Below are 57,671 nucleotides of genomic sequence, written 5' to 3' on the forward strand. Positions count from 1 at the left end.
ATCGCAGAAGATTCTACAGGCTATATGTGGGTAGGTACCAAACATGGTGCGAACCGGTTGAATAGTCCAACAGGCATATTCCAGCCGGTGTATTACCGCAGCTGGACAAAAGGCGATACCCTGCCCGTTTCTTCAGAAGTATATACCATCGTCACCAACCGGAAAGGGCTGGTGCTAATGGGCACCGCCAATCATGGTCTCCTTGTTTATCCGCCAGCTGGCAACCTCGCCCGGCAAATCCCGCTGGCAGGTGTCAATACCATTGTCAACAACAACGTTCCCGCTATCGTGAATGATGCCCACGGCCGGTGCTGGCTCATCGTACAGAACGTAGGACTTTGCCGCTATGATGAAAATAAACAGCAGATCATCCTGGTAAACGGACAACAGAAAAGAGGGAATTGCCTGATCGCTGATGCGTCCGGGCAATTATGGATGGGCACCGACGAAGGCGTTTACCTTTACAATCCCGCCACCAATAACCTTTCCCGGTCATTAGCGGCCACCCGCCGGCAGGATAGTAAAGTGATCAGCTTAACGATCGACGCCAGCCGGCAGCTATGGGTAGCTACCGATGGAGATGGCATTTTTGTAATGCCGGCACAAAAAGATACCGCCTGGCAACTTCAAACCGGGAAAGATAAATCTTCCCTGACCAGCAACGCGGTGTATGCGGTGTATGAAGATCGTGACCAACGCAAATGGATCGGTACCCTGCGCGGAGGCATTAATATTATAGATAAACAGAAATCCCGGTTTACTACCATCACCCCCAATCCCTTACCCGGTAATAGCCCGGCAGCGAATTTTGCTTTTTCATTTTGTGAAGATGATAATAAAGATATCTGGATAGGATCCGACGGCGGCGGGATCTCTGTATGGAACCGGAAACAAAACACCTATGCCGCCTTTGTCCACAAAGCCAATAGCCCCGGTTCACTCAGTAATAATAATGTTACCAGTATCGTAAAAGACGAGGATAATAATATCTGGGTGGCCACCTTCGGCGGCGGCATCAACCGCTATAACAGATCAACGCATACCTTTGAAAAATACCCGTGCAGTCTTAATGGTTATGAAGATAAGTTCATCTGGAAACTCTATCTCGACAGTCAGGATAACCTATGGGCGGGCGCCTGCATGGGAGGCACCATCTACCGTCTGAACAAAACTGCCAACCGCTTCGAGTGTTTTGATCCCGGCCTCCGCGATATTATCACCATCGCGGAAGATAAAGCCGGCGACCTTTGGCTCGGCACTTTCAACAGGCTCATAAAAGCGGACACGAAAAACCGGCAGCACCAGTATTATAATATGGACTTCAACGTCCGGGCGATCTGTGAAGACAATGCCCGCCATTTCTGGATAGGCACCGAAGGAGGAGGACTCGTGCAGTTTGACCGCCACACCGGTAAAACCACTACCATCGCAGAACAGGAAGGACTGCCCAATAACGCTGTCCTTAATATTGAAGAAGATAATAAAGGAAACCTGTGGATGAGTACCTACAACGGCATCTGCCGCTATAGCCCGTCCACCAGGCAATGTAAAAACTTTTATGAGTCCGACGGATTGCAAAGCAACCAGTTCAACTACAACGCATCATTGCGCCTGTCGTCCGGAGAACTGCTTTTTGGCGGCATCAAAGGGTTTAACATTTTTGACCCTGCCGCCATCGCGGAAAAAAACGACTTCCCGCCGCTGCTCATCGCAGGGCTACGTATTTCCAACACGCCATATGATCCGGAACATACCAAAAGCAGCCACCAGTCGCTAAGTTATCTTGATGAACTGGTGCTGCCCTATGATAAGGCCGTATTTTCCCTCGACTATGTAGCGCTGGAATACTCTTCCCCGGATAAGATTGCCTATGCATATTATATGGAGGGCTGGGATAACGACTGGAACTATGTGAACGCACAACGAACCGCCAACTATACCCGCCTGCATGAAGGCAATTACACCTTCCGTATAAAAAGCACCAATGCAGATGGCATCTGGAATCCGCAGGAACGGATCATCAAAATTAAAGTGCTGCCTCCGTGGTACCGCACCTGGCTGGCATACATCATATACGCATTACTCACCGGCGGCCTTTTATACGCTTATCGCTTTTACCAGCGCAGGCAGGCCCGTCTCCGGTATGAAATAGAACTGTCGCATATCCGGTCGGAAAAAGAAAAAGAAGTGCATGAAAAAAGGCTCTCGTTCTTTACCAACGTGTCGCATGAATTCCGGACCCCGCTCACGCTGATTATCAATCCTGTAAAAGAACTCCTTTACAGCGATGGCAGGCAAATCGAAAGCAAGGACCTCACCATTGTATACCGCAATGCCCGCCGCTTACTGAGCCTGGTAGACCAGCTCCTGCTATTCAGAAAAGCCGACCAGGAAGAAGACCAGCTGAAAATTGTGCCCCTGGACATGGCCGCTATCTGCCGGGAAGTGTATCTTTGCTTTACTCACCAGGCTGGCATGAAGAAACTGCAGTTCGACTTCATCTGTAACGCGGAACAGGTAATGGCATACGCCGACCGCGAGAAAATAGAAGTGGCCTTGTTTAACCTGTTGTCTAACGCCTTTAAATATACGCCCGACGGCGGCAGCATCCATTTTTCGCTGTCGGATCTCCCCGAAGGTATTGTCATCCGCGTTGCCGACAGCGGTTGCGGCATTCCCGGCCAGGTAGGCAATCAACTCTTTGAACGCTTTTACCAGGTATCAGAAAAAGATACTTCCCTGAAAAATGGCTTCGGTATAGGATTATATCTCGTTAAAAAATTTGTACAGGCGCATAAAGGTACCGTGGCATATGAAAGTGAGCCGGGCAACGGTACCACCTTTACGATTACCCTGCAAAAGGGCAGGGATCACCTGCAGGGCTATACGATTTTCGAAGAAACTGCCGGAATGGAATCGCTGTTGGAAGAACTGGTGGAAGAAGATGACCTGGCACTGATGGAAGCAGAAGAAGCTGCTGCGGAAGATACCCTGGACGTGTTACTGTCGCCCCGCCCCAGCATGCTCATTGTAGACGACAATGGCCAGATACGCGACTACATCAAAAGCATTTTCAAGGCAACCTTCAATATTTATGAGGCATCAGAAGGAGGGGAGGGCTACCAACTGGCCAGCCGCCACCTGCCCGATATCATTATCAGCGATGTGCTGATGGAAGGACAAAGCGGTATTGAATTGTGCCGCCAGATAAAGTCGGATCCGGCGTTGGGCCATATCCCTGTGGTATTGCTTACGGCCAGCTCTTCTCCCGAAATAAAATTAAAAGGCATCGAAGGCGGGGCCGACGACTATCTCAGCAAGCCATTTGACAAAGACCTCTTCGTGGCGCGCATTACCAATATTATCCGCAGCCGCAACACCCTGCAGCAATATTTTTACAAGGAAATCACGCTGAACACCGGCAACCAGAAAATATCGGCAGAATACAAGGAGTTCCTGCACCGTTGTATTGCTGTTACCGAGAAGCATCTTGATAACCCCGACTTCAACATTAAACTGTTCGCCCTCGAAATAGGGATCAGTCACTCCACCCTTTATAAAAAGGTGAAATCCATTTCCGGCCACTCCGTAAATGAGTTTATCCGTTTCATCCGGTTGAGGAAAGCAGCAGAGCTGCTCATTAATACCGGATGCAATGTAAATGAGGCCGCCTTCCAGGTAGGATTTAACGACGTGAAGTATTTCCGGGAGCAATTTTGTAAGGTGTTCGAGATGAACCCATCTGCCTATATCCGGAAATACCGTAAAAAGTTTGATAACCAGAAGCAGGTATAAATTTCCGGGAGATAGAAATGCGGGTAGCTATCTCCCGGAATCAAAATCCCTTGAATATTAGCGCCTTATTCCCAATTTCTCCCCCTAAATAGGCGAATCTCTCCCCCATGATTCAGGATGATTCATCCGAATTTTACCCCTGTCAACCAATGTAATGCGGGGCATACAGCCACGTCATTCTCAAAAGTCAATACCCAACGTTATGAAAAAAAGCTACTGTAGTGTGCGGTCTTTTTTACGGATAACTTATGTTGTCCTCCTGTCCCTGACCTCATTACCTCTCTTTACCTTTGCCGCCGTTAAACCGGCCGGCGTCATCATTACCGGTAAGGTAACCGATGAAAAAGGCAGCGCCCTGATAGGCACTACCATCGTGGTAGAAGGTACCCAGAAATCCACTTCGGCCGATTCGGATGGCAATTACCGCATAGATGTGCCGGAGGGCAAACGGGTGCTGGTGTTCTCCTGTATCGGGTATATTACCCGCAAAGTATCGCTGGGCAGCGGAGCAGTTTTAAATGTAAAGATGCAGCCGGACGAAAAGAACCTCGGGGAAGTGGTGGTGGTGGGATACGGCGTGCAGAAAAAGGTAACCGTTACCGGCGCTGTGGCGTCCATCGGTACAAAAGATCTGTTACAATCCCCCGTTGCCAACGTATCCAACATGCTGGTGGGTCGCCTGCCAGGCCTTATTGCGGTACAACGCAGCGGCGAACCGGGCCAGGATGGTTCCAGCCTGAAGATCCGCGGTATCGGCACACTGGATGCCGGCTCCGGGTCGGACCCGCTTATCATGGTGGATGGAATTGAACGCTCCAACATCAACCAGATAGATCCCAACGAAATAGAAACCATCAATATCCTGAAAGATGCCTCTTCTACAGCGGTATATGGTGTGAGGGGCGCCAACGGCGTAATCCTGATCACCACCCGCCGCGGCAAAATGGGGCCTCCCAAGCTGAGCTTAACTTCCAACCTGGGCCGGCAAAGCCCTACCCAGCTGCCCAAAATGGTGAGCAGCTATGAGTATGCCACCCTGAAAAATGAAGCGCTCAAAAACGACGGAAAGGAGCCTTATTTTACGGAAGAGGACCTGGAACTGTTTAAATCCGGCAAGGACCCCGTGTTTCATCCCAGCATCGACTGGTTCGATATGATGCTGAAACCTTATTCCCTTCAATCACAGCACAACCTGAATATCAGCGGCGGCACCTCGCTGGCCAGATACTTTATTTCAGGCGGCTATTTTGAACAGAACGGGGCTTACCGCTATGCCGACTATAACCCCGAATTCAGCGCCAATCCAAAATACAAACGGTATAACTTCCGCTCTAATTTCGATTTTGATGTAACCCCGCTGTTTACCGTAAAAGTAAACCTCGGCGGACAGGTAGAGAATCAGAATTACCCGGCCAAATCTGCCGGCGATATCTTCTTTGATGTGCTGTCGGCCAATCCTTTCAGCAGCCCCGGTATTGTGGATGGTAAGCTGGTCACGATTTCCGGCGCCGTAAACGGCAGGAACCCGCTGCTCACCATGCTGAACGCAGGCTACCAGCAGTTGTTTAAAAGCAATGTGAATTCTTCCGTTATCCTGAACCATAAACTGGATTTTATAACGGCTGGATTATCGGCCCGTGGTACCATCGCTTACGATAGCTGGTACAGCCACTCTATCAGGCGCTCTAAAAACAACGTTACCTACCTCGCTGTAAAAGACCCGGCCAACGCCGGTAATATCCTCTATGTGCCGCAGGGCGAAGAAACCACCCTCGGCTTCAGCGAAGGATACGACAAGCGCCGCAAAATATATGGTGAGCTGGCAGTGGATTATAACCGCAGTTTTGGATCGCATAACGTTACCGGCTTACTGCTGTATAATCAGAGTAAAGCCTATGCACCTACGCTCACCTATAAAGTACCCAACGCCTACCTCGGAATGGCGGCACGCGTGACCTATAACTTCAAAAGCCGCTACCTGGTGGAGTTTAACATGGGTTATAACGGCTCTGAAAACTTTCCCGAGGGCAAAAGATTTGGTTGGTTCCCTGCTTACTCCCTGGGGTGGGTGGCTTCAGATGAACCCTTCTTTCCAAAGAATAAATACCTCACCTTCCTGAAAGTAAGAGGATCTTATGGAGAAGTGGGCAACGATAAACTCTCCGATATCTTCAATGGCGGCTCCCGGTTCCTCTACCTTCCTTCTTCTTTCGCATACGGCGGTGGATACAATTTCGGCGAAGTAGGTTCCTCTTACCAATGGTATGGCGGTTCTTACGAAGGCAAACTCGGTAACCCGGATATCACCTGGGAAAGAGCCAAGAAATCCAACATCGGCCTTGAAATGAAATTGCTGAACAACAGGTTGTCTTTCACCGGCGACTACTTCCAGGAAAAACGTAATAATATCCTGGCTATGCGCGGCGCCGTGCCGGGCATTGTAGGAGTGAGCGACCTGCCAGCGTATAACCTGGGAAGGGTTAGCAACAAAGGGTTTGAACTGGATGCCGGCTACAACGACTATGCTGGCAAAGTGAACTACTGGGTAAAAGCGAACTACTCTTTTGCCCGTAATAAAATAGAATTTAAAGATGAAGCTCCGCGGGTATACGCCTATCAAAACGAAACCGGTAACCCGGTAGGTCAGTATTTTGGCCTGGTGGCAGAAGGGCTGTTCAATTCCTGGGACGAGATCAATGATACAAAAAGACCACAGTCGTCCTATGCGCCCGGCACCAACGGCAGGGATGCCCTCCAGCCCGGCGATATCCGCTATAAAGATGTGAATGGTGATGGCGTCATCAACAACGACGACCAGATGCCTATCGGTTACTCGCAGCTCCCGCAAATTATTTATGGTTTCTCCTTCGGTGCAGCCTATAAAGGATTCGATTGCTCGGTGCTGTTCCAGGGCGCCGGCAAAGCTTCCGTATACCTGGAGCAAATGGCGGCATGGCCATTTGACACCGACTGGCGCAATGCAATGTCGGTACACATGGAGCGCTGGAACGAAGAACGGTATAAGGCCGGTGAAAACATCACGTTTCCCCGCCTGTCGCAAAGCCCTGCCGGCAACAACTATCAGCGTTCCAGCTACTGGCTGAAAGATGCCAGCTACCTGCGACTCAAGAACGTGGAAGTGGGCTACACCTTTACGGATGGCATCCTGAAACGCGCAAAGATCGGCAGCGTACGGGTATATGCCAATGGCATGAACCTCGTTACCTGGTCGTCCCTGAAAACATACGACCCTGAAGCACCGGATGGCCGCGGGCAGTTTTATCCGCAACAAAAGGTATACAACGTGGGGTTGAATCTGCAGTTCTAAAAAATACAAACTATGCAACAAGTAAAATACTATATCATATTAAGTCTGCTGCTGGGCGCATTCTTTTCCTGCACAAGGGATTTTCTTGAGAAGCCGCCATCCGTGGATATTACAGAAGATACTATTTTTTCAAAGATCAGGAATGCAGAAACATTTCTGTATGATGTATATGGCAACAGCATGCCTTCAGGATTACCTACCGGCTGGAGTACTTCGAGCAGCGGCGGCATCGTAGCCGGTGTGCTGGCGGCGGCCTGTGATGAAGGGGATATTGCGGACAGCTGGCCAGGCGCCAACCGTTTTAACGAAGGGCAATGGAACGCCAACGATAACCCGGAAGATGATTTCAATACGCACTATAAAGCCATCCGCAAGGCTAATATTTTTATGGAGCGCATCGACGGTGTGCCGGATGCCACCGCGGAATATAAAACACAATTGAAAGCAGAAGCGCGTTTCCTGCGCGCCCTGCAGTACTTTGAACTGGTGAAGCGTTATGGCGGCGTGCCTATTGTAGACAGGCGTTTGCTCAATAGCGACGATCTGAAACTGCCGCGTAACAAACTGGAAGATTGTATCAATTTCATCGTGGCCGATTGTGATGCTGCTGTAACCGGGCTGCCGCCTGCACAGGAAGGTTTCCTCCGGGGCCGCATCAGCAAAGGCGCGGTGCTGTCATTGAAATCGCGCGTGCTGTTGTATGCAGCAAGTCCGTTGTTCAACAGCGCCACCCCATATGTAGCCACCACCGACGCTATCGCTACATTGGTGGGCTATCATAACTACGATGCTGCCCGCTGGCAGAAGGCCGCGGATGCCGCCAAAGCGGTGCTCGACTGGGCGCCCACCGGGAGCTGCCGCCTGATCACCGAGTTTGGCGCGGATAAGAATTATGAGTATGTGTGGTCACAGCCGGATAACGCGGAAATCATCCTCGCGAATAAATCGAGCGGCTGGTGGGGCATTTATGGCGACTATTTCAACTTCACCATGCCCGTGAATATGTACGGAGGCTGGTATGGTATTTCTGTGCCGATGAACTTCGTGAAACTGTACGAAAAGAAAACCGGTGGCGCTCAAACCTGGCCGGAATCCGGCGATAACGCCAATGCCATGTACGCTTCGCTGGACCCCCGCTTTGCACAATCAATAGGATACAACGGCGCCAACTGGAACAGTGAAATAGGAGCGGTGCAGATGTACATCAAAACAGATGGCAAACCTGCCCTGCATGGCGGCGACCGCGGCGGCGGACAATGGCTGCATAAGTTCCTGCCCCGCAGTGTTACCTGGTCAACCTACGGCGCTACCATCAACTGGCCCGTATTCCGCCTCGCCGAATTTTATCTCAACTATGCAGAGGCGCTGAACGAAGCGCAGGGCCCCGTTACAGAAGTGTATACTGCCATCAACACGGTGCGCGCCCGCTCCGGCATGCCTGCACTTTCAGGTAAAACGAAAGAAGAAATGAGAACGGCCATACGAAATGAACGCACCGTGGAACTGGCATTTGAAGAACATCGCTTCTGGGATGTGCGTCGCTGGAGAATTGCCGGCGACGAAGGGGTGATGAATGGAAAGATGTATGGCCTGAGATTGAAGCCTATTGCCGGCAGCAGCGAATTTCATTTCGACCAGGTAGTGTTTGAACAGAGGGTGTGGAACGATAAAATGTACCTGTATCCTTTCCCCAATGTGGAAATCTACAAACAATACATGATCCAGAACCCAGGCTGGTAATTCCATGCCCGATTGTAAACTTCAATACTGAAACAATGAACTGCATATATAAAATAAAAAGAACAGCTTTGCTAACGGCAACGGGTACACTATTGTCCGTTGCGGCATTGGCACAATCTGCTGCCGACTCTGCCTCGGCAACTGCAGATACCTCCCGGCAGGTACCTGTGGCATATGGCGAACAGGCGTGGTGGAAAGTAACCGGCGCCTATGGACGGGTGAACGGCAACGTGTTACGGAAATCAGCCGCGGCCACCCTGAGCAATGGCCTGTATGGCCGTGTACCTGGGCTCACCGTTATGCAGGGCAGCGGTGAACCAGGCTATGATGCGCCATCCATGACCATACGCGGCGTTAGTTCGTACAGAGGGTCAGGACTCCTTACCTTTGTAGATGGATTTGAAAGTCCTTTTGATCAGCTGGCAGCAGATGAAATAGAAAGCATCACCGTGCTGAAAGATGCCACCGCTACTGCCATGTATGGTATCCGCGGCGCCAATGGCGTATTGCTGGTGACCACCAAAAGAGGCTTCAACGGCAAACCTAAAATCTCCTTCCGCGCGCAAACCGGTTTTCAGCGTCCGCAGCGACTGCCGGATTTTCTTGGATCGTACGACTACGCCACCCTCTACAACGAGGCATTGCGGAATGAAAGTAAAACAGACAAGTACACACCCGCAGACCTGGACGCCTACAAAAGCGGCAACGATAAATATTTTCATCCCGATGTAAACTGGTATGATGAAGTGCTGAAGAAGTCCGCGCCCATGTCGGAGTACAACCTGAACCTCACCGGCGGCAACAGCAACGCTACCTATTTTGTATCGCTGAACGTACTGAAGAACACCGGGCTGTATAAGAACACCGATAAAAAAAGAGAAGAAAGCTCCAACGCCAATTTCCTGCGTTATAATTTCCGCTCCAACGTGGATATTAAAGTAACGCGGCGTTTAAGTACGTCGCTGGACCTGGCCGGAAGGGTGGAGGATCGCAGCTATCCCGGCGTTGGCGCCCCGGAAATATGGAACAATATGATGCTGATACCGCCCAATGCATTCCCGGTACGCAATCCCGATAACTCTTACGGCGGCACCTCGGTATACCGCGGTAACCCCGTAGGACTGGTACTGGGTCGTGGTGTAGCTACCACGCACGCTCGCAGCCTGCAGGCGACCATGCGCCTCAGCTATGTCCTGGATCAGATTACACCGGGATTAAAAGCCGGTGCAGCAGTATCTTTCAATAACTGGTTCCAGGGAAATGACGATAAAACCAAGCAGTTCGCCGTATTTCAACTACTCAGGAACCCGGCAGGAGACACTATCTACAACAAGTTTGGCGATAACACCACTATCGTGGAAAACGATGGGGTGAACGACCAGTGGAGACGCACCAACACCCAGTATAATCTTACCTATAACCGTACGTTCGGTGATCATAGCATTGATGCGTTGTTACTTTACCAGCAGGATGTTTATACCATATCCGGTAATAACGTTCCCTATGCACATCAGGGTACTGCCGGCAGGATAACGTATGCGTATAAACGAAAATTCATCGGCGATTTTTCCTTTGGCTACAACGGTTCCGAAAATTTCCCTAAAGGCAAACGCTTTGGCTTTTTCCCTGCCATATCCGCCGGATGGATCTTATCTGAAGAACACTTCCTGCAACAGGCACAGTGGATCAGCTTCCTGAAACTACGGGCCTCTTATGGCCAGGTGGGCAACGACCAGGTGGGCGGACGCCGGTTTCCTTACAGCCAGTATTACAACAGCGGCGGAGGATATTACTTTGGCACGGATAATCATTATGCCGGTGGTATGGATGAAGGGAGTCTCGCGAACCCCGGCATTACCTGGGAAAAAGACCGCAGGGCCAATATTGGTATAGATGCCTCGCTGCTGAATAATAAAGTCAGCCTGATGCTCGATATCTTCAACGAAAAGAGAACAGATATCCTGGCGGAAAGATACGGCGCTGTTCCCGGCTATATAGGCGTGGGCCTGCCAGCCGAAAACGTAGGCAGCGTACAGAACAGGGGCTTTGAATTGCAACTGGGATACCAGAGCGAAGTAAAACGCAGCTTCAGTTATTTTGCTACTGCCTCCGCAGCTTTCGCCCGGAATAAAATATTGTATATGGCAGAAGCACAACAACCTTATGCCTATCTTAACCGCACCGGTCAAAGCATCGGGCAGCCTTTTGGATTACAGGCTATCGGGTTCTTTAAAGATGAGGCAGATGTAAACAACAGCCCGCAACAGATCTTTGCACCGGTAAAACCCGGCGATATCAAATACAAAGACCAGAACGGCGACCACATCATCGATATTTATGATGAAGTAGCCATTGGCAAACCTGTATTGCCGGAGTGGACTTTCGGTTTGCACCTGGGCGTACAATACAAAGGGTTTGACCTGGATGCATTTTTCCAGGGCGTCACCAACCGCAGCATTATGTTATCCGGCCCGCTGGTATGGGCTTTTGTAAATGATGCAAAAGCAGCGCCCATTGCGATGGGCCGGTGGACGCCGGAAACTGCCGCTACCGCTACCTATCCGCGGCTTACTACTGCAGCCAATGATAACAACTACCGCTCCACAGACTTCTGGCAGCGCAACGGCAGCTTTATAAAACTGCGCAACATTGAACTGGGATACACTTTCCCTGCCTCGCTGTTGTCGCGCATCCGGATGCAGCAACTACGGCTGTATGTGAACGCCACCAATGTGTTTTCGCTGGACCATATTCATTTTGCTGATCCTGAAACACTCAGCGGATATCCTGCTATGCGTTCCATGAACGCTGGTGTACGGGTGCAATTATGATCATCATCTCAACAAAAAATTTCAAGTTATGAAATATAAGTTTTGGTTATTTTTTACAGGAGTAGTTACACTCATCACCGCATCCTGTAAGAAAGATTTCCTGGACAGGCAGATAAGTACGGAGCTAACGAAGGATGAAGTATTTTCTTCCTACGCCAGAACACGTGACTTCCTTATAGGCACTTATGGCTTTTTGCCCGATGGCTTTAACCGGCTGGATAATGCCATGCTCGACGCAGCTACCGATGATGCAGAATTTACCTGGGAAGGCAGCGCCATTCAACGCTATAATAACGGCAGCTGGAACCCCTACATAAATCCGGACGATAACTGGAATACCACTTATACGGCTATACGCCGCACCAATCTTTACCTGGAGCAGTCCGGTAATGTGGACCTCAACATGTATAAGCTGAATCCCGACGCCACCGCACAGCAAACTTACCGCAACATGACGGCCGACCTGGAGCGCTGGCGTTATGAAAACCGTTTTCTGCGCGCCTACTTTTATTTTGAACTGGTAACCCGCTATGGCGGCGTACCGCTCATTACTAAAACACTGGCCTTGTCGGACAGCCTCAACCTGCCCCGCAACACCTACGATGAATGCGTGCAGTTTATCACTTCGGAATGCGATTCTGCTGCTGCGCACCTGGCGGTAACAGTTCCCGATAACGATCTGGGAAGGGCTACCAAAGGCGCAGCACTGGCGCTGAAAAGCCGCATGCTCCTTTATTATGCGAGCAGCCTTAATAACAAAGGAAATTTACAGGAGCGATGGATAGCCGCTGCAAAGGCAGCAAAAGAGGTGATTGACCTGAAAGCGTATCAGCTGGAAAATGATTACCGTGGACTGTTCCGCAGCACCACCAGCAAAGAGATCATTTTTGCACACCGCTATGCACCCGGCAATGGCTTTGAACGGGCCAACTATCCCATTGGTTATGATGGCGGCGGCAGTGGCACCACGCCCACGCAAAACCTGGTAGATGCCTATGAAATGACCGACGGCAGTACTTTTAACTGGAGTAATCCAGCTCAGGTAGCGCATCCGTACGATAACCGGGATCCGCGTTTAGCCATGACCGTGATCCTTAATAACTCGCAGTGGAAAGGCCGTGCCGTAGAGGCATTTACCGGTGGCCGCGAAGGCAGAGGAGTAGACCGTGCTACCAAAACAGGCTATTACCTGAAAAAGTATGTGGATGAAAACCTCGACCTGGTACAGAATAAAACCAGCGTGCATACCTGGATCCTCTTCCGTCTTGGTGAAATCTATCTCAATTATGCGGAAGCCATGAACGAGGCATACGGCCCCGATCAGGACCCGCAGGGTTTTGGCTTAACAGCCCTTGAAGCTATCAACAAGGTACGTGACCGCGCATCCGTTAAGATGCCGCTGTTGCTGGCTGGTCAATGGAATGCCGCCACCCTGCGCGATAAGGTGCGCAATGAAAGAAGGGTGGAGCTGGCCTTTGAAGAACACCGCTATTGGGATGTACGCCGCTGGGAACTGGGGGTAGCCTTGTTCAATACACCGGTGTATGGTGTAAACATCACCCGTGTGAACGCTAATACGTTTACTTATGAAAAAGCAGAAGTGGAAGGAAGGGTGTTTCAACCAAAGATGTACTGGTATCCGATACCACAGGCGGAGAAAATGAAATCATCTGCCCTCGCGCAAACACCAGGCTGGTAAATGTATTATTAAAAGATAACTGAAATGAATATTAGAAAGGTTTTTCAGGGCGCCGTATTAATTGCCATGATGGTGGGTTTACCTGCTGTTGCTGCTGTGCCCAATACATATTATATAGATGCCCTTACGGGTAAGGATACCAATAGTGGATTGTCGGAACAACAAGCCTGGCGTAGTTTACAGCAGGTGAACAGCCACGTTTTTGAACCGGGAGATCAGATCCGCTTCCGTGCGGGCCGCATTTATGAAGGGCAGCTGAAGCCACAGGGGAGCGGCCACGCGCAACAGCTGATCACCATCGACCAGTATGGAGAAGGATACAAACCACGCATCCAGGGCAATGGCGTAATGCGCGGCAACGTTATACCTGTTGAACACAGAAGGCTGGGAAATCCGTAACCTGGATATTTCCAACTACGGCCCGGATGTGAAGGCACATCGCGCGGGCATACTGGTGCAGTTATCCGACTACGGTATTGCTTCCAATATCTATCTCAAAAATGTAGATGTGCATGATGTAAACGGCAGCCTGGTAAAGAAAGACGGCGGCGGGGCAGGCATTATTTTCAGTAACGGCGGCCGGCACACCCGCTCGAAATTCGACAGCATCCTGGTGGCAGATTGTACCATTAAACGTTGTCAGCGCAACGGCATCCTGGTAAACGGCAACTGGTCCAGAACAGACTGGTTTCCCAATGAGCATGTGGTGATCCGCGGTAACCTGATAGAAGGCGTGCCCGGCGATGGAATTGTGCCTACCGGCTGTGACGGTGTGCTGGTGGAGCATAACATCATGCGGGACTGCCCCCGCTTATTGCCTGATACAGAATCGGCTGCCGGCATATGGCCCTGGAGCTGCGATAATGCACTGATTCAATACAATGAAGTAAGCGATCATAAAGCGCCGTGGGATGGACAAGGATTCGACTCCGACTGGAACTGTAATAATACCGTGATACAATATAATTACAGTCATGATAACGACGGTGGCTTTGTACTGGTATGTGACGATGGAAGTGCCAATGCTCCGCAAAGCTGCGGCAATAAAGGAACCATCATCCGTTACAACGTTAGCATGAACGATGGTTTGCGCACCACCGGTAAACACGCGGGCTTCGCGCCGGTTTTTCATATAACCGGCCCCGTAGTAAATACACGTATATACAACAACGTTATTTACCTGCCAGAAAGAGATATTAAAATGGATAGCACATTGGTAGAAATGGGCAACTGGTTTGGGTATGCCGACAGTACCTATTTTGCCAACAATATCTTTTATACCCTCGGCACGGCAGACTACATCATGAATAAAAGCAAACGGAATGTGTACAGCAACAACCTTTATTTTGGCAGGCATCTTAACCGGCCGGCCGATAAAGCCGCGGTTTCAAAAGATCCGCAGTTCCGGGCAGCGCCGTTAACCGGCATGCACGGCATGGAGGCGCTGGAAGCATTTCGTTTGCAACCGGGTTCGCCTGCTCTGCACAAGGGCGCCGCACTGCCGGATAGAACAGTAAAAGATCTATATGGGACCCCATTGTTGTTAACACCTCCCAATATAGGCGTGGATGGAAAATAGGGAAGTATTTTATTATTCACCATAAAAACTCCACTTTATGAAAACAAGTATGAAAATCCTATTGGCGCTTAGCAGCTCCGTGATCCTGTCGTGCGGCAAGCAGGCGTCCGACAAACTTCAGCCGGTTGAAAATGCAGCGCTGGCCAAAACAGAGGCAGCTGCTGCACTCACCTGGGAAACCGTACTGGACAACAGTTCGTTTGCCAGCTACAGTGCCTTTGAAGCGGCCTGGAACTATCTCTATCCCTGGGGATCGGATCATAACGGTACCGCACGTATGTATGGCAGCAGTTCAGACCATAATCACATTTACCTGAATGCAGGAGTCCTTACTATTAAGGCCGCCCGCATCAACTGGAACGAAGGTAATAGCAGCAGTGATCCTTATCTGCCCATTCACTACCATAGTGGCGCTGTGCATGCTAAAGCACAGGTGTTAATCAACGACCAGTTCCCCGAATGGGAAGTAAAAGGAGATTTTCAGGCGCCGTCTGTAGCCGGTTCCTGGCCTGCCTTCTGGCTTACCGGTGTTAACAGCTGGCCTCCGGAAAGCGATATCCTGGAGTTTAAGGGGAACGCCACCAACTGGCAGAATACTTTCAGAACCTGGCAGGATGTGTCCAGTATCTTAACCAATGTATCATCTCCCGGCAACTGGCATAACTACCGCGTTTGGATCACGAAGGTGAGCGCTACCGATGTGAATATTCATTATTACATCGACAACGTATGGAAGGGAATGCATGTGGCTAACTTTGTGGGCAAGCCCATGTATATTATCATCAACATGCAGATGGAAGGCTCCAGTGGCAGCAATGGCCCCGCCGGAGATACCTATTATAATGCGAAGAATATTTATGTAGGCCGTAACCGCGCCTGGTAGTAATAAATAGTTTGACTAAAGCCCTTGCAGCATATTGTACTGCAAGGGCTTTTTTTATTAAATTTACGGGAGATGATAACGCTACTGGCATTACTGATCAGCAACTGTTGCGCGGAAAACTGCCTGGACACCGTGCCCCTGCAAAGCAGGGATACCGTGCACCTGTCTTATAGCGTGGCGCCGGCGAACGACTGGAACGCACTCTTTATCCGCCAATCCGGCTGGTTTGGCGGCGATGGCATTTTCAGCATTCCGGTGAATGGGGTAGATACCGCCGGCGCGGCAGACAGTACCCTGCTGCTTTTCAGCGACACCATGACCGGCACCATCCGGGATGGCAAACTTCAGCCGGATGTAACCATGATCCACAATTCCGTGGCGATGCTGAAAGGTAATGAGCCGCTGGAGAAAAATATCCGCTTCTATTCGGATGCAACGATGTTTGAACCCCGCACACTTGCCGCGGTTAAAGGCGACTATTACTGGCTGGGCGACGGTTTTGTTAATCATGAAAAAGGAAACAGCACTTACATAGTAGCTTACCGTATCCGCAATATTGGCAGCGAAGTTTTCGGTTTTGCTGAAACAGGCAATGCCCTTATTGTGTTGCCGCCCGGTAGCCGGCCTCCTTTTGCCAACCACCGCCAACTGGATACGCCGTTGTTTCAGCCGTTGGATAGCAGTCAGCATATCACTTTTGGCGTCGGCATCTTCGTGAATACCCGCCGGGCAGGCGCGCCCAACCCGGATGGCTACGTGTACGTTTATGGCGTAAAGGGATTACAGAAAGAAGTGCTCGTAGCCCGTGTGTTGCCAGCGGATATCGAGGATTTCGGAAGATGGCGCTACTGGAACGGGCAGCAATGGACGGCGAACATTCAACAGGCGGCTGCGGTAACCGCACATGCCTCCAATGAACTGAGTGTAACGCCGTTGAAGGATGGCCGTTATGCCCTCATCTTCCAGGTGGACGGTATAAGTCCTGTAGTGGGGCTGCGGCTGGGTCTCAGTCCTGCCGGGCCTTTCGGACCGGTCATCAAAATATGGGAATGCCCGGAAACAAAGGAAAACAAGCATTTCCTTGTATATAACGCCAAGGCGCACCCCAACTTATCAAAGCCGGGTGAACTGCTCATCAGCTACAATGTCAATGCGTTCAATTTCCTTCATGAGCTGGCCGCCCAGCCACAGTTGTACCGCCCGCGGTTTATCCGTCTTACCTTCAAATAACCACTGGTCACTATCCTGCTTGATAAAAAGCGGTTATTTTTATACATTGGCGCGTCAGCTTTCTTTAGCTGCTTAACAACAGATATCTAATCAGCGCTTATGAAGAGATTATTATTCGGATGTGCAGCCATCCTCATGGCCGCCACTGCCTATGCCCAGGAAAATGCCCTATGGCTCAGGAACCCTTCTATCTCTCCCGACGGCAACACCATTGCCTTTGGCTATAAAGGAGATATTTACCGGGTAGATACCAAAGGGGGAGTGGCCGTTCCACTCACCATTCATGAAGCCCACGACATGCTCCCGGTATGGAGCCACGATGGCAAATACATTGCGTTTGCGAGCGATCGTTATGGCAACTTCGACGTGTTTGTGATGCCCGCCGCAGGCGGCACACCGGTACGTGTTACCAGCAACAGCGCCGGCGATTTTCCGTACGACTTCACCACCGACAACAAACAGGTACTTTTCGGGAGCGCACGCAACGCGCCTGCCGCCAGCGTAAGATTTCCGTACCGCCTGTTCCGGAACATGTATACCGTTCCGGTAACCGGTGGCCGCGCCACACTGCTCAGCGCCGCAGGAGCCGATGTAGCGCATTACAACAAAGCAGGCGATAAAGTCATCTTCCAGGACCGGAAAGGATATGAAGATCCGATGCGTAAACACCACGTATCTTCTGTTACCCGCGATATCTGGGTAATGAATATTGCAAAAGGCAGTTATGAAAAGGTATCGGAGTATGTTGGGGAAGACAGGGAACCTGTATTCGGCAATGGCAACGATATTTATTATCTCAGCGAAAAAGGCGGTATCTCACAGAACCTCTTCAAAGGTTCTCTCACAGATAAAGCCAGCATGCAGCAGCTCACCACGTTTACCAAACACCCGGTGCGTAACCTGTCCAAAACAGATAACAATACCCTTTGCTTCACCTATAACGGTGAAATATATACGCTGAAAGAAGGCGAACAACCGCGTAAGCTGGAAGTAAGCATCTTTAATGATGGACGGGCCGGTATTGTGAAAAATGTACCCGTGAGCGGCAACACCACCGAGTTCGCCATGAGCCCCGACGGTAAGGAAATGGCATTTATAGCCAGGGGAGAAGTGTTTGTTACCAGCGTGGAAGGCAATCTTACCAAACGTATTACCAACACGCCCCAACAGGAAAGAATGGTGCAGTGGTCGCCCGACGGCAAAAGCATCATCTATGCAGCAGAACGCAACGGCAACTGGGACATCTTTCAAACTACCAAAGTGCGCAAAGAAGAACCTTACTTTTTTGCTGCCACCCTGCTGAAGGAAGAACCGGTGATCGCCACCTCAGCAGAAGAATTCCAGCCGCTGTTCTCTCCGGATGGAAAAGAAATTGCTTATATAGAAAACCGCAATGTCCTGAAGGTATTCAACATCGCCTCCGGTAAAAGTCGCACCTTATTGCCCGCAGGCCGCAACCATTCCTACTCGGATGGCGACTGGAGCTTTGAATGGAGCCCCGATGGCAAATGGATAGCTGCAGATGACCAGCAGGGTTATTTCACCACGAAAAATGCCACGCTTATTCCCGCCGATGGTAAAGGAGCATTCGTTTACCCCGTGAACAGCGGTTTTGGCGAAGGCGGTACCAAATGGGGCGCCGGTGGAAAAATGCTCACCTGGGCCAGCAGCCGCGAAGGACGTAAATCACTTGCCAAACAAGGCAGCCGCGAAGTAGATATCTTCGCCGTATTCTTCGACCAGGAAGCTTATGATAACTATAAGCTGTCGAAAGACGAATTTAATCTCCTGAAAGAAAAAGAAGCCACCGGCGGCAAAGCAGCCAAAGACTCCACGCTGAAGGCCAAAGATTCGGCCGACGCGAAAAAAGGATTTCATCCCGATTTCAATAACCTTGAAAACAGGAAGGTAAAACTTACTATCAACAGCGCCTCCATCAGCGACTACGTGCTGAGCAAAGATGCCAGCAAACTATATTACATGGCCTCTTTTGAGAAGGGGTACGACCTGTGGGTAACAGAGCCGAGAACCGGTGAAACAAAGATCCTCGCCAAGTTAGCCGGTACACCCGGCAGCATCGAGTTAAGCAAAGATGGCAACACGCTCTTTGTCGGTAACCGTGGCAGCGTGGTAAAAGTAGACGCCAACAGCGGCAAAATTACGCCGGTGTCTATCAGCACTGAGCTGTCGCTGAACCAGGACGAGGAACGTAAATACATTTTCTGGCATGCATGGAAACAGGTGAAAGAGAAGTTTTATGATCCTACCATTCGTAACATCGACTGGAAAATGTATGGCGATAACTATGCCCGCTTCCTCCCGCATATCAGCAACAATTATGATTTTGAAGAGCTGCTGAGCGAACTGCTCGGAGAACTGAATGGCTCCCACACCGGTGGCCGCTACTCGCCGCAACAAATGAATGGCGACGCCACTGCATCTTTAGGCTTGCTGTATGATGAAACCTCCACAGGCGATGGCCTCAAAGTAGATGACATCATCGCCGGTGGTCCCTTCGACAAAGCCTCCAGCAAACTGAAGAAAGGTAACATCATTGAAAAAATAGACGGCGAAAACATCACAGCTAAAACCGACTGGGCATCGTTACTGAACCGCAAAGCAGGCAACAACGTGTTGGTAAGCATCTACAACCCCGATACCAAAGCCCGTTGGGATGAAACCGTGAAACCAATATCCGCCGGTGAAGAAAGTACGCTCATGTATAAACGCTGGGTGGAAAATACCCGCGAAATGGTGGATAAACTCAGCAACGGAAAAGTAGGCTACGTACACGTACAAGGCATGAACGACGCCAGCTACCGTTCTGTATACGACGAAGTAATGGGTCGCAACCGCGATAAGAAAGCCCTGATTGTAGATACCCGCTTCAACGGCGGCGGATGGCTGCACGACGACCTGTACAACTTCCTCAGCGGTAAAAAATACCTTGAGTTTGCGCCACAGGGTGAAAAGCTTAAAGGCGGTGAACCCTCCGGCCAATGGCAGGAGCCGAGCTGTGTACTCATGAGCGAAGGGAACTACAGCGATGCATTCATCTTCCCATACATCTATAAACAAGGTAACCTCGGTAAACTGATCGGTATGCCGGTACCCGGTACCGGAACCGCCGTTTGGTGGGAAACACAGATCGATCCAACCATGGTATTCGGTATTCCAATGGTTGGCACTATCGGTAAAGAAGGCCGCCCTACGGAAAACCTTCAGCTGGAACCGGACATCAGGGTGCCGCTTCGGTATGAAGAATTCCTGGCGGGTAAGGATACCCAGTTAGAAGCGGCGGTGAAGGAGATGTTACAGGAAATTAAATAAAATGGGTTAATGATAAGGAAAGCCCCTGTAGCGTGCGCTGCGGGGGCTTTTTGTTTATTGAGCGCTTCGTTTGTAACAACTATAGATCATTAAAATTGAACAGGTATGTCCGTATCCGTACATATTACTTATTAAACTATCCGCCACAGAAAGGCAAACCCAAATAGCATCATCTCTGAGTATATCCCTGCTGTCAAGGATTTCTCTGTTGCCTGGGCCGGTCCACAACCGGCCATCCAAGTGCGTAACCATTGAGGATACCGCCAAAACCGTCAATAGATCCGTTAATCATCCCTGTGGTAATAAGTATACGTAGGCGCTTTCCTACGGAATACATCAAAAGAATTCCCAAATGTGGTTTGCTGCATATTCGTTACATCCAGTTGTCTGTGTTGAATAAGTTAATCTGTTTCTTCCAATAACAATTTTCCGATTTCCTCCCGCCTCTTGTTTCTCATCCCCTTATACCTTAGCTTTGGGTTCATAACAATCTCTGAAGATCAACCAATCATTAATTTTTGCAGGCATTTTTATAAGAGATGATGACCGAGTACTCCTACTATGCTGATGATGAGCTGGTTCAGCTGATGGGTAAAGATGATCACAACGCCTTTACAGAAATTTACAACCGTTACTGGAAACGTTTGTATGTACTGGCATACGATCGCCTGCGTTCCCGGGAGCTGGCGGAAGATGTGGTGCAGGACGTGCTTACCGGTCTTTGGCAGCGCAGGACGCAAACTATCATCCGGTCGTTGCCTGCCTACCTGGCTACTGCCAACAGGTACGCTGTATTTACACAATTATCGAAAATGGTCCCGGTTACAGCGGTGGAAGCCCTTCCCGAAGCTGTTCAGGCGGTGACAGACGATACCGCCCAGTTACATTTCCTCCAGCAATCCATGCAGGAACAATTAAAGCAACTACCCGAAAAATGCCGCATTGTATTCGATTATAGCCGCAATATGGGTATGAGCAACCGGGAAATTGCCACGGAACTGAAGATCTCCGAAAAGGCCGTGGAAAAGCATATTACCAAAGCCCTGCAGCGACTGCGCCTCCAATTCCGCAACTACTTTCACGCCCTTTTTTAAGAATGTCTATAATTTTTTTTTTGACGGAGGTAGGGTAGCACCCTTATTTCCGGACATTACTATATAGGACCCTGTAAATTATTATCACGGATGGAAATGAATGAACTGGCCATACTGTCAAAAAAGTACCTTGCCGGCGCGGCCAGTGACGAGGAGAAGGACCGTTTGCTGCGATGGTACAATGCTTATGACGAGCATGCCTTAATAGCCCATTTAGCTGTAGAGGAAACCGAAACAGCCATGGAACAACGGATGCGTAATCGCCTGATGCTGGCAACGGCGCCGGAGCAGCGCGTAGTGCCCATACGCCGCCGTAGCGGCTGGAAGGTGGCAGCGGCAGTCATATTGCTGGTAACGGCAGGCAGCAGCTTCTATGTGTGGCAGTCGGGTAAGAAACAGGTGGTCGCAGATAAGCCGGCGATTATTATGCCCGGAGGCGATAAAGCCACGCTCACGCTGGCAGATGGAACGGTGGTAAACCTGGACAGCGCCGGCACGGGAGTACTCACTGTACAAGGGAATAGTAAAGTAGAGAAAACCACGCACGGACAAATCGTATATAAAAACGAGGAAGCCGAGGCATCTGCGGTAACTTATAACGTATTGCGCACGCCCCGCGGCGGACAGTATAAAATCACCCTGCCGGATGGAACGGATGTATGGCTGAACGCTGCCTCCTCTATCAGCTATCCTACGGCGTTTGCGGGAAAGGAGCGGACGGTGACGATCACAGGAGAGGCCTATTTTGAAGTGGCCAGCGATGTGGAACGGCCTTTTACGGTGAAAGTCAATAACATGGAAGTAATGGTGCTGGGCACGCATTTTAATATCAATGCCTATGAAGATGAAAGCACCATCAATACCACCCTGCTGGAAGGGGCGGTGCTGGTAAAAACAAGCAGCGCTATGCGCCACCTGAACCCGGGGCAGCAGGCAAAAGCCACACCCGGCGGCGACGGGATCATAAAAGTGGGCAGGGTAGATGTGAACAGCGCCATCGCCTGGAAGAATGGGTATTTCTCTTTTGAGGAGGCAGATATCCCTACCGTCATGCGTCAGTTGTCCAGGTGGTATAATATAGAAGTAAAATACAGCGATAAAATACCGGGAGAAACATTTACCGGGGAAATAGGGAGAAGTCTTACACAGGAACAATTGTTAAAAGTATTGTCACAGGCAAAAATTAACTTTAAAGTAGAGGAGGGAAGACGGATCATTATTTATCCATAAGCTAAATCAATAACCAACCATAGCTGATACCACCAACGTCAGCGAAACAACCAATGTTGCCAGGCTTGCTAACGTCTGCACAGATAGCTATCCAGTAATATCATGTTATGAATTGATGAGGTCCACCGGACGCGGAGGTCTTATGTTCATCCATAAAAAAAACCTGGTGTCAAGATTGGCGTCCGCACCAGGTTTTGATCAATGGTTAACCCGTTTCAGGAAAGCTTTTCACTGCCTGCAAAGGCGGATGAGAAACATTTTGTCAACCAAAAACCAATCTAAGGTATGAAAATTAATGTTGTTCGCAACCCGCATGGGTTTTCCATGTCATTGGTTCGTTCACTTGATAACGGAAGGTCCCCTCAACCAGGGACCAATTATGTCACCAAAATCTGGCGAGTAATGAGAATGACCGCAGTTTTATTAACGGTACTGGCTTTACACGTTTGTGCCAGTGGAGTTTCACAAACGGTCACGGTGTCCTGCAAGGATATGCCGCTGCAGCAGCTGTTCAGCGTCATCAAACAACAAACCGGGTATGTGTTTTTTTACCGGAGTAAAGATCTGTCAGATGTGAGTCCTGTTTCGGCAGAGATCCGGGAAGTGCCGCTAAAGGCAGCACTGGGAAAACTGCTGAAGGATAAGCCGTTAACCTTCGATATAGAAGGCAACACCATCGTTATTTCCCGGAAGGTAACCCCTCCGGCGAACGACGACGCCCTTCCCCCGGAAGATGTGCGCGGCAAAATAGTGGACACCAAAGGCAATCCCATACCCGGCGTATCGGTGCGGGTAAAAGGCAGCAACGCCGCCGCTATCACTGACCAAACGGGGTTCTTTATCCTGCATAATACAGATGCCCGCGCGGTGCTGCTGATTTCATGCGTTGGCTTTGAATCCAAAACGCTCAGCATGGGTGGTAAATTCACTGTGGAGGTGGAACTGAAAGCAAAAGTGGATGATCTGAACCAATACGTGGTAGTAGGCTACGGCAGCACTAAAAGAAAAGACCTCACCGGCTCGGTGGCCTCGGTAAATGTAGACGAAGTAAAGAATGTTTCCTTCGTGAGTATCGACCAGGCGCTGGCCGGTAAAGCAGCGGGTGTGCAGGTTACACAATCCGACGGCTCCCCCGGCGGCGTAGCCAAGATCCGCATCCGCGGTGGTACCTCCCTGCTCGGCGGCAACGATCCCCTCTACATCATCGATGGCGTACAGGTAACCATCCAGAACAGGTATATCCAGAACCAGGCAGAAGTGGTAAACCCGATTGAAAGAGCCGGCAGCGATGATCCTAATAATACCGTGAGCGGTTCTTTCTCCCGCGGACTGAATAGCCTCGCCGGGTTAAATATCAATGATATTGAAAGCATCGATATTTTGAAAGATGCATCCGCCACGGCTATTTATGGTTCCAAAGCAGCCAACGGCGTGATCATCATCAACACCAAAAAAGGTAAGCTGAACCAGAAACCAGTGCTGGAAGCCAATTACTATGCAGGCGTCAGCACACCTATCAAAGAAAAACTGCTCAACGCAACGGATTATCTCTCGCTGCTAACAGAAGCCGCTGTAAACCTGAATACCGCCCGCGCAGCCGCAGGTCAGGCATCCAGCACCAAGGCAGATAATATTATTAAAAATCCTTCAAGTCTTGGTACGGCTAACACCGACTGGCTCGGCCTCGTACTCCGTAACGCAACCTCGCAGAATGCCGATATTTCTGTACGTGGCGGCGGCTCAGGTTCCCGTTACTATACTTCCCTGGGTTATAACAAACAACAGGGCGTGGTGCTTGGAACAGATTTCTCCCGTATCTCCGGTAAAATTAGTCTGGATAATGAAATCACCAGCCGGTTCCGGATCATCACCAACCTCGATTACGGATTCACAAAAAATAATATCACCAATGGTATTTATCCGGCCGCATTCTTTGCGCCGCCTACTTTGCCTGAACGCAATCCCGACGGCAGCTATTACCGGTTCCTGGGCTCGCAGATAGGCGGGTACGATTACCAGGGCAATCAAAACCCAATGATCCTCCTCGATGGTATCAACGAAGGAAAAACATCTTCTCTCCTGGGATCACTCTCCGGCGATTATGATGTGCTGAAAGATCTGAAATTCAGGTCTACTGTTTCTGTTAACTACAACAACTACCACCAGCTGAACTATGTGTCCAGTTCGGCCGTTATCGCTTCCCCCAGCGGGGTAGACGACTCCAATGGCGGCGTCGGCTCACAGTCACAAACAGAAGATGTAAACCTCTTCTTCGAAAATACCCTTACCTGGGACAAACAGTTTAATGAAAACAACCGGTTAAATCTCCTTGGCGGTACCTCCTGGCAGAAATACCGCTATAATTCCTTTTCCGCCAGCGGTCAGGGCTTCCCGGATGATAAATACCTGAACAACCTTTCCTCCGCTGCCATTACTTTACCTGCCACCGGTGTTTCCGGGCAGAACTCCCTGCTGAGTTTCTACATGCGCGCTAACTATGCCTGGAGAGAAAGATACCTGTTCACCTTCACCGGCCGTTCAGATGCGTCCTCCAAATTCCCGAAAGATAACCGCGTAGGTTATTTCCCTTCCGGCGGTGTGGCATGGCGTATTTCTGAAGAGCCCTTCATGAAAAAAGTAACCTGGGTAAATGAACTGAAACTGAGAGCCAGCGGCGGTTATACCGGTACACAAAACTTTGGCGATAACCTTTATTATACCTTGTATACGCCCGGTTCTTACGGTGGTGTGAATGCACTCGTTCCTACCCAGCTCGGGAATGAAAAAATTAAATGGGAATCTACCCTGCAGAAGGATCTGGGTCTCGACTTTGAACTGTTCGGCTCCCGCCTGCGCGGTGTGATCGGTTATTATGAAAAAAATACCACGGGCCTGTTAATGGCTACACAACTGGCCCCCAGCTCATCTTATGGGAGTGTGATCTCCAACTTTGCCACTATCAATAACAAAGGACTGGAACTGGACCTGCGCACGGACTTCATCAAAAGCAAACAATTCCAGTGGACAGGCGCGCTTAATATTTCCAGGAACAGAAGTAAAGTAACCGACATCAATGACGATTTCACCAATGCGGGTGAAGTCAGCTCCTATATCCAGGGTAACAGCATCGTACGGAAAGGAGAACCCCTCGGCCTCTTCTATGGCTATAAAATGAAAGGTATTATACAAAACCAAAAACAACTGGACGATTACAAGAAAGAATTCACCTTAGCACGGTACATGGCTCCCTACCTCGGCATCGGTGATCCGATGTATGAAATAGGTGACAATGGGTTTTACAAAAGCGATGTGATAGGAAAGTCGCAGCCGGACTTCTTTGGCGGCTTCACCAACACGTTTACCTTTAAAAATTTTAGTCTTATCACCTTACTGACGTTCTCCTACGGCGGAGACCTGCTTTATCTCGCAGATATCCAGAATAAATCTTTCGATAGCTATGCCAACAGGGGAGTATCTATAAAAGATCGCTGGACACCCGAAAATCCAAATAGCAACAGGCCCCGCCTGCTGCTCGGGGAAAATGTGAGCAACACTGCCAGCGACGATGTGTACAATGGTTCCTATATCAAATTAAAATCCATTACGCTTACCTACCAGCTGCCGGCAAGAGTAGCTTCCTCGCTGCATATCAGGGACGCTTCCATGTACGCATCTGCTACCAACCTGTTTACGATCACCAACTACCCTGGCCCCGATCCGGAAGTAAGCAACAATCCTTACAGCCTTATCAACGGCAGCTCGGATGTAAGCACCTTTCCCACTACAAAGCAGTTTAACATCGGTCTTCGTTTTGGATTTTAAAACAACAAAAAAGATTTTATGAAAAGGATCATATATACTTTGCTCGGCACCCTATTAATAGCAGGAACTTCCTGCAAAAAGGAGCTGGGAAAATTACCGGAAAATGCAAAGGTAGATGGTAATACCATCATCGACCAGCGCACTTCTGAAATCGCCCTCAATGGTGTTTACTATCGCTTTGCCAACGTGGATGCCACTAATAATGTAACGGATTGGTTTGAACACGAAGTGCCCCCCGCCGTATTTGCCGGTTATATGGGATATGGTTATGGCGAAGATGGAGCAGAACTCAATGACTACACCAATTCCTTTTTCAGCGGCATATACTGGACTTCTGCCTATCAGTTGGTAAATGCTGCCAACGGCGTTATAAAAGGCGTTTCCCTGCTGGAGGACAAAGCGTTTACCAACAACCGTAAAAAGGAAGTATTGGCAGAAGCACGGTTCCTGCGGGCTTACGGCCATTTTAAAGTGCTCAGCTACTTCGGCCAGTGGTTCGATCTCAGCAGTCCGTATGGCGCATTGCTGCGCGATGAATTTGTAACAGTGGGCGCTACGGCAAAAGCACGCAGCTCGGTGAAAGACAGCTACACCGCTATCCTTGCTGACATTGACGATGCCATTGCCAATGCGCCGACACAAAATAAAGCGTTCTACGCTACCCGCTGGGCTGCCATGGCGCTGAAAATGAGGGTGCTTATGAGCCACGGCCAGCCGGCCGATTACCCGGTGGTAATAGCCCTGGCAGACAGTATTATCCTCAATAGCCAGTATACGCTGGAGCCGCAGATGAAAGACATCTTTTACACAAAAGGCCTCGCCAGCCCGGAAGTTATACTCGGTGTTAAATCACAGCAAAACCAGGAAAGCTATTACTATGTGCTCAGCCGCCAGTACTGGCCCGGTGCATCTTCCCTGTATGTAGCCAAAACAGCGCTGAAAACATTGCTGGCGAATGATCCCCGCGGCGCCTGGATGATAGGTTCCGCCAATGATTATTCGGATGGCACCTTTTACTTCCTGAAATATATCAAAGAGGGAAATACGCCCACACCTTTAACAGAAACCGCCTATGCCATCCGTTTAACAGAAGTATACCTGCTGAAAGCGGAAGCTATTGTACGTTCCGGCGGCAGCCTCGCTGCGGCCCGCACTATCCTGAAAAACATCATGGGCCATGCGGGTGTAACAGATTTTTCGGCAGTAGATAATGCCGGAAGCGTTAATGAAATGCTCAAACAACTGTACCTGGAAACGGTCCGCAACCTGGTAGGAGAAGACGGACAGGAGTGGATGTCGCTGCTGCGCCTTCCATCTTCGCTGGTACAGGAACTGCGGCCCACCGCAAATGATAAGGTGAAATATATCATGCCCATCCCGCACACCGAATTTCTGAACAACCCGACCATCGGCGAGCAAAACCCGGGCTATCAACAATAATAACTTTTAAATATTCAGTATGAAGATCCACACACCCACTATGTTTGCCATGCTGCTGCTGGCCGCCGCCTGCAGCCAGCCTAAAGCCCCCTCCGCCAGTATCACGGCGGAGCTGCGCGGATTGAAGGACTCCGTTGTTTTCATCTCCATACCGGTAGCCGATTCTGCTAAAACAGACACGGTGCCGGTAAAGGATGGCCGCTTCACCTGGACCGGCAACATCACCGAGCCGCAAAAAATATATATCGGTACCTCCACACGCTACCTGGAATTGTTCGTGGAAAATGCCGCTATACAGGTGAACGGAAATATGGATTCAACGGACCAGATAAAGATCACCGGCTCCGCCACGCAGGACGCTTACGAAGCGTATAAAAAATCGATCTCCGATATCACCAGCCAGGAAGATACCCTTTACTCAAAGTACGATGAAGTAAAAGGTAACGATACCGCCAAAGCGGCTTTGGAAGCGAACCTCGAATCCCTGCGTAATCAGCGGAGGGCCCGCGCCAAAGCCTATATTAAAGCACATCCTGAAAGCGCCGTAAGCCTGAACATGGTGGCAGATATGGCCGTGATGGGAGAATATGCACCGGTAGACAGTATGTTCCGTATACTCACGCCGGCGGCACAACAAACCGCTACCGGCGTACGATTGGCCAAACGCCTCGCTGTGCTGAAAAAGAGTGCAATCGGTGAGCCGATGATAGATTTTACACAGGGAGATGTAGATGGTAAACCCGTTCGCTTATCCGATTTCAAAGGCAAATATGTACTGCTCGATTTCTGGGCCAGCTGGTGCGGTCCTTGCCGCGCTGAAAACCCCAACGTGCTGAAGGCTTACAACACATTCAAAGATAAAAACTTCACCGTGCTCGGCGTATCGCTCGATGATAAAGCCGATAAATGGAAAGAAGCGATTAAACAGGATGGCATGCCCTGGATGCAGGTGTCGGACCTGAAAGGCTTCCGCAATGAAGTAGCGCAGGAATACGGTATCCAGGCGATCCCGTCTTCTTTCCTGATAGATCCGCAAGGCATCATCATCGCCAAAGAATTAAGAGGTACTGCACTGCATACAAAGCTGGCTGAAATATTAAAGTAAAAACTACGCAGGTATGAAAAAAATAACCGCATTGCTGGCTGCTGCATTCATTACGGCAGCAGCCTACGCACAGCAAAACACCACCATCACGGCCACCATCAAAGATCTGCCGGCTGGTCAGTGGGTGTACTGGCGCTCACAGGGCAACGATGACCGCCGCGACTCCGTGCAAACCACTGCCGGCGGGTTTACCATCAAAACAAACATCGCCCCCGGGGAAGCAGATTTCTATATTATCCAGATCGGGAAAAAGTATGGAGACAATAACATGATCTTTTACTACCTCGATAAAGGAAACGTCGCCATAAAAGGAGATGGACCCATGTTTAAGAATGCCACTTTCTCAGGTCCGCAATACATAAAAGATTACAACGAATATACGGCCCTGCTGAAACAGGCGCCCGGGTTGCAAGGACAGGCAGCCCTCTATGAACAGGCGAATAAATTATACGCCGCAAAGGACTCCGCCGGCCTGGCAGCCCTCGAACCTAAAATGAAACGTATGCAGGAAGAACGTGACAGCCTCACCAAACAATGGATCCTGCAACATCCGAAATCCGGTATCAGCGCATCGTTGCTGTCGCACCTGAACGACGTGCCGCTGGATGAAAAAGAAAGTATCTTTAATAAATTGTCTGCCGCTGCGAAAGAAAACGGCCCGGCAAAACGACTGGCGCACAGCATACGTGTAAATAAACTCACCGGCATCGGCAGCATGGCGCCGGACTTCACGCAGAATGACACTTTAGGCAAACCCGTTTCCCTAAAGGATTTCCGCGGTAAGTATGTACTCATCGATTTCTGGGCCAGCTGGTGTCATCCTTGCCGGGAAGAAAATCCGAATGTAGTGGCCGCCTTCCAAAAGTATAGCAGCAAAAACTTCACGGTACTCGGCATATCGCTGGATCAGCCCACCGGCAAAGAGAAGTGGCTTAACGCTATTCACCAGGACAACCTCACCTGGACGCATGTGTCTGACCTGAAATTCTGGAACAACGCCATCGCCCAACAGTATGATATCCGCAGCATTCCGGCTAACCTCCTGGTTGATCCTTCCGGTAAAATTATCGCCAAAGATCTGCATGGGGATGAGCTGGAAAAGAAACTGGCGGAAGTATTATAATCATCTCAAAAAAACAGCAGCATGAAATACAGTCTCATTGCGCTTCCTTTTATTGCCCTGCAATTTGGGGCACAGGCGCAGGAAAAGTTACCATTTACCCTTGCGGGAGATATTAAAGGTCTTCCCAATCGCTACGTGTACCTCGCCTATGCGGAAAGCGGCAAGGAATACCGGACCGACAGCGTATTGTCGAAAAACGGGCAGTTTACCTTCAGCGGTAAACTGGTACAGCCGGTAGAAGGCCGTATCTACGTGGATAAAAAGACTGCCATGTACGGAGAAGGAGACATGGCCTCTTTTTTCATGGAGGCAGCGCCCATGAAATTAAAGTCTTCCACCGGGCGCCTGAAGGACGCGAAACTCACGGGTTCCAAAGCCCAGCTGGACCAGGACCAGCTTGATGCGGCCCGCGCACCTATCATGAAAAAGCTCCAGCCACTGTCTGATGCTTTTAATAAGCTGAATAAAGAATACATTACTGCCATCAAAGCAAAGAAATCCGAAGCTGCGCTGGAGGCCTACAAAACAAAGCTGGACAAAATAAAAGACCAGATGGAGCCCTATTACGAGGAAATGGAGAAAACGGATAAAGCCTTCCTTACTGAGCATCCCAACTCCTACGTATCTGCACAGCTGCTTCGTTTTCGTATAGGCAATATGCCTTTGCAGGAAGGAGAGGCCTTTTATGCAAAGATGTCGCCTGAGATGCAGCAAAGCGCCAGCGGCCTTGAAATCAAACAGGAACTGGACGCCCTGCGCGCCGGCTCTCCGGGCAGTCCTGCTCATGATTTCACCAAAACCGATATCGAAGGCAAAACCATTAGTCTTGCTGATTTCAAAGGCAAATACGTGATGCTCGACTTCTGGGCCAGCTGGTGTGGACCCTGCCGCAAAGGCAATCCGCACCTGAAGGAGCTATACGGTAAATACAGCAGCAAAGGCTTCGAAATCATCGGTGTTTCCGACGACGACTCCAAGCCTGAAGCATGGAAAAAAGCCGTTAACGAAGATGGCATCGGCATCTGGCGGCATGTACTCCGCGGCCTGGATTGGAGCAAGCGGGAAAAGAACCTGCCCAACCCCGAAGATTTGAGCGACTACTACGGCATCCATTCCCTCCCCACCAAAATCCTGATAGACCCCAATGGTGTGATCATTGGCCGCTACGGTGGCGGCGGTGAGGATGACGAGGCGATGAATAAGAAGCTGGCGGAGCTTTTCGGCGCGTAGATACGCGGATTTTGTCTTTCTCACTGATTACGCTGATTTTACTGATTTGGGGGATTTGATCACTTTGGATTTTAAATGATTCGGGGAGATGTAAGCGGATGTTGTTTTTTTGAAGGAGAAGATGGGGTATTTAAAGATGATGTGAAGAGGAGATAGGTTATGCTTTGTACTGGCTTTGGACATGCCTTGGACTTACTTTGCATCTGCCTTTAATGTGCTTTGAACCTGGCTTTGATGTGGAGGTGACGTGGACTTGATCGGTAATGTATTGTGTATCAATGCGCTATAGCAGGTTTTGAAATATTCTTTAGACGCATCCTTCGGAGAAGCAAACTGGTTATCAATACCTTACAGATATTATAAAGATAAGCAAGATCCGCTAAAATTCAAAAAAATCAGCCTAATCAGCGTAATCAGTGAGAAAGACAAAATCCGCTTACATCTCCCCGAATCATTTAAAATCCAAAGTGATCAAATCCCCCAAATCAATAAAATCAGCGTAATCCTGAGCCAAGACAAAATCCGCGGCAAAACTTCAAATTTGCTATAAATTTACTACGCACTTTGCATCCAGGTGTGTTTATATGAAAGTATTGATTGTAGAAGATAACAAGGAACTGGCCAGCGGTATTTCCGATTACCTCAACGGGGAAAAGTATATCAGCGAACTGGCTTATGATGTGGAAACGGCCCGGGAAAAGCTTTCTCTTTTCACTTACGACTGTATACTGCTGGATATCATGCTGCCTGACGGTAATGGGATGGAATTGCTCAATTTCATCCGGCAGGAGAATATCAGCAGCGGGGTGTTGATCATTTCCGCGAAAGATGCCCTCGACGATAAGGTGAACGGCCTCGAACGGGGTGCGGATGATTATGTAACCAAGCCTTTTCACTTGCCGGAGCTGCATGCCCGCCTGAGAGCTATTTACCGCCGGAAGAAGCTGGATGGCAATAACCTCGTTGTTTTCAATGAAATAGAGCTGAATACCGACACCATGGAAGCCCTGATCAATAACTCCCTTCTGGACGTAACACGCAAGGAATTCGACCTGTTGTTGTATTTTGTGGTCAATAAGAACCGTGTACTGTCACGACAGGCTATCGCCGCTCACCTCTGGGGTGATTACACCGATAACCTGGCTAACTTCGACTTCGTTTACCAGCATGTGAAAAATCTGAGAAAGAAGATCAGCGCCGCAGAAGGAGTGGACTATATAGAAACGGTTTATGGATTAGGGTACAAGTTTAATACATCCAAAACATGAAGCTGCTTAATAAAATAACACTCTGGTTTATAGGGATCGTGTTCCTGGTAACGCCTGTTACCATGGTGATTTCGCGTAATAATATCAAAAGGCACCTCGATGACGCGGAAGTAGCGCGTATGACCGCCGTCAACGACCGGGTGGCCCAGCAGATGATGGCAGGAGAAAAGCCCGACCGCTATACCCATGGCAGGCCCATTGCCATTACCACCGTGGCGGGGCCGCTGCCGGAGAAGAAGGTAATTGTAGCAAAAGATAATTTTGTAGCAGAAGATCTTGGAAAGAAAGAATGCCGCATCACGGTAGATTCCTGGTATAAAATCGGGGACCAGCAATATAAAATATCGTCCTATAATTATGTGATCAAATCGGAAGAAATATTCCGGGGTATGCTCAGCACCGTAGTATGGAAAATGCTGTTGATGATCTTTGCGGTATCTGTTACCGCAAGGTTGCTTTCCGGTAAGATCTTTTCCCCGCTGCGCCGCACCATGAAGGCGATTCACAGCTTCGACCTGAAACAAAAGAATAAACTGCAGCTGGCGGAAACCAGCACCACCGAATTTAAAGAGCTGAATGTATTCCTCAGCAAGATGACCGATAAAGCAATGGAAGATTACGCTGCCGTAAAAGAGTTCAGCGAAAATGCTTCGCATGAATTACAAACGCCGCTGGCCGTGATCCGCAGTAAGATAGAACTGTTGTCCGAAACCAACATCGATAGCGTGCAGGCCGCACTGCTTGGGGATATGCAGAATGCCATTGAGAAACTGTCACATATTAACCGCTCCCTCATTTTGCTCACCAAGCTGGAAAACCAGGAGTTTAAAGTAACGGAGAGCCTCAAGTTTTGCCGCGTGGTGAAAGATGTGATTGCTACTTATGAAGACTGGATCACTATGCGTGAAATCGCCATCACCACTAATCTTGATAAAAACATTCCGCTTAATATTCACCCGGCCCTTGCTGAAATGCTTATCAGTAACCTGCTGAGCAATGCCATCCGGCATAACCGCGACGGCGGACAAATAAAAATGGTGCTCACTCACCGTGAGTTAAGCATCAGCAATACCGGCATACCGCCGCAAATCCCAACGTGTGAACTGTTCCAGCGGTTTAAGAAAAGTAACCAAAGCAACGACAGCATCGGGCTCGGACTGGCCATCGTAAAGCAAATCTGCGAGGTGAATGGCTATGATGTGGATTATAATTACAGCGACGGATGGCATAAAATACAGGTGTGTTTTTACAAAAAACAGACAGTAAACAGTGATGCCTTGCCTGTAGCGGCCGCAGTAGCCGTTTAAGTGTCCATCTCACAAAAAAAAATCCGTATTTCCCTTTTCCTTCAAGTTTACTTCAAAATGATACAGAAATTTTGCAGTTGAATATCCTGAAGGATATTTCAACCGTAAAATCTATTTATTCATGTGGAGTAAGAAATATTTGCTGTTGGCGCTTGTATCCCTGTTTTCAGGCTACCATTTATATGCACAACAGGCATTTACCTTAAAGCAGGCTATCGACACGGCTATTGCCAACTATGGAACGATCCGTGCCAAAGCCAGCTACACCGCAGCTTCCAGGGAACAGGTGTCCCAGGCACGCCGCGATTACCTGCCTAATTTTAATGTGGCAGCACAACAGGACTATGGTACCGTAAACGGCCAGAACGGCCCGCTGTACGGCTTCGGAGGCTTAGCAGTGGCTTCCTCCGGCTTACCACTCGATCATCAGAACTGGAACGCCTCCTTCGGCGCATTATATCTTACTAATATCAACTGGGATTTCTTTGCTTTCGGCAGGGCAAAGGAAAAAGTTAAAACAGCATTAGCGGCCGCCGCTCAGAACGATAAAGACTGGCAACAGGAGATTTTTAAGCACAAAATAAAAGTGGCGGCCACTTATTTAAACCTTGTAGCAGCGCAGCAATTAACCCGCTCTTACCAGGAAAACCTGGAACGTGCAGATACCATCAGGAGGGTAGTGGTTACCCGCGTGAAAAACGGGCTGATAGCGGGTGTTGATTCCTCCCAGGCCAACGCGGAATACTCCAATGCAAAAATTGCGCTTACCAAAGCGAGGGATTTTGAACAAACACAAAGCAATGAACTGGCACAGCTGCTGGGCATCACGCCGCGGCAATTTATACTGGACACTTCTTATGTAGCCCGCATCCCGGCGCTGCCGCAGCAAACATTTTCCCCGGAAAACCACCCGCTGCTACAGTGGTATAAGAGCAGGATCGCTGTTAGCGATGAACAGGCAAAATATGCTAAAACCTTTTATTACCCGGCGTTTACGCTGGTGGGCGTATTGCAGACAAGAGGTTCGGGCTTCGGCTATGGTTATGCTACCGATCAAACAGACTTCACCCATAGCTACTGGGATGGCATTAAGCCTACCCGTACCAACTACCTGCTGGGCGTGGGCGTAACCTGGAATATTACGCAACCCTTCCGCATTTCGCGGCAGGTGAAGTCGCAACAGCTCATCAGCCAGGGATTACAGGAAGAATACAACCTGGCGGATCAGCAGATCCGCGCACAGCTGGACCTCTCTGATATCAAAATCAAAAATGCTTTAGATAATTACCTGGAATCGCCTGTACAGGTGAAAGCCGCTTCAGATGCCTATCTCCAGAAATCAGTATTGTATAAAAACGGACTGACCAACCTGGTAGATGTAACACAGGCGCTGTATGCACTCATCAGGGCGGAAACAGACAAGGATATTGCATATAGTAACGTATGGCAGGCACTATTGCTGAAAGCCGCCGCAGTAGGTGATTTCAGCATCTTTGAAAATTAGCTTTTCGTTAAACGGACGCCATTGATGGCTTTATTTATCAACACTTCATTACCATGAACTTAATCAGTTTCGCATTAAAAAAACCTATTACCATCCTGGTACTAGTTGCCGGCCTGTTCTTCTTCGGGATTAAAGCAGTCAATACGATTAAGATTGACATCTTCCCGAAGCTGGACATGCCGGTAATTTATGTGTCGCATCCTTTTGGGGGATATACTCCCAAACAAATGGAATCCTTCTTTGCTAAACAATACATCAATATATTCCTGTTTGTAAATGGCGTTAAAAGTATAGAAACAAAAAATATCCAGGGTCTTACGCTGATGAAGATCAACTTTTACCCTGGTACCAACATGGCGCAGGCAGCTGCGGAAGTGAGTGCCTTTTCCAACAGGATACAGGCCATTTTCCCACCTGGTTCCAACCCGCCGTTTATTATCCGTTTCGATGCCTCCACCTTGCCGGTAGGCCAGCTGGTATTGAGCAGTAATAAACGCAGTAATAACGAATTGCTGGATATGGCAAACGTGTATGTGCGTTCTTCCTTTACTTCGATTCCTGGCCTGATAGGTTCCACTCCATTCGGCGGTAATATGCGTACCGTGGTGATCAAGGCCGATCCTGAGCTGCTCCGTCAGCATAATATGACACCGGATCAACTGGTGGAAGCCATGCGGCTTAATAACCAAACGGCTCCTTCCGGTAACGTGCGTATCGGGAATAATAATTACATCACACCGGCTAATACCACGATCCGTAACGTAAAAGATTTTGAAAACATTCCCTTATTTAAGGGAGATGTACAAAATCTTTACCTGAGAGATGTAGCTACGGTAGAAGACGGGGCGGATGTTACCGCAGGTTATGCGCTGGTAAACGGCCGTCGCTCGGTATACCTGAGCATCGCCAAAGGCGCTGATGCCTCTACCTGGGAAGTAGTGCAGAACCTGAAAAAATCATTGCCGAAGATGCAGGCGCAGCTGCCGGAAGATGTGAAGCTGAGCTATGAATTTGACCAGTCGACCTACGTGATCAACTCCGTAAAAAGTTTGCTCACGGAAGGCACCATCGGCGCGATCCTTACGGGCTTAATGGTGTTATTATTCCTGGGTGATCCGCGCGGGGCGATGATTGTGATCCTTACCATTCCTACCTCCATTATTTCAGCTGTGCTTTTCCTGAGCCTGTTCGGGCAAACCATCAATATCATGACGCTGAGCGGATTGGCGCTGGCCATTGGTATCCTGGTAGATGAAAGTACGGTGACCATAGAAAATATACACCAGCACCTGGATATGGGAAAACCCAAAGCGCTGGCTATCTGGGATGCCTGCCAGGAGATTGCTTTCCCGAAATTGCTGATCCTGTTTTGTATCCTTGCGGTATTTGCGCCGGCCTTTACCATGGGCGGTATCCCGGGATCACTGTTCCTGCCGCTGGCTTTGGCTATAGGATTCAGCATGATCATCTCTTATTTCCTGGCACAAACATTTGTGCCTATCATGGCTAACTGGGTGATGAAAGTAAAGCATCATAAGAAAGCAGATGGCGGCGAGATGACAGATGCAGAAGAATTTGCGGCTGCTGGTCTTTCCGGTGAAAAAGATACCTGGGAACAAAAGAAAGTATTGATAGAGCGCGGCGACTTTAACGGCAATGGTAAGCTTAGTCGCTTCGAACGCCTGAGAAACCGCTACCTGCGCTTTATCAAAAGGATGATGCCTTACCGGAAGCCTATTGTGATTGGCTACCTGGTGGTGGTTTGTGGCATCGTTGTATTGCTGCTTGCCAACATTGGCCGTGATGTACTGCCAAAGGTGAATGGCAGCCAGTTCCAGGTGAGGATGAGAGTGCCGGATGGTACCCGTATTGAACGCACGGAACAGCAAACCATCAAATTGCTGGATGGTATTAACCAGATTGTGGGAAAGGAAAATGTGTCCATTACTTCCGCCTACATAGGTATGCACCCGCAGTTGTTTTCCACGGCGCCTATCTTCCTGTGGATGGCGGGCCCGCATGAAGCCGTATTGCAGGTGTCGCTCAGCGAACATTATCATACTAACCTGGATGAGTTAAAGGATAAGATCAGGGAGAAGGCAAAGGTGATTGATCCAACGATAAAACTTTCTTTTGAGCCGATAGAGTTAACGGATAAGATCCTTAGCCAGGGGTCGCCCACGCCGGTGGAAGTGCGGTTTGCGGGCCGCGACCGGAAACTGAGCGAGCAATATGCGCAGAAGCTGATTACTGAATTAAATAAGCTGCCTTATCTCCGCGATGTACAGTTAGGGCAGTCCATTAAATATCCGGCTATCAACGTAAATATAGACCGTATCCGGGCTGCACAGCTGGGAGTAGATATGAACGATATATCCCGTTCCCTGGTGGCTTCTACTTCTTCTTCCAGGTTAACGGAAAAGAATATATGGGTAGATGAAAAAGCCGGTTTAAGTTATAACGTACAGGTGCAGGTGCCGGAAAGTAAGATGAACAGCAAAGAACAGATCGGTGAAATTCCGTTGCTGAGGAATAATTCCCGTCCGTTGCTGAGTGATGTGGCTACTATGTCGGTAGATACCACTTACGGCGAGGTAGATAACCTCGGCGCCATGCCCACACTAACGGTAACGGCTAACCTGAATAATACCGATCTGGGTACGGCAGCAGTGGATGTAAAGAAAGCGATTGCCGGACTGGGTACGCTGCCGCGCGGACTGAATGTAGACCTGATTGGGTTAAGCAATACGCTCACGGACACGCTGGATAGTTTGCAGAGTGGTTTGCTGGTGGCGATTGTGGTGATTTTCCTGATGCTGGCGGCCAACTTCCAGTCGTTCAAAGTATCTGCCGTAGTATTGGCTACTGTGCCGGCAGTGTTGCTGGGATCCCTGGTGTTGCTGATGCTATGCCGTTCTACGCTGAACCTGCAATCTTACATGGGTATGATCATGTCGGTGGGAGTATCTATTTCCAACGCCGTATTGCTGATCACGAATGCAGAGCAGCTGCGGAAGCATAACGGCGATGCGCTGTTATCTGCTACAGAAGCGGCTGCATTGCGCTTACGGCCTATCTTAATGACAGCCCTCGCGATGGTGGTAGGTATGATTCCTATGGCCAGCGGTTTGGGTGAAGCCGGCGATCAGTCGTCCCCATTGGGAAGGGCGGTAGTAGGCGGACTGATAGCGTCCACCTTTGCGGCACTGTTTATTTTGCCCCTGGCGTTTGCATGGGGACAAGGTAAAGCAGGTACACAGAGCGTATCACTGCATCCAAGAGATGAAGAAAGTATTCACTATATCCCATCAGACGAAAAAGCCTGACCATTATCTAATTCTAATAAAGTATACTATATGAACAGCGGTTTCCGTATTACATTTCCTTTATTGTCAGCGATGGTGATCATCGCAGGACTGTACAGTTGCAGTACCTCCGGCGCCAAAGAGGGAAAAGACACATCCGCCATTGCAGCAGCGCCCACTGTTGAAGTTTTCTCCCTGACACAGGGCAGCTTGTCTTCTTCTATACAAATTCCCGGAGAGCTGATTGCTTTCCAGCAGGTAGATCTTTATGCCAAAGTGAGCAGTTTTATTAAAAAGATGAGTGTGGATGTGGGCAGTGAAGTATCTGCCGGTCAGTTGCTGGCCACCATGGAAGCCCCGGAAATCAATTCGCAGCTCTCCGGCGCTGAGTCCAGGTTAAAGTCGCAGGAAGCGATCTATTTGTCCAGCAAAGCCACCTACGACCGCCTGCTGGAAACCAGCAAAACCCCGGGTACCGTGTCACAGAATGACCTGGACCTGGCCTTTGCCCGGCAGAAATCCGACCTGGCCCAGCTCGATGCTGCCAAAGCCGCGCACCGCGAAGTAGGGGATAACCGCAACTACCTCGAGATCCGTGCGCCTTTCAGCGGGGTGATCACTGCGCGTAACGTAAGCGCCGGCGCCTATGTAGGACCTTCCGGAAAAGGTTCTGAAATGCCCATCTTCACCTTACAGGAACAAAAGAAACTCAGATTAGTGGTAAGCGTGCCGGAAGCCTATACCAGTTATCTCACCAACCAGAGCGAAGTGGCTTTTAAAGTACGATCCCTGAACAATAAGGAATTTAAAGGAAAAGTGATCCGCCTCGCCGGTGCGCTGGACCGCAAACTCCGTTCCCAGCATATTGAAATTGACGTAGCCAATAATGATAAAACGTTATTGCCCGGTATGGTGGCAGAAGTAGCCATTCCACTCACCGGTAATGCCAACAATTTCCTGGTGCCTTCCTCTGCCGTCCTCAATTCCACCACCGGTGTATACGTGGTGAAAATACAGGATAAAAAGACGAAATGGGTACCGGTAACTACCGGTCGCAGTGAAAACGGTAAAACCGAAGTGTTTGGAGAGCTGAACGCCGGCGATACCCTGGTGGCTACCGCCACAGAAGAAGTAAGGAACGATGCACCCGCCCCTAATGTAAAAGTTAAGTAGATAGATAGTGGATGAAAGAGAAAAGTCATTCCCGCAAGGGAGTGGCTTTTTTTTGCGCGTATTTTGTCTTGAGCGCTGATTACGCTGATTATGTTGATTTCTTTGATTGATCATTTTTGATTTTAAAAGATTCTGGGAGATACAAGCGGATATTTTCGCTTATATCTCCCAGAATCTTTTAAAATCAAAAAGTGATCAAATCAGCGTAATCAGTGTAATAAGTTTAATCCTGAGAAAGACAACCTCCGCTGAATTTTTCCCGATTGCGTAAATCAAATTCCGTATCCGTCTGCCTCAGCATATCACATGCCCCGAACTTTGCGCCAGCAAATTTTACGGAACCAGACAATGGAGAAAGCTATGATAAGGGAATTTTTAAAGAGAACAGCATGGTGTTTACTGTTCCTGACAACAATTGTATCCGGCACTTTATCCGCCGAGGAAATAGACAACGGCGGCAGTATCAAAGGACTCATCACCACATCAGATAACAAGCCGGCGCCGGGAGTGGTAGTAGTTTTGAAAGGCACTAAGAAAACAACCCTCACAGACGATAACGGTACTTATTTACTTCGCAATATCACCCCGGGAAATTATACTATCCAGGTATCACTCACAGGATTTGAAACCAGCAGTCAGCAGGTAACTGTTGAAAAAGATAAAGCCATTACTGTGGATCTTCAGCTGAATATTTCCGAGAAGAACCTGAATGAAGTAGAGGTGACTGCCTCCCGGAACAAGTATACCAAAAGAAGCAGCGAATATGTGGCAAAACTGCCCTTAAAAAATATTGAAAATCCGCAGGTATACAGCGTTATTTCCAGCGAGCTGATCAAAGACCAGGTGGTAACCCGTTATGAGGATGCGCTGAACAATGCGCCCGGTATCAGCAAATTATGGTCCTCCACCGGTCGCGATGGCGATGGCGCCGGTTATTACTCGCTTCGCGGCTTCGCGGTGCAGCCTACGCTGGTAAACGGCCTGCCCGGCTTAACCAATGGCGGCCTGGATGTAGCCAACGTAGAAAGGATTGAAGTTGTGAAAGGCCCTTCCGGTACGTTGTACGGCAGCTCCGTGATTTCTTACGGCGGTTTGATCAACACCGTTACTAAAAAACCTTATGACCACTACGGCGGAGAAATCAGCTATACCGGCGGCAGCTATGGCCTCAATCGCCTTACCGCTGATATCAATACCCCGCTGGATAAAGATAATAAAGTGTTGTTGCGCGTAACTGGTGCTTATCACGATGAAAACAGTTTCCAGGATGCGGGCTTCGTAAAGAAACGCTTCATTGCGCCGTCGCTTACCTACCGTGCGAGCGACCGCCTTACGCTGATGCTGAATACCGAATTCCTTTCTTCAGAAAGTACCAACCCTACCATGCTGTTCCTCGACCGTGGTACTGCCTTGTTTGCAAAGAACCTGCAGGAGCTGGGCTATGATAACAAACGCTCTTATACCAGCAATAACCTCAGCATTAAAACGCCTACCTCCAGTGTGCAGGCACAGGCGATCTATAAATTATCCGATACCTGGACCTCGCAAACCATTGTGTCAAGAGGAACCGCCAAATCAGACGGATACTATTCCTACCTGTATGAAGGCTCTGCAGCTATGCCGGGCTTCCCCAATATTTCGCCTACTTTTGCCAGGTATATCAGCTACCAAAACGGTAGTACCAACACTACTGATATCCAGCAAAACTTTACGGGCGACTTTAAGATCGGGCAGTTCCGTAACAGACTCGTAGCGGGCCTGGATTATTTCAGCCGTAAAACACAGGGCAACAGTACCGGGTATGTGATGAATGGACTGATAGATATGGCAGGTAACGACAACGGCATCCTTTCAAGGCAGCACACCGACTCACTGCTGAACGCTACCTCAGTGGATAATTCTAACCTTACACAGGAAACATACAGCGCCTATGTGTCGGATGTATTCAACATTCTGCCCAGCTTATCGGTGATGGCCAGTTTGCGGGTAGACCATTTTAAAAATGGGGGTCTTACTGCCGGCACCAATGAGAAATACGAACAAACTGCCCTGTCGCCTAAGTTCGGTATCGTGTACCAGCCTATCCTGAATACATTGTCTGTTTTCGCCAACTATATGAATGGTTTCACCAACAGCGCACCAAGACAACGTCCCAGCGATAATGTATGGCAAACTTTCCGTCCTGAGCAAGCCAATCAAATGGAAGGTGGTGTGAAAGTAAACCTGTTGGGTGGTATGATCACCGGTTCTGTGAGCTACTATGATATTAAAGTGAAAGATATCATTATGCAAATAGGCGGCGGTCCTACAGCGAGCTTTACACAAGGCGGCGAAAGAACCAGCCGCGGCGTGGAAGCAGAGGTAGTGGCTAACCCGGTAGCAGGTTTGAATATCACCGGAGGCTATAGCTACAACGACAGCAAGTTCGTTAAAACAGATAACAAAGATTATGAAGGCAGGCGCCCGGAAGAAGCCGGCCCTAAAAACCTGGCGAACCTCTGGGTTACCTACAAATTCCAGGATGGTCCGGTGAAAGGCTTTGGTATCGGATTCGGCGGCAACTATGCCAGCGAAAACATGATCCTGAACAGGCTTACCACAGGCGTATTCACGCTGCCATCCTACACCGTGTTAAATGGTTCCCTGTTTTATAACACCAACAAATTTAATGTAGCCTTCAAACTCGATAACATCGGTAATAAAGAATACTACAAAGGCTGGAGCACTATTGAGCCTCAAATGCCCAGACGTTTTTCCGGAAACGTAACGTTTAAGTTCTAAAGCCAATTCTAAATAAGAAAAGGAGAGGGTGTCCGGAAGGGCATCCTCTTTTTTGCGTGGTTACCAGCAAAATTTTCCCGATTGCGTAAACTTTTCCCTTTTCGTCGCCGGACCTTTGCGGAAGTTTTAATCAACCAGTTTAATGTAGATGAACAGATTTCTATTATTTATAGGTACCCTTTTGTGTTCAGCAGCAGCATACGCGCAGAACGGCACCATCCATGGTACGGTAACCACCAGCGACGGCCATCCGGCTATTAATGTTACCATCAGCGTAGAGCGCACCAAACTGGGTAGCATCAGCAACGAAAAAGGTGAATACTCCATCAAAAATATTAAACCGGGTAACTGGACGCTGCGCATCACCTCTATTGGCTCCGCTACCCAGTTAAAAGAAGTGACTGTAGCCCCCGGACAAACGCAGCAACTGAACTTCACCCTCAACGAAAGCGCTGCCCAGTTGAGCGAAGTAACGGTTTCGTCACGCAACATGAACCGGGAAAGCAGGGCAGTGGCTAAGATGCCGCTCAAAAACCTGGAGAATCCCCAGGTATATAATGCTGTTTCCACCGAGATCATGAAGCAACAAGGCATTACTACCTACGACGATGTAATGCGCAATGTTCCGGGGATCTTCCAAACGTGGCAGTCGACCGGCAGAGCCGGCGACGGCGCTTCCTATTTCGCCCTCCGTGGTTTCGATGCACAGCCATCACTGATCAACGGCCTCCCTGGTCTTACCAGCGGCAACCTTGATCCCGCTGATGTGGAAGAAGTGCAGGTGATGAAAGGCCCTTCCGGTACACTTTTCGGCGGCAGTTTTTATAGTTACGGCGGTATGATCAATACCATTACCAAAAAACCCTACTATGGCTTCGGTGGTGAAGTGGGCTACAGCATCGGCAGCTTCGGCCTCAACCGGGTTACGGCTGACGTAAACACCCTTCTCAGCAAAAAGCAAAAGATCGCCATGCGGCTCAATGCGGCCTATACTTCCGAAAACTCTTTCCAAAACGCTGGCTTCCGGAAAAGCTTCTTTATTGCGCCGTCTTTCTCCTACGAAGTAAATGACCGTCTCTCGTTCCAGGTGATGGCCGAAATACTCCAGGAAAAAAGAGCTGTACCACCGGTGTTCTTTCACTCCGATCGTGCTGCTCCACTCGATTTCAAAAATATCGACGAGCTTAATCTCAACGTGAAGGAATCATTCACCAGCAACGAACTTACTATTAAAAATCCCCGGATAAACTTCCAGGCGCAAATGCTGTATAAGCTTTCCGGCAAATGGACTTCCCAGACCGTTGTTTCCGGTGGCAGGGTACAATCCGACGGTGTGTATACCTATATATGGGACCAGGACCCGGGGGATAAATGGTTTGGCCAGGATTTTCACATTGAAGATCAAACCACGAAAACCATCGATATACAACAAAACTTCAATGGCGATTTCAAGATTGGCGGACTGCGTAACCGCCTGCTGATCGGGGTCGATTACTTCCGCCGCAACGTGGTGGATAAAGGGTCGGGCTGGGCAACCGGCAGGAACGTAAGTCCGCAGGGCGACGTTACCGACTATACAGATCCCTCTAACGAAGAAGTACATCCTGCGGTGCCCCTTACAAAAGATGCGGTATATGCACTGCTCGCAGGCACCGAAGGCAGCAACACGAATGTTACCAACAGCATCTACAGCGCTTATGTATCCGATGTACTGAATATTACGCCGGCGTTCATTGCGATGGTAAGTCTCCGGGCCGACTACTTCGATTCCAAAGGCGATAAAAACGCCACTGAAGATGACGGCTACAGCCAGTTTGCCTTATCGCCTAAGTTAGGATTGGTATACCAGGTGGTACCAGATAAGGTATCCGTTTTCGGTAGCTATATGAACGGCTTCTTCAACGTATCTCCGTCTTCTGTTTATGATACAGATGGAAATTACCAGCGCACGCAATCGTTCAAGCCGGAACATGCCAACCAGTTCGAGTTTGGTGTGAAAACGGACATCTTCACAGATAAATTGTACGCCACGTTATCGGTATATGATATTAAAGTAGGCAACAAAGTGGTGCCCGATAGTAAAAACCCGATGAACTCTACCCAGGGTGGTAAATTCGGCAGCAGGGGATTTGAAATAGATCTGAACGCCCACCCTTTACAACAACTGAACATCATTGCCGGCTACAGCTACAACCATACAAAAGTACTGGAAGGGAATAAGGATGATTTCTACAGTGAGCCAGGCAGAGCACCAGGAGGACAAGGACCACAGAACCTCGCCAACCTATGGGCCACCTACCGGTTTGCCAGCGGAACGCTGAAGAACCTGGGCATCGGCGCCGGAGGCAACTATGCCAGCCGGTACAAAGTGATAGACAACAGCAAAACAGGCGTGTTCTACTTACCAAGTTATGCGCTGCTGAACGCCGGCATCTTTTACAATGCAAAACATTTCAGGGTATCCTTCAACGTGAATAACATCACCAACACAGTTTACTACACGGGCTACTGGTCCGTAAACCCTCAAAAGCCGCGGAACTTCGTGGGCAGTGTTGCCCTCAAATTCTAGGCGGAGATTGTCGCGGAGGTTGTCTGAAGCACTGATTACGCTGATTTTACTGATTTACTTTTTTTGATTTTTATAGGATTTAAAGATAATGGGAGATGAAAGCAAAGTTTGCCTTCTGTCTCCCATTATCTTTTAGTAGAAATCAAAAGTAAAATCGAAAAGTAAAATCAAAAAAAGTAAAATCAGTAAAATCAGCGTAATCAGTGCTTCAGACAACCTCCGCTACAATCTTCGCTACAATCCCCGCTCCGTGGTATTGGTTGGGGGTGTTTTATCTTCGGCTTCTACGAGCCATTGGGTGAATTTGTATTTGGGGAGTATTTCGCTCAGTTTTTTCTTCAGCCACTTGGAAACTATTTCAAAAACAATAAAGCCGATCACGATGGAGATGGTCCATTCCATGGTGTTGTAGGTGTGTTTGTCTACCACCGTTTTATGGGCGGTGAGGCCCCATAAGTTCCGGATGCTGCGGGTGGTGAAATAATGGGATACCAGGCGGGTAGAGGCCATTCCGATCACAAATCCTAAAAAGTTGCCTACGTAATTATTGTAAATGTATTCCAGGAATTTTCTGATAAGCTTAATTTTCATGTAAGGGATCTTTGCCTGCAAACTAATATCAAAATGCGGGTAATATTTCTTTTCTGATAAATATTTTTCCGGAATGTTAAAATGATGCAGTTGCCGCCGGGGTATCTTTGCGAAAATTTTCGCATCCAACCATGAAGAAATTGCTATACTGCCTGATCTTATTACTGCCATTGTACGCATTCTCCAATACAGAAACTGATTTCGGGACTATTAAAGGAATAATTACTACCAGTGATAACCAAACTGCGGCATCGGTAACCGTGGTGATAAAAGGAACTTCAAAGAGTGCTATTACAGGACCAGATGGCACTTTCACCATCCACCGCATACCAGCGGGCGCCTGGCAGCTGGAAATTTCACTGATCGGATACCAGACGCTTACACAAAACGTAACTGTGGAAAAAGGCCGTACAACAGACGTATCGCTGCGGTTGGAATTGTCTGATACACAGCTGCGGGAAATTGTTGTTAATACGAACCGTAACAGGTTTGTTGATAAGAATACGGACCAGGTAGCACGGCTTCCGCTGAAGAACCTGGAAAATCCGCAGGTATACCAAACGGTAGGCAAAGCCCTGATGCAGGAGCAGCTGATCACGGAGCGTACAGACATTTACCGGAATATTCCCGGCGCAGTGCCTAATTTCGCCGTAGGCGGTTCCCAGGGCATGACTATACGTGGTTTTTCCAATGCCACGGGTATGCGGAACGGAATGGTGACCAGTGCGATTGTGCCATTGAACCCGGCTATCCTGGAAAGTGTAGAAGTAATCAAAGGACCTTCCGGTACCTTATTTGGCAGTAACCGGAACATCACCTTCGGCGGTCTTTATAATTACGTCACCAAAAAACCGTACGATCATTTTGGCGGAAACGTGAGCTTTACCGGCGGCAGCTTTGAGTTTGCACGCTTTACCGCTGATATCAACACCCCGTTGAATGACGAGCACACCATGCTGTTCAGGCTCAATGCTGCCGGTCAAACAGAAGGCTCTTTCCAGGACCAGGGATATGCTAAAAATTATACGATTGCGCCGAGTTTCTCTTACCAGGTGAATGACCGGTTGAAGTTCCTGGTAGATGTGGACATCACCAGGGGCAACTTCGCTACCGGCACTTATGCCGTAAACGATTTCAAAAATGTGACTGCCAGGAGTTTTAAAGATCTTAAAATTGGGTATAAGCGGTCGTATATCAATAACGGCGCGGATATCAGTAATGGGATCAATAATATACAAGGCAGGATAGAATACAAAATATCAAGTGCCTGGACTTCCCAAACCAATTACCTGTTTTCTGAAGGCTTCTATAAACATTTTTACTGGACCAACATGACCCTGCTTACCGATTCTACTATGGCGCGCAGCGTCAGGAATCAAAAGCCGGAAACTTTTGGGAACATTCAGCTGCAACAGAATTTCGTGGGCGATTTCAACATCGCGTCGTTGCGGAACCGGCTGGTGATTGGTATCGACTATAACTATAATTATAATAGCCTGAACCGCGTTACGGTCAACTATGACGTTGTTAATATCAATCAGCCTGTGAAAGAACTGAATGCTGGTTTGATTGATGACCTGTCTTATCAGAAAGGATTTTCAGCTACCCGTACCAAATCCAACAGCTACAGCGTGTATGCTTCTGATGTACTCAATATCACCCCGGCGCTGATGGCTATGCTGAGCCTGCGTGTGGACCGGTTTACCACCAGCGGTACTTACACCGTTGCCACGGGTAAATATGCCGGTGATTATAACCAGACTTCCTTGTCGCCCAAGCTGGGTATCGTATACCAGGTCGTAAAAGACAAGGTATCATTGTTTGCCAATTATATGAACGGTTTCGTAAATCTGGCGCCGCTTGTGCAGCCGGACAATACGATCCTGAACCTGAAGCCCCAGAAAGGCGACCAGTGGGAAGGTGGTGTAAAGGTGGAGCTGCTGGACAACAAATTAAGCGGTTCCGCCAGTTATTATAACATTGACGTAACCAATGTTACCCGGACGGAGATCGTGGACGGTAAAACTTTTATGTTCCAGGATGGTACGCAACGCAGCAAGGGATACGAGCTGGAACTGGCGGCCAATCCCGTAACAGGACTGAACATTGTTGCTGGTTATGCCCATAACGAGAACAGGTATACGAAAGCGTCTCCTGCTTTGCAGAATAAGCTGATCGCAGGCAGCCCTAAAGAGGTAGCCAACATCTGGGTAAGTTATCATATGCCTTCTGGAAAGATGAAGGGACTGGGCTTTGGCGCCGGCGGGAATTATGTCAGTGACTCCTGGTTTGAATCCAGTAATACTTTCCTTTTGCCGGGATATACCCTGTTGAGTGCTTCTGTATTTTATGATCAACCGAAATACCGGCTGGCACTGAAAGGCAATAATCTCTTAAATGAAAAGTACTGGGATACCAATGGTATTGCGCAAAAGCCGGTGAACATCCTGGCAAGCGTAACTTTAAAGTTCTAAAAAAAAGCAGGTTGCCGGAAGAGATACTTCCGGCAACCTGCATCAATAAATGTACATGATCAGCTGTTAACCGTGCTGATCACGCCTCTGAAAAACCCGGCCGATTCGGCAATGCCCGGCAACGGATCACTCATATCTTTTTCAAACTCCAGGCTGCATACGCCCGCGTAATTGATTTTCTCCAGTGCCGTTACCAGCTTTTTGAAATCAATGGCGCCGCGGCCCAGTTCGATGGCTTTGCCATCTTTGACTGCCGCTGAAATATCTTTAATATGCAGATCGAAGATCCTGTTTTTATAGGCCAGGATGGCTTTGGACGGTTCTTCTCCGGCGCGGGCGGCATGACCTATATCCAGGCAGAGGCCCAGGCGGGCATCCCTGTTTTTAATAAGGTCGTAGGCGTTTTTAGGGCCGGGATAGAGCTTGTCTTCCGGACCGTGATTGTGTACCGCCAGGCGGATATTATATTCTTTGATCTTTTTTTCGGTATAATCCAGCAGTTCGGGATTGGGCACGCCTACAATCAAGGGAACGCCTACACGTTTAGCGTAATCGAATGCTTCATCTACTGCTTTTTCTGTTTTCATATAGATAACGCCTACAGCATATACGTTAATACCAGCCGCAGAAAATTTACCCAGTACTTCCTTTATTTTTTCCGGAGAACTGTTTAAGGGAAGATGAATATCTTTTACAGAGATGTTTTTGATATTCACCCGGTTCATCATGGCGATGGCCTGGTCGAGGTCAAATTTGGCAAAGGTGTAACCCGCCATCCCGATGGGCAGCAACGCTTTTTTTGCAGGGCCGGCAGCCGTGGCGGCAACGGTGAAGGGCGCCATCGTAGTGGCTGCCATGCCGAGCGCTGTCTGAAGCAGGAAATTTCTTCTTGATGACATATGTAGATTGTTTACGTGGTTTTTAGCAAAATGTAGTGGCCCGAAAAATGTGCTCCGGCGGTATCATGGGCTAAGATCTCTAAAAAACTTTGTTTTTTTTAGTGTTTTTTCTGGAAGTGCCTGGTGGATCCCGGCATGTTCAGGCACGTTAATTGCGGCGCCCGAAGCGCACCTAAGCACCTGTTCATGAAGAGATTAGTTTTACTATGGATGGCATTATTTTACGGCTTAAGCTCCAGCGCCCAGTTCAGCGACTCGGTGCATTACTACGTTAAATACGCTTCTACGGGATCGGTGAATATGACTAACGATGGTAATTCGTACCTGCTCAATAATAACGTAGGCTTTAAGATCAGTAAAAAGAGAATGACCCTGAACATGGGCGCCAGTTATGTGTATGGAAAGCAGGACCACGACATCACCAATAATGACGTTTCTACCGCACTGGATTTTAATATTTACCGGGGAGAAAAGAAGGTGTATTTCTGGGGACTGGCCAACTACGATAAAAGTTATTCCTTAAAGATCAACGATCGCTTCCAGGGCGGCGGCGGCGTAGCTTACGACGTTATTAAACGTAAGAACGCCACGCTCAACCTGAGCGATGGACTCCTGTTTGAAAACAGCGACCTTATTTTGCACGATACGATCCCTGATGTGTATCATACCTTCCGGAATTCCTTCCGGGTGTACTATAAATGGGTGATCAAGGATGTTATTGTGCTGGAAGGTTCCAATTTTTTGCAAAACTCCCTGTCCCACGGCAACGACTATATCATTAAATGCAATAATGCCCTTTCCGTGAAACTCCGTTCCTGGCTGGCCATCACGGCGGCCATGACCTATAATAAGCTAAACCGTACCGACCGTGAAAACCTGTTGATGAATTATGGTCTCACTATAGAGAAATATTTCTAGCCGGGTTTGGTTAAACAGTTCCCGGCAGGAAGCATATTTTATCTTATTTTGGTAGGGAATTGGTACTATGGAGCGTTTATTCCAAACAGTTATCTTACTGGGGGTAGTCCAGGGTTTTATTGCAAGCGGACTACTGTTTTTCTCCACCAGGAAACGGGTGGCGAACCGCTTTTTAGCAGGGTTGATCTTCCTGCTCAGTATGGCCAGTTTTTGTTTGTGCGGTTCCTATTATCACTGGTTCGACGTTCCGCTGCTCAATTTGCTGTCGCAGTTACTACCGCTCATTGTGATAATGCCAGTGGGGCCGCTGATGTATTTTTACATACAATCTTTTTGTGATCCGGAATTCACGCTCACACGGCAACGGCGGAGGCATTTCTGGCCGGTGGTCATCGACCTCGGAGCGCCCGTTGCAGCTATCGTATTTGTGGCAGGTGTGCTAACAGGTGTATTGAAGAATAACCCGCAGCCGTGGGGCATCTTTATAGATACTTACAATGTATATTCAGATATTCCACGATGGATATCGCTGGCCATTTATACGGGGTTGTCTTTTAAATTCCTGGCGGTATATAAAAGCAATCGCCCGGCTGACGCCGGCCTGCGCTGGCTGCAGCAGCTCACCTGGCTGTTTGCCGGCTTCCTCACTATCTGGCTGGTATACCTGGTGCCGTATATCATTCCCCGTTATACCGACGTGATACTCGATAAATTTGACTGGTATCCTATTTATATACCTGTTACAATCCTGATTTACTGGCTGGGTATTAAGGGATATATTATTTCTTACCAGGAAATGGTAACGGCTAAGAAAGCCGAAACGATATTGCCGGAATCGACTACCACGCCTGCAGTATTGTTGCTGAAAAAAGCGATGGAAGAAGACCGGTTATTTCTGAATGCGGCCCTTACGCTGCAAATGGTGGCCAAACATACCGGTTTACCGCCAAAAACTATTTCGGCGGTATTGAACCAGCATCTTCATAAAAATTTTAATGAGTATGTAAACGGCTACCGTATTAACCTGTTCAAAGAAAAATTGTTACAGGAGGATGCTGACCAATTAACTTTCGCTGGCATCGCATATGATTGCGGATTTTCTTCACCTGCTACTTTCCAGCGGGTGTTTAAGCAATTCACGGGCATGTCGCCCTCCGAATTCCGGAAAAGTGCGCATGAAGCACAAAAAGCGGTGCTTTAATTTGTCTCAAATCCGGATATGAGTAGGTGAGAATGCTGTAAACAGGGAGCTTTGCCATCAAAAAATAACCCGGATGGCACCTCGCTCAACTTTTTCGTTCTACGCATTTTTGATGATCGTTTTTTTATTATTGGGTTGCCGCACTACCCGGCCGGCACAAAAGGTTGCAGCGGTCACCTCCCGTGATACCGTGTGGAGTGCTGCAGCAATATCCCGTTTTGAAAAGAAACTGGAACATCTCCGGGAAAAATACCATATCCCTGGGTTGTCGGTGGGCGTGGTAAATGAACAAAAGCTGGTATGGAAAAAAGGCTTTGGCTACGCCGACCTGGAGCAACAAACGGCGCCGGATGAAAATACCGTTTACCAGGTGGCTTCTGTTACCAAAACGTTTGGTTCCATTATTCTCATGCAGCAGGTACAGGCGGGGAAGGTAAGCCTGGATGATCCTATCGGCAAATACGGGATCAACCTGGGCGCCCGCTGGGGTAGTGATCCACGGATCAAAATAAAGCACCTGCTTACCCATACCGCGATGGGCAACATGTTTAACAGCTATAAGCCTGGTTATGTGTTCCGCTATAACGGCAATTGGTATAATCAACTGGGGAAGGTAATTGCGCAATCGTCGGGGCATAGTTTCGGTGAGTTGCTGATGGAGCAGATCATTACGCCGTTGTCGCTGAAAAATACGGTACCGAGTACAGACGACAGCCTGAACTTCACGTTAACCGGTTATGATAAAGCGGCATTCATGCAGCGGGTAGCGAGGCCGTACGACTGGAAGCACCAGCAGTGGCAGCCTGTTACTTTTTCATATGGTTTTGGCCCGGCGGCGGGTATAATGAGCAATGTGGCCGACCTGGCGGTTTATTCTACTGCTATTGATAAGAAAATGTTCCTGGCAGACAGCACCTGGGAGAAAGTGTTCACGCCTTATGTTACCCCCAAAGGTAAAACCATCCAGTATGGACTGGGATGGTATGTAAAGTATTACAAAGGCGTAAAAGTGGTGTGGCATACCGGCTGGTGGACCGGCTATTCAGCCCTGTTTGTGAAGATTCCGGAGAGGGATCTGACATTTATTGTACTGGCCAATTCCCAGGATCTGAGCCGGCCTTTCTATCACATTATGAAACCTTTGCCGGGGATCGGGATGCTTAATCCTTTCCGGCGCAATCTGAACAAAACACTGCGTGCTTCCGCATTTGGGGAAGCCTTCCTGGATCAGTTCCTGGAGTGAATCCGGGTTAATGTGCGCCCGGATCGGGCTCAAAGTCCAGTGATACAGAGTTCATGCAAAACCTTTTGTGCGTAGGAGGGGGGCCGTCGTCAAAGATATGCCCGAGGTGCGAGCCGCAACGTTCGCAGATCACTTCCGTCCTTTGCATGCCAAAGGAATTATCTTCCTTGTAGATCACGCTGTTGGCTTTGAGTGGTTCAAAAAAACTGGGCCAGCCGCAGGTGCTGGCAAATTTGGCATCTGACCTGAACAAAGGATTGCCGCAAACCGCACAATAGTAACTGCCTTTCACCTCGGAATCCCAGTATTTGCCCGTAAATGCCCGTTCAGTGGCATTTTCCCTGGCGACGGCGTAGAGGTCGGACGGCAATATTTTTTTCCATTCTGCATTAGTAATATGCAGTTTCCGTGTATCCGTTCTGGAGTAGTAAGGATTTTTCACTGGCGCTTGTTTATTGTCGCTGTTCTGGCTATGGCAGGCAATCTGTGTAGCCAGGATCAGTGTTAAAAGAAATATTATTCTCATCTCGCTAAAAAATACTGGTGAATAATACAATAACCCAAAATTACCGCTTTAAATCCGTAATAAAGACGGCTATCCTGTTAGTCGGATGAGCCGCCTTTTCCTTACACAGTCTTTAAAATAAATGTGCCAATACCTTTTCCATTGCTGTTTGCAGCCGGGTGCGGAGCGGTGCCAGTCCGCGGTAGCCCTGGAGGTGCAGTGCAGTGTCAAAGTAGCTTACTGCGGTGGTGTTTTCGCCGGTTTCCCGCAACACCAGTTTAAGGGGCGCCTCTATCACTGCTTCGGGGTCATTTTGGAGCAACGACTGCATATATACCGGGTGGAAAAACAACAGCTGGCGGATGGGCGCGGTGGTGATGCCATGACTGGCCAGTATGGCCTGGGGGTTAATTTCGTGCAGCAGCAGGAAGCCGCTGCTGGTAATGGCTTCCCTGGCGCTCAGTAATAATCCGTTAAAAGGTTTGTGGACGGTAACGGTGATGTTATTCGTTTTCATGAACAGCGGGTTTTAGAGGCGTTACCACTTCAGGCCAGTCGACTTCCGTGCCGGCTACTACGTTGAGATAGTTGGTGAAGATATTTCTTACCACGTTGGCAATGATTTCCAGTATGGCGCCATCGGTGTAACCGGCCGCGCGGAGTGTGCTGACATTGGCTTCCGACAGGCTTTGGGGGGTGGTGAGCAGCTGCCGGGTGAACTGCATGGCGGCATCTGTTTTTTCGTCGCCCGCTTTCATTTCCCGCGCATCGCGGATGTCTGCTGCTGTTAAGCCGGTACGGGTGCTGAGGTAGCTGTGGGCCGACAGGCAATAGCTGCAGCCGTTATATTCCGCGGCGGCGAGGGCAATCCTTTCCGCCATGGCGTTGCCGATACTTCCTTTGCGGAGTGCGTTGCTGAATTGTACGTAGGCTTCGAGTACGGCGGGCGATTGGGCCATTACGCCGTACATGTTGGGAATGCGGCCCAGTGAGCGGGCTACCTGTTCCAGTACCGGCTTTGCCTCCGGTGCGGCCGTTGCTGCTGATAAGACAGGAATTGTATTCATGAGAATATGTATTTAGTTATAGACAAATTTGTCTATAACAGGGTATAAAAATAGCCCTGATCCCAGGGCGATGATAAATATTATGGCTGGCCTATCAGCAACCGGACGGTTTTCTTCGCCGTTTTCACCGGCCAAAGCTCCCGGTATACTTTACTTTCCACAATAGCACCTTCAAACAGGAGGTAAACCGTATCTGCCTGTGCAGCTGTTTGTCCCGGTACAGCGATTAACAACTGATGCAGGTACTTCCGCAGTTTACGCTTGTGTTCCAGCACCTGTAGCTGCATCTCCGGCTGGCTGTCGCCGATTTCCGCCAGCATGTTTATAAAGCGGCAGCCTTTAAAATCCTGTTGTGGCAGCTGCTGCTCCAGGAAATCGAATACGGCGAGAAGTCTTTCCACCGGTGTCTTTTTTTTCTCCACCATGGCGGTAATCCCGGCAAACCAGGCCGTTCTGGCTTCTTTCAGGTAGGCCAGTCCGAGTTCTTCTTTGGAGCCAAAATGGCTGTACAGGCTGGCTTTGGCTACGCCGGCTTCTTCCAGTACCTGGTTAATGCCGGTGGAGTTATATCCCTGTTCGTAAAACAACCGCGCTGCGGTAGCCAGTATTTTTTCTTTCGGATTTCCTGGTCGTGCCATAATGATACAAAGTTAGTGCATCTTTTTAATAATAGACAAATTTGTCTATTATACATTTTCCCTGTTTTTTTTCGGGAGATAATTATCTTAGAGGATATCTTCATGCTTAAATCCTCATCACATTGCTACGTAAAATATTTTTTACCTTCGTTATTATGTTTTTCGGCGGCCTTGCTACACATGCGCAGCAGTTCTATCTCTTTGTAGGAAGTTACAATCACAACAAGGAAAAAGATGGCGTATACCTGTTCAGGTTTAACGATCAGACCGGTACATTACAACAGGTATCTGCCACTAAAGGCATTCTCAATCCTTCTTTTCTTACGTTATCGCCTGACGGGAAATATATTTACGCCTGCTCGGAGGCGCAAACGCCAAATGTAGGTGGTGTAAGCTGTTTTGCTTTCGACAGTGTTAAAGAAACGGTGACACTGGTGGACCGGCAGGACAGCGGCGGCGATAATCCCGCCTATGTGGGAGTAGATCCAACAGGTAAATGGCTTATCTGTGCTAATTACAGCGGTGGCAGTCTTTCCATTTTCCCGCTCACCAGCGGCGGACATATAGCGCCCGCCAAACAAACCATTGCTTTTAAAGACAGCAGCGTTGTACGTAGCCGGCAACTGAGCTCGCATATCCACGCGGCGGTTTTTTCTCCTGACGGTAAATATGCTTTTTTTCCGGACCTCGGTGCAGATAAGATCTATGCCTATCAATTGGCACCGGAAGCGGCTGAGCCGCTGCAGCCGGCCAGTCCGCCGTTTGCCCGTACCACTCCCGGCAGCGGTCCCCGGCATATCACGTTTCATCCCCGGCTGCCAATGGCTTATTGTATTGAAGAAATCAGCGGCACCGTTACGGCATACCAGTACCACGCCGGTAAACTGGATAGCTTCCAACGGGTAGATGCCCGCCTGGAAAAAAAACAGGCCGACTATGGCAGCGCTGATATCCATATCTCCCCCGATGGCCGCTTCCTGTATGCTTCTACCAGGGAAGATGCCAACAGTATATTTATCTATTCCATTAACCAGCGGAACGGACGACTGAAACAAATAGGCGTTGAATCCACGCAGGGTAAACATCCCCGGAATTTTGTAATCGATCCTACGGGCAGGTTTTTATTGGTAGCCAACCAGAAAACGGGGAATATTGTTGTTTTTAAAAGGGATCAGAAAAGCGGGCTGCTAAAGAAAACAGGTGTGGAAGTAACGTTGCCTAATCCATCGTCTTTGCAGATCAGGGCTTATGCCAGATAATAAGGATCAGCATAAGCAACAAGAGATATAATACCCACTTTACTATTTTGTAGGTATTCGTTTTGAAGAAGATATTCTTCTTAATAGTGCCGGTATCATCAAAACGTTCAGTGATCCTGGAAAGCTCGCCGTGGGTGAGCTTTCCCCATAGTTCCCCTGTATCGTTTAACAATTTCAGGGTGGTGACATAAAACATCACCGGAAAGGAACTGCCCGGGAAACGTTTCCTGGTCATCACCGCGGTTGCCACCAGTTCCACGGGTAAGGTACCAATGGCAAACAGCAACACCGGAATGGTCCAATAGGGTGCAGTAAACAGCAACACCAATGTTATTCCAACGCAAAGCAATATTGTTTCGGGCGTATTGGGCAAATTGCGGTAGGTATAAGTTGGATTATATTTACCCAAACGGCTGTTGCCAAGGCCATACCGGTAAGGACGTTTGTAGTTAGCGCGGCCATCATCCCACCAGGGATGCGTAACAGCCGCTTCCGGCAGTGATCTGAAATTCCGTTTGTTGTTATTGTCGCGTACATGCAGGAAGAAATCCACATCTTCACCGCCGCCGGCTTTTGGATAGTCGGTAGAAAAGCGCACATCGCCCACTGCACTTCTTTTTACCATGATATTCGCCGTTGCGCCCCAGGTAAAGGAGGGCTTATTCGCTGCCACAGAAAAGATATTTACATTGCCGTTAACGATAAGCGCCATGGCAAAATCACTGGGTGGTGGCGGCAAATGGATAAGGCCAATGAACCCGGTTTCATCCGGATATGCGGCGGCAGCAGCGGCATACCTGAACAGGAGGTCATCTGTTACCGTTACATCATCGTCCAGGAACAGGATCCAGTCGCCTTTTGAAACGGTTATACCACGGTTCCGGGTACCGGAAGCACCCAGATTTTTTTCATTGATATAAAGAAACACCTGGTCGTTGTCTGCCAGTTCCCGGATACTTTCGGCAGGTACTATATTGGGGTTATCTGCCATCAGGTAAAACTTAATGACAACATTATCCGGCCTCGGCAGGCGAAGCACCGGGAGCACATATTTTTCCTCCAGCCGGAAGGAAGGCATTACAACATCTATGGTGAGTTTCATACTTAACAGATAACAGTAGATAAATCAGGCTACATTCCTTACGGCGCCCAGAGGTCTTCTTCCCGCAGCAGCTTTTTCCTGTAACGCTTCAGCAGCATACGCACATACATCCACCAGCCCATTCCCCTGCGGATCAGTTGTAATTTATCTTTTAAAAATTGTGTGTCTTTATTGCCGGAGGAAAATCCCGTCATGTTATACAGTACAATGGTAACAGGATAATGCTGCTTCTTAAAGGTGCGGTCGCCCCAAACAAGGAGGTTAAGGGCATAATCAGCCAGCACTTTATATTGCAGGTCGTAGGAATATTTCCGGAAAACGCTTTTCGGGTAGATAATGGATTGATGGTTCATACAATACTTGGCGAGCCGGTATTCGCTGAAGCTGCCCTGTAAAAGCGGATATTCA

The 57,671-nt window shown here is 48.9% G+C and carries 37 protein-coding genes (2 of these 37 cut by a window edge); 29 read left to right on the top strand and 8 right to left on the bottom strand.

The window, feature by feature from the left end:
• The 24 genes from QFZ48_RS23575 to QFZ48_RS23690 form a co-directional block, all read left to right on the top strand.
• Positions 1–3,795, top strand: the 3' portion of a protein-coding gene (locus QFZ48_RS23575) for a hybrid sensor histidine kinase/response regulator transcription factor (RefSeq protein ID WP_429065548.1). 228 nt of this gene lie to the left of the window's left edge; only the last 3,795 of its 4,023 coding nucleotides appear in the window; its start codon lies off the left edge, out of view; it ends in the stop codon at positions 3,793–3,795.
• A 202-nt stretch (positions 3,796–3,997) separates the two neighbouring features.
• Positions 3,998–7,123 (top strand): SusC/RagA family TonB-linked outer membrane protein, encoded by a 3,126-nt coding sequence (locus tag QFZ48_RS23580; RefSeq protein WP_429063915.1) that lies wholly within the window; start codon positions 3,998–4,000, stop codon positions 7,121–7,123.
• A gap of 12 nt (positions 7,124–7,135) precedes the next feature.
• Positions 7,136–8,863, top strand: coding sequence for a RagB/SusD family nutrient uptake outer membrane protein (locus QFZ48_RS23585; protein WP_429063917.1), 1,728 nt, complete (start codon positions 7,136–7,138; stop codon positions 8,861–8,863).
• A 35-nt stretch (positions 8,864–8,898) separates the two neighbouring features.
• The gene (locus tag QFZ48_RS23590) at positions 8,899–11,694 is read left to right on the top strand and encodes a SusC/RagA family TonB-linked outer membrane protein (protein ID WP_429063919.1); all 2,796 of its coding nucleotides are present in this window, start codon (positions 8,899–8,901) and stop codon (positions 11,692–11,694) included.
• A 28-nt stretch (positions 11,695–11,722) separates the two neighbouring features.
• The gene (locus QFZ48_RS23595) at positions 11,723–13,393 is read left to right on the top strand and encodes a RagB/SusD family nutrient uptake outer membrane protein (RefSeq protein ID WP_429063921.1); all 1,671 of its coding nucleotides are present in this window, start codon (positions 11,723–11,725) and stop codon (positions 13,391–13,393) included.
• Between the two features lie 24 nt (positions 13,394–13,417).
• Complete coding sequence (locus tag QFZ48_RS23600) at positions 13,418–13,792, top strand: hypothetical protein (protein ID WP_429063923.1); 375 nt, start codon at positions 13,418–13,420, stop codon at positions 13,790–13,792.
• Entirely contained in the window at positions 13,764–14,972 is a 1,209-nt protein-coding gene (locus tag QFZ48_RS23605) for a right-handed parallel beta-helix repeat-containing protein (protein WP_429063925.1), read from the top strand. The genes QFZ48_RS23600 and QFZ48_RS23605 overlap by 29 nt, the downstream gene beginning before the upstream one ends.
• 37 nt (positions 14,973–15,009) lie before the next feature.
• On the top strand, positions 15,010–15,855 hold the full coding sequence (locus QFZ48_RS23610; protein ID WP_429063926.1) for a glycoside hydrolase: 846 nt from the start codon (positions 15,010–15,012) through the stop codon (positions 15,853–15,855).
• A 72-nt stretch (positions 15,856–15,927) separates the two neighbouring features.
• Entirely contained in the window at positions 15,928–17,085 is a 1,158-nt protein-coding gene (locus QFZ48_RS23615) for a DUF4185 domain-containing protein (protein WP_429063928.1), read from the top strand.
• A 99-nt stretch (positions 17,086–17,184) separates the two neighbouring features.
• Positions 17,185–20,415 carry a S41 family peptidase gene (locus QFZ48_RS23620; RefSeq protein ID WP_429063930.1) on the top strand — a complete coding sequence of 1,077 codons (3,231 nt, stop codon included), beginning with the start codon at positions 17,185–17,187 and terminating at the stop codon, positions 20,413–20,415.
• Positions 20,416–20,954: 539 nt separating this feature from the next.
• Positions 20,955–21,509 (top strand): sigma-70 family RNA polymerase sigma factor, encoded by a 555-nt coding sequence (locus tag QFZ48_RS23625; RefSeq protein ID WP_429049018.1) that lies wholly within the window; start codon positions 20,955–20,957, stop codon positions 21,507–21,509.
• Positions 21,510–21,599: 90 nt separating this feature from the next.
• Positions 21,600–22,739 (top strand): FecR family protein, encoded by a 1,140-nt coding sequence (locus tag QFZ48_RS23630; RefSeq protein WP_429049015.1) that lies wholly within the window; start codon positions 21,600–21,602, stop codon positions 22,737–22,739.
• Between the two features lie 402 nt (positions 22,740–23,141).
• Positions 23,142–26,561, top strand: coding sequence for a TonB-dependent receptor (locus QFZ48_RS23635; protein ID WP_429063931.1), 3,420 nt, complete (start codon positions 23,142–23,144; stop codon positions 26,559–26,561).
• Positions 26,562–26,579: 18 nt separating this feature from the next.
• Positions 26,580–28,001: a RagB/SusD family nutrient uptake outer membrane protein gene (locus QFZ48_RS23640; RefSeq protein ID WP_429063933.1), complete on the top strand. Its 1,422-nt coding sequence runs from the start codon at positions 26,580–26,582 to the stop codon at positions 27,999–28,001.
• Between the two features lie 19 nt (positions 28,002–28,020).
• Positions 28,021–29,106 (top strand): redoxin domain-containing protein, encoded by a 1,086-nt coding sequence (locus QFZ48_RS23645; RefSeq protein WP_370912069.1) that lies wholly within the window; start codon positions 28,021–28,023, stop codon positions 29,104–29,106.
• A gap of 13 nt (positions 29,107–29,119) precedes the next feature.
• Positions 29,120–30,229 carry a redoxin domain-containing protein gene (locus QFZ48_RS23650; protein ID WP_429063935.1) on the top strand — a complete coding sequence of 370 codons (1,110 nt, stop codon included), beginning with the start codon at positions 29,120–29,122 and terminating at the stop codon, positions 30,227–30,229.
• Between the two features lie 21 nt (positions 30,230–30,250).
• Positions 30,251–31,459, top strand: a complete 1,209-nt coding sequence (locus QFZ48_RS23655; RefSeq protein WP_429063936.1) for a redoxin domain-containing protein — start codon at positions 30,251–30,253, stop codon at positions 31,457–31,459.
• Between the two features lie 584 nt (positions 31,460–32,043).
• Positions 32,044–32,727 carry a response regulator transcription factor gene (locus QFZ48_RS23660; RefSeq protein WP_079473001.1) on the top strand — a complete coding sequence of 228 codons (684 nt, stop codon included), beginning with the start codon at positions 32,044–32,046 and terminating at the stop codon, positions 32,725–32,727.
• The gene (locus QFZ48_RS23665) at positions 32,724–34,034 is read left to right on the top strand and encodes a sensor histidine kinase (RefSeq protein ID WP_429063937.1); all 1,311 of its coding nucleotides are present in this window, start codon (positions 32,724–32,726) and stop codon (positions 34,032–34,034) included. The genes QFZ48_RS23660 and QFZ48_RS23665 overlap by 4 nt, the downstream gene beginning before the upstream one ends.
• 121 nt (positions 34,035–34,155) lie before the next feature.
• Positions 34,156–35,538 carry a TolC family protein gene (locus QFZ48_RS23670; protein ID WP_429048990.1) on the top strand — a complete coding sequence of 461 codons (1,383 nt, stop codon included), beginning with the start codon at positions 34,156–34,158 and terminating at the stop codon, positions 35,536–35,538.
• Between the two features lie 53 nt (positions 35,539–35,591).
• Positions 35,592–38,864: an efflux RND transporter permease subunit gene (locus tag QFZ48_RS23675; RefSeq protein ID WP_429063938.1), complete on the top strand. Its 3,273-nt coding sequence runs from the start codon at positions 35,592–35,594 to the stop codon at positions 38,862–38,864.
• Between the two features lie 30 nt (positions 38,865–38,894).
• Positions 38,895–40,016 (top strand): efflux RND transporter periplasmic adaptor subunit, encoded by a 1,122-nt coding sequence (locus QFZ48_RS23680; RefSeq protein ID WP_370912075.1) that lies wholly within the window; start codon positions 38,895–38,897, stop codon positions 40,014–40,016.
• 306 nt (positions 40,017–40,322) lie between these two features.
• Positions 40,323–42,797 (top strand): TonB-dependent siderophore receptor, encoded by a 2,475-nt coding sequence (locus QFZ48_RS23685; protein ID WP_429063939.1) that lies wholly within the window; start codon positions 40,323–40,325, stop codon positions 42,795–42,797.
• A 148-nt stretch (positions 42,798–42,945) separates the two neighbouring features.
• Positions 42,946–45,366 carry a TonB-dependent siderophore receptor gene (locus QFZ48_RS23690; RefSeq protein ID WP_429063941.1) on the top strand — a complete coding sequence of 807 codons (2,421 nt, stop codon included), beginning with the start codon at positions 42,946–42,948 and terminating at the stop codon, positions 45,364–45,366.
• A gap of 234 nt (positions 45,367–45,600) precedes the next feature.
• On the opposite strand, the gene QFZ48_RS23695 is transcribed toward QFZ48_RS23690, so the two are convergent.
• Positions 45,601–45,957: a hypothetical protein gene (locus tag QFZ48_RS23695; RefSeq protein ID WP_429048981.1), complete on the bottom strand. Its 357-nt coding sequence runs from the start codon at positions 45,955–45,957 to the stop codon at positions 45,601–45,603.
• Between the two features lie 131 nt (positions 45,958–46,088).
• Between QFZ48_RS23695 and QFZ48_RS23700 the strand changes: the two genes are divergently transcribed.
• Complete coding sequence (locus QFZ48_RS23700; RefSeq protein WP_429048978.1) at positions 46,089–48,431, top strand: TonB-dependent siderophore receptor; 2,343 nt, start codon at positions 46,089–46,091, stop codon at positions 48,429–48,431.
• A 59-nt stretch (positions 48,432–48,490) separates the two neighbouring features.
• On the opposite strand, the gene QFZ48_RS23705 is transcribed toward QFZ48_RS23700, so the two are convergent.
• Positions 48,491–49,330 carry a sugar phosphate isomerase/epimerase family protein gene (locus tag QFZ48_RS23705; RefSeq protein ID WP_429063942.1) on the bottom strand — a complete coding sequence of 280 codons (840 nt, stop codon included), beginning with the start codon at positions 49,328–49,330 and terminating at the stop codon, positions 48,491–48,493.
• Positions 49,331–49,516: 186 nt separating this feature from the next.
• On the opposite strand from QFZ48_RS23705, the gene QFZ48_RS23710 reads away from it, so the two are divergent.
• From QFZ48_RS23710 to QFZ48_RS23720, 3 genes are all read left to right on the top strand, one after another.
• A complete protein-coding gene (locus QFZ48_RS23710) occupies positions 49,517–50,248 on the top strand; it encodes a DUF481 domain-containing protein (RefSeq protein ID WP_370912082.1) in 732 nt (243 codons plus the stop codon).
• Between the two features lie 67 nt (positions 50,249–50,315).
• Positions 50,316–51,449, top strand: coding sequence for a helix-turn-helix domain-containing protein (locus tag QFZ48_RS23715; protein ID WP_429063944.1), 1,134 nt, complete (start codon positions 50,316–50,318; stop codon positions 51,447–51,449).
• Positions 51,450–51,522: 73 nt separating this feature from the next.
• The gene (locus QFZ48_RS23720) at positions 51,523–52,692 is read left to right on the top strand and encodes a serine hydrolase domain-containing protein (RefSeq protein WP_429063945.1); all 1,170 of its coding nucleotides are present in this window, start codon (positions 51,523–51,525) and stop codon (positions 52,690–52,692) included.
• Between the two features lie 7 nt (positions 52,693–52,699).
• On the opposite strand, the gene msrB is transcribed toward QFZ48_RS23720, so the two are convergent.
• From msrB to QFZ48_RS23740, 4 genes are all read right to left on the bottom strand, one after another.
• Positions 52,700–53,218: a peptide-methionine (R)-S-oxide reductase MsrB gene (gene msrB, locus QFZ48_RS23725; RefSeq protein ID WP_370912085.1), complete on the bottom strand. Its 519-nt coding sequence runs from the start codon at positions 53,216–53,218 to the stop codon at positions 52,700–52,702.
• Positions 53,219–53,330: 112 nt separating this feature from the next.
• A complete protein-coding gene (locus QFZ48_RS23730) occupies positions 53,331–53,714 on the bottom strand; it encodes a DUF302 domain-containing protein (protein WP_429063946.1) in 384 nt (127 codons plus the stop codon).
• Positions 53,701–54,264 (bottom strand): carboxymuconolactone decarboxylase family protein, encoded by a 564-nt coding sequence (locus QFZ48_RS23735; RefSeq protein ID WP_429063947.1) that lies wholly within the window; start codon positions 54,262–54,264, stop codon positions 53,701–53,703. The genes QFZ48_RS23730 and QFZ48_RS23735 overlap by 14 nt, the downstream gene beginning before the upstream one ends.
• 80 nt (positions 54,265–54,344) lie before the next feature.
• The gene (locus QFZ48_RS23740; protein ID WP_429063949.1) at positions 54,345–54,902 is read right to left on the bottom strand and encodes a TetR/AcrR family transcriptional regulator; all 558 of its coding nucleotides are present in this window, start codon (positions 54,900–54,902) and stop codon (positions 54,345–54,347) included.
• 122 nt (positions 54,903–55,024) lie between these two features.
• Between QFZ48_RS23740 and QFZ48_RS23745 the strand changes: the two genes are divergently transcribed.
• Positions 55,025–56,161 (top strand): lactonase family protein, encoded by a 1,137-nt coding sequence (locus QFZ48_RS23745; protein ID WP_429063951.1) that lies wholly within the window; start codon positions 55,025–55,027, stop codon positions 56,159–56,161.
• On the opposite strand, the gene QFZ48_RS23750 is transcribed toward QFZ48_RS23745, so the two are convergent.
• Together QFZ48_RS23750 and QFZ48_RS23755 are read right to left on the bottom strand one after the other, a co-directional pair.
• A complete protein-coding gene (locus QFZ48_RS23750) occupies positions 56,142–57,263 on the bottom strand; it encodes a glycosyltransferase (RefSeq protein WP_429048959.1) in 1,122 nt (373 codons plus the stop codon). The two genes, QFZ48_RS23745 and QFZ48_RS23750, sit on opposite strands and share 20 nt — an antisense overlap.
• Positions 57,264–57,301: 38 nt before the next feature.
• On the bottom strand, positions 57,302–57,671 hold the 3' portion of the coding sequence (locus QFZ48_RS23755) for a glycosyltransferase family 2 protein (protein WP_429048956.1). It continues 386 nt past the right edge of the window; only the last 370 of its 756 coding nucleotides appear in the window; its start codon lies beyond the right edge, outside the window; the stop codon is at positions 57,302–57,304.

The sequence above is a fragment of the Chitinophaga sp. W2I13 genome (assembly GCF_050434005.1).
GTDB lineage: Bacteria > Bacteroidota > Bacteroidia > Chitinophagales > Chitinophagaceae > Chitinophaga.

Coding starts and splice junctions, on each gene's coding strand:
- QFZ48_RS23675 (WP_429063938.1), top strand. CDS start 35,592: ATGAACTTAATCAGTTTCGCATTAAAAAAACCTATTACCATCCTGGTA.
- QFZ48_RS23650 (WP_429063935.1), top strand. CDS start 29,120: ATGAAAAAAATAACCGCATTGCTGGCTGCTGCATTCATTACGGCAGCA.
- QFZ48_RS23640 (WP_429063933.1), top strand. CDS start 26,580: ATGAAAAGGATCATATATACTTTGCTCGGCACCCTATTAATAGCAGGA.
- QFZ48_RS23670 (WP_429048990.1), top strand. CDS start 34,156: ATGTGGAGTAAGAAATATTTGCTGTTGGCGCTTGTATCCCTGTTTTCA.
- QFZ48_RS23595 (WP_429063921.1), top strand. CDS start 11,723: ATGAAATATAAGTTTTGGTTATTTTTTACAGGAGTAGTTACACTCATC.
- QFZ48_RS23700 (WP_429048978.1), top strand. CDS start 46,089: ATGAAGAAATTGCTATACTGCCTGATCTTATTACTGCCATTGTACGCA.
- QFZ48_RS23685 (WP_429063939.1), top strand. CDS start 40,323: ATGCCCCGAACTTTGCGCCAGCAAATTTTACGGAACCAGACAATGGAG.
- QFZ48_RS23580 (WP_429063915.1), top strand. CDS start 3,998: ATGAAAAAAAGCTACTGTAGTGTGCGGTCTTTTTTACGGATAACTTAT.
- QFZ48_RS23660 (WP_079473001.1), top strand. CDS start 32,044: ATGAAAGTATTGATTGTAGAAGATAACAAGGAACTGGCCAGCGGTATT.
- QFZ48_RS23680 (WP_370912075.1), top strand. CDS start 38,895: ATGAACAGCGGTTTCCGTATTACATTTCCTTTATTGTCAGCGATGGTG.
- QFZ48_RS23690 (WP_429063941.1), top strand. CDS start 42,946: ATGAACAGATTTCTATTATTTATAGGTACCCTTTTGTGTTCAGCAGCA.
- QFZ48_RS23620 (WP_429063930.1), top strand. CDS start 17,185: ATGAAGAGATTATTATTCGGATGTGCAGCCATCCTCATGGCCGCCACT.
- msrB (WP_370912085.1), bottom strand. CDS start 53,218: ATGAGAATAATATTTCTTTTAACACTGATCCTGGCTACACAGATTGCC.
- QFZ48_RS23735 (WP_429063947.1), bottom strand. CDS start 54,264: ATGAATACAATTCCTGTCTTATCAGCAGCAACGGCCGCACCGGAGGCA.
- QFZ48_RS23715 (WP_429063944.1), top strand. CDS start 50,316: ATGGAGCGTTTATTCCAAACAGTTATCTTACTGGGGGTAGTCCAGGGT.
- QFZ48_RS23630 (WP_429049015.1), top strand. CDS start 21,600: ATGGAAATGAATGAACTGGCCATACTGTCAAAAAAGTACCTTGCCGGC.
- QFZ48_RS23750 (WP_429048959.1), bottom strand. CDS start 57,263: ATGAAACTCACCATAGATGTTGTAATGCCTTCCTTCCGGCTGGAGGAA.
- QFZ48_RS23590 (WP_429063919.1), top strand. CDS start 8,899: ATGAACTGCATATATAAAATAAAAAGAACAGCTTTGCTAACGGCAACG.
- QFZ48_RS23665 (WP_429063937.1), top strand. CDS start 32,724: ATGAAGCTGCTTAATAAAATAACACTCTGGTTTATAGGGATCGTGTTC.
- QFZ48_RS23705 (WP_429063942.1), bottom strand. CDS start 49,330: ATGTCATCAAGAAGAAATTTCCTGCTTCAGACAGCGCTCGGCATGGCA.
- QFZ48_RS23585 (WP_429063917.1), top strand. CDS start 7,136: ATGCAACAAGTAAAATACTATATCATATTAAGTCTGCTGCTGGGCGCA.
- QFZ48_RS23655 (WP_429063936.1), top strand. CDS start 30,251: ATGAAATACAGTCTCATTGCGCTTCCTTTTATTGCCCTGCAATTTGGG.
- QFZ48_RS23740 (WP_429063949.1), bottom strand. CDS start 54,902: ATGGCACGACCAGGAAATCCGAAAGAAAAAATACTGGCTACCGCAGCG.
- QFZ48_RS23730 (WP_429063946.1), bottom strand. CDS start 53,714: ATGAAAACGAATAACATCACCGTTACCGTCCACAAACCTTTTAACGGA.
- QFZ48_RS23615 (WP_429063928.1), top strand. CDS start 15,928: ATGATAACGCTACTGGCATTACTGATCAGCAACTGTTGCGCGGAAAAC.
- QFZ48_RS23710 (WP_370912082.1), top strand. CDS start 49,517: ATGAAGAGATTAGTTTTACTATGGATGGCATTATTTTACGGCTTAAGC.
- QFZ48_RS23720 (WP_429063945.1), top strand. CDS start 51,523: ATGGCACCTCGCTCAACTTTTTCGTTCTACGCATTTTTGATGATCGTT.
- QFZ48_RS23625 (WP_429049018.1), top strand. CDS start 20,955: ATGATGACCGAGTACTCCTACTATGCTGATGATGAGCTGGTTCAGCTG.
- QFZ48_RS23695 (WP_429048981.1), bottom strand. CDS start 45,957: ATGAAAATTAAGCTTATCAGAAAATTCCTGGAATACATTTACAATAAT.
- QFZ48_RS23600 (WP_429063923.1), top strand. CDS start 13,418: ATGAATATTAGAAAGGTTTTTCAGGGCGCCGTATTAATTGCCATGATG.
- QFZ48_RS23635 (WP_429063931.1), top strand. CDS start 23,142: ATGAGAATGACCGCAGTTTTATTAACGGTACTGGCTTTACACGTTTGT.
- QFZ48_RS23645 (WP_370912069.1), top strand. CDS start 28,021: ATGAAGATCCACACACCCACTATGTTTGCCATGCTGCTGCTGGCCGCC.
- QFZ48_RS23610 (WP_429063926.1), top strand. CDS start 15,010: ATGAAAACAAGTATGAAAATCCTATTGGCGCTTAGCAGCTCCGTGATC.